The sequence below is a fragment of the Mesorhizobium sp. LjNodule214 genome (assembly GCF_964252735.1).
Taxonomy (GTDB): domain Bacteria; phylum Pseudomonadota; class Alphaproteobacteria; order Rhizobiales; family Rhizobiaceae; genus Mesorhizobium.
Genome location: NZ_CAXUPE020000007.1, coordinates 1 through 54,688 on the forward strand (window position 1 = coordinate 1; position 54,688 = coordinate 54,688).

57 protein-coding genes and 1 pseudogene (1 of these 58 cut by a window edge) are annotated in these 54,688 nt (G+C 64.7%); 33 read left to right on the top strand and 25 right to left on the bottom strand.

The annotated features are described in order from the left end of the window. The 8 genes from ACSQ3Z_RS35885 to ACSQ3Z_RS35920 form a co-directional block, all read right to left on the bottom strand. Nucleotides 1–959, bottom strand: a 959-nt coding sequence (locus ACSQ3Z_RS35885; protein ID WP_436175794.1) for a small ribosomal subunit Rsm22 family protein, incomplete at its 3' end; no start/stop codon positions are given. Between the two features lie 3 nt (nt 960–962). Next, a complete protein-coding gene (locus ACSQ3Z_RS35890) occupies nt 963–1,286 on the bottom strand; it encodes a YnfA family protein (RefSeq protein ID WP_436175795.1) in 324 nt (107 codons plus the stop codon). Nucleotides 1,287–1,360: 74 nt separating this feature from the next. Further along, on the bottom strand, nt 1,361–2,650 hold the full coding sequence (locus ACSQ3Z_RS35895; protein ID WP_436175796.1) for a class I SAM-dependent methyltransferase: 1,290 nt from the start codon (nt 2,648–2,650) through the stop codon (nt 1,361–1,363). 274 nt (nt 2,651–2,924) lie between these two features. Further along, a complete protein-coding gene (rplI, locus tag ACSQ3Z_RS35900; RefSeq protein ID WP_404280720.1) occupies nt 2,925–3,509 on the bottom strand; it encodes a 50S ribosomal protein L9 in 585 nt (194 codons plus the stop codon). A gap of 263 nt (nt 3,510–3,772) precedes the next feature. Next, nucleotides 3,773–4,021: a 30S ribosomal protein S18 gene (rpsR, locus tag ACSQ3Z_RS35905; RefSeq protein WP_006203718.1), complete on the bottom strand. Its 249-nt coding sequence runs from the start codon at nt 4,019–4,021 to the stop codon at nt 3,773–3,775. Further along, entirely contained in the window at nt 4,021–4,521 is a 501-nt protein-coding gene (gene rpsF, locus ACSQ3Z_RS35910; RefSeq protein WP_023672722.1) for a 30S ribosomal protein S6, read from the bottom strand. Before rpsF ends, rpsR begins: the two co-directional genes overlap by 1 nt. A 312-nt stretch (nt 4,522–4,833) precedes the next feature. Next, on the bottom strand, nt 4,834–5,052 hold the full coding sequence (locus ACSQ3Z_RS35915; RefSeq protein WP_436175797.1) for a hypothetical protein: 219 nt from the start codon (nt 5,050–5,052) through the stop codon (nt 4,834–4,836). Between the two features lie 144 nt (nt 5,053–5,196). Further along, nucleotides 5,197–7,122 carry an LTA synthase family protein gene (locus ACSQ3Z_RS35920; protein WP_436175798.1) on the bottom strand — a complete coding sequence of 642 codons (1,926 nt, stop codon included), beginning with the start codon at nt 7,120–7,122 and terminating at the stop codon, nt 5,197–5,199. 277 nt (nt 7,123–7,399) lie between these two features. Between ACSQ3Z_RS35920 and fabD the strand changes: the two genes are divergently transcribed. From fabD to gmk, 7 genes are all read left to right on the top strand, one after another. Continuing rightward, the gene (fabD, locus tag ACSQ3Z_RS35925; protein WP_436175799.1) at nt 7,400–8,341 is read left to right on the top strand and encodes an ACP S-malonyltransferase; all 942 of its coding nucleotides are present in this window, start codon (nt 7,400–7,402) and stop codon (nt 8,339–8,341) included. Nucleotides 8,342–8,401: 60 nt separating this feature from the next. Further along, nucleotides 8,402–9,139: a 3-oxoacyl-[acyl-carrier-protein] reductase gene (gene fabG, locus ACSQ3Z_RS35930; RefSeq protein WP_436175800.1), complete on the top strand. Its 738-nt coding sequence runs from the start codon at nt 8,402–8,404 to the stop codon at nt 9,137–9,139. 201 nt (nt 9,140–9,340) lie between these two features. Continuing rightward, a complete protein-coding gene (locus tag ACSQ3Z_RS35935) occupies nt 9,341–9,577 on the top strand; it encodes an acyl carrier protein (RefSeq protein WP_006203723.1) in 237 nt (78 codons plus the stop codon). 34 nt (nt 9,578–9,611) lie between these two features. Beyond that, nucleotides 9,612–10,874, top strand: a complete 1,263-nt coding sequence (gene fabF / locus ACSQ3Z_RS35940; protein ID WP_436175801.1) for a beta-ketoacyl-ACP synthase II — start codon at nt 9,612–9,614, stop codon at nt 10,872–10,874. A gap of 102 nt (nt 10,875–10,976) precedes the next feature. After that, complete coding sequence (gene mltG / locus ACSQ3Z_RS35945) at nt 10,977–12,209, top strand: endolytic transglycosylase MltG (protein WP_436175802.1); 1,233 nt, start codon at nt 10,977–10,979, stop codon at nt 12,207–12,209. A gap of 174 nt (nt 12,210–12,383) precedes the next feature. Continuing rightward, nucleotides 12,384–13,274 (top strand): YicC/YloC family endoribonuclease, encoded by an 891-nt coding sequence (locus tag ACSQ3Z_RS35950; protein WP_436175803.1) that lies wholly within the window; start codon nt 12,384–12,386, stop codon nt 13,272–13,274. 5 nt (nt 13,275–13,279) lie between these two features. Further along, nucleotides 13,280–13,936 carry a guanylate kinase gene (gene gmk / locus ACSQ3Z_RS35955; protein WP_436175804.1) on the top strand — a complete coding sequence of 219 codons (657 nt, stop codon included), beginning with the start codon at nt 13,280–13,282 and terminating at the stop codon, nt 13,934–13,936. A 48-nt stretch (nt 13,937–13,984) separates the two neighbouring features. Here gmk and rsmA read toward each other — a convergent pair whose 3' ends face one another. The 7 genes from rsmA to ACSQ3Z_RS35990 all read right to left on the bottom strand — a co-directional run bounded on the left by rsmA (nt 13,985) and on the right by ACSQ3Z_RS35990 (nt 22,144). Continuing rightward, nucleotides 13,985–14,821: a 16S rRNA (adenine(1518)-N(6)/adenine(1519)-N(6))-dimethyltransferase RsmA gene (gene rsmA / locus ACSQ3Z_RS35960; RefSeq protein WP_436175805.1), complete on the bottom strand. Its 837-nt coding sequence runs from the start codon at nt 14,819–14,821 to the stop codon at nt 13,985–13,987. Nucleotides 14,822–14,831: 10 nt separating this feature from the next. Then, entirely contained in the window at nt 14,832–15,860 is a 1,029-nt protein-coding gene (gene pdxA / locus ACSQ3Z_RS35965; RefSeq protein ID WP_436175806.1) for a 4-hydroxythreonine-4-phosphate dehydrogenase PdxA, read from the bottom strand. A 74-nt stretch (nt 15,861–15,934) separates the two neighbouring features. Beyond that, nucleotides 15,935–16,867, bottom strand: coding sequence for a SurA N-terminal domain-containing protein (locus ACSQ3Z_RS35970; protein WP_436175807.1), 933 nt, complete (start codon nt 16,865–16,867; stop codon nt 15,935–15,937). 234 nt (nt 16,868–17,101) lie between these two features. Continuing rightward, complete coding sequence (locus ACSQ3Z_RS35975) at nt 17,102–19,522, bottom strand: LPS-assembly protein LptD (protein WP_436175808.1); 2,421 nt, start codon at nt 19,520–19,522, stop codon at nt 17,102–17,104. Then, entirely contained in the window at nt 19,522–20,604 is a 1,083-nt protein-coding gene (gene lptG / locus ACSQ3Z_RS35980) for an LPS export ABC transporter permease LptG (RefSeq protein WP_436175809.1), read from the bottom strand. Before lptG ends, ACSQ3Z_RS35975 begins: the two co-directional genes overlap by 1 nt. Before the next feature lie 33 nt (nt 20,605–20,637). Further along, nucleotides 20,638–21,840, bottom strand: a complete 1,203-nt coding sequence (lptF, locus tag ACSQ3Z_RS35985; protein WP_436175810.1) for an LPS export ABC transporter permease LptF — start codon at nt 21,838–21,840, stop codon at nt 20,638–20,640. After that, nucleotides 21,827–22,144, bottom strand: coding sequence for a hypothetical protein (locus ACSQ3Z_RS35990; protein ID WP_436175811.1), 318 nt, complete (start codon nt 22,142–22,144; stop codon nt 21,827–21,829). The genes lptF and ACSQ3Z_RS35990 overlap by 14 nt, the downstream gene beginning before the upstream one ends. 48 nt (nt 22,145–22,192) lie before the next feature. Between ACSQ3Z_RS35990 and ACSQ3Z_RS35995 the strand changes: the two genes are divergently transcribed. Next, nucleotides 22,193–23,698, top strand: coding sequence for a leucyl aminopeptidase (locus ACSQ3Z_RS35995; RefSeq protein WP_436175812.1), 1,506 nt, complete (start codon nt 22,193–22,195; stop codon nt 23,696–23,698). 19 nt (nt 23,699–23,717) lie between these two features. After that, complete coding sequence (locus tag ACSQ3Z_RS36000; RefSeq protein ID WP_436175813.1) at nt 23,718–24,167, top strand: DNA polymerase III subunit chi; 450 nt, start codon at nt 23,718–23,720, stop codon at nt 24,165–24,167. Nucleotides 24,168–24,315: 148 nt separating this feature from the next. On the opposite strand, the gene ACSQ3Z_RS36005 is transcribed toward ACSQ3Z_RS36000, so the two are convergent. Together ACSQ3Z_RS36005 and ACSQ3Z_RS36010 are read right to left on the bottom strand one after the other, a co-directional pair. Then, on the bottom strand, nt 24,316–25,554 hold the full coding sequence (locus ACSQ3Z_RS36005; RefSeq protein WP_436175814.1) for an MFS transporter: 1,239 nt from the start codon (nt 25,552–25,554) through the stop codon (nt 24,316–24,318). An 8-nt stretch (nt 25,555–25,562) separates the two neighbouring features. Then, entirely contained in the window at nt 25,563–26,294 is a 732-nt protein-coding gene (locus ACSQ3Z_RS36010; RefSeq protein WP_436175815.1) for an MBL fold metallo-hydrolase, read from the bottom strand. Between the two features lie 103 nt (nt 26,295–26,397). Here ACSQ3Z_RS36010 and ACSQ3Z_RS36015 point away from each other — a divergent pair, with 103 nt between their 5' ends. The 9 genes and pseudogenes from ACSQ3Z_RS36015 to ACSQ3Z_RS36055 all read left to right on the top strand — a co-directional run bounded on the left by ACSQ3Z_RS36015 (nt 26,398) and on the right by ACSQ3Z_RS36055 (nt 34,034). Continuing rightward, a complete protein-coding gene (locus tag ACSQ3Z_RS36015) occupies nt 26,398–27,063 on the top strand; it encodes an ArsR/SmtB family transcription factor (RefSeq protein ID WP_436175816.1) in 666 nt (221 codons plus the stop codon). Between the two features lie 125 nt (nt 27,064–27,188). Then, nucleotides 27,189–28,178: a 3-oxoacyl-ACP synthase III family protein gene (locus tag ACSQ3Z_RS36020; protein ID WP_436175817.1), complete on the top strand. Its 990-nt coding sequence runs from the start codon at nt 27,189–27,191 to the stop codon at nt 28,176–28,178. Beyond that, on the top strand, nt 28,175–29,167 hold the full coding sequence (locus tag ACSQ3Z_RS36025; RefSeq protein ID WP_436175818.1) for an NAD-dependent epimerase/dehydratase family protein: 993 nt from the start codon (nt 28,175–28,177) through the stop codon (nt 29,165–29,167). Before ACSQ3Z_RS36020 ends, ACSQ3Z_RS36025 begins: the two co-directional genes overlap by 4 nt. Beyond that, nucleotides 29,164–29,988: an MBL fold metallo-hydrolase gene (locus tag ACSQ3Z_RS36030; protein ID WP_436175819.1), complete on the top strand. Its 825-nt coding sequence runs from the start codon at nt 29,164–29,166 to the stop codon at nt 29,986–29,988. Before ACSQ3Z_RS36025 ends, ACSQ3Z_RS36030 begins: the two co-directional genes overlap by 4 nt. Continuing rightward, nucleotides 29,985–31,235, top strand: a complete 1,251-nt coding sequence (locus tag ACSQ3Z_RS36035; protein WP_436175820.1) for a F390 synthetase-related protein — start codon at nt 29,985–29,987, stop codon at nt 31,233–31,235. Before ACSQ3Z_RS36030 ends, ACSQ3Z_RS36035 begins: the two co-directional genes overlap by 4 nt. Continuing rightward, nucleotides 31,232–32,380 (top strand): GNAT family N-acetyltransferase, encoded by a 1,149-nt coding sequence (locus tag ACSQ3Z_RS36040; RefSeq protein ID WP_436175821.1) that lies wholly within the window; start codon nt 31,232–31,234, stop codon nt 32,378–32,380. The genes ACSQ3Z_RS36035 and ACSQ3Z_RS36040 overlap by 4 nt, the downstream gene beginning before the upstream one ends. Further along, entirely contained in the window at nt 32,377–33,381 is a 1,005-nt protein-coding gene (locus tag ACSQ3Z_RS36045) for a Rieske 2Fe-2S domain-containing protein (RefSeq protein ID WP_436175822.1), read from the top strand. Before ACSQ3Z_RS36040 ends, ACSQ3Z_RS36045 begins: the two co-directional genes overlap by 4 nt. A 58-nt stretch (nt 33,382–33,439) precedes the next feature. After that, nucleotides 33,440–33,726 (top strand): annotated as a pseudogene (locus ACSQ3Z_RS36050) (type II toxin-antitoxin system RelE/ParE family toxin). A gap of 2 nt (nt 33,727–33,728) precedes the next feature. Then, a complete protein-coding gene (locus ACSQ3Z_RS36055) occupies nt 33,729–34,034 on the top strand; it encodes an addiction module antidote protein (RefSeq protein ID WP_436175823.1) in 306 nt (101 codons plus the stop codon). Between the two features lie 23 nt (nt 34,035–34,057). On the opposite strand, the gene ACSQ3Z_RS36060 is transcribed toward ACSQ3Z_RS36055, so the two are convergent. Together ACSQ3Z_RS36060 and ACSQ3Z_RS36065 are read right to left on the bottom strand one after the other, a co-directional pair. Next, nucleotides 34,058–35,224, bottom strand: coding sequence for a hypothetical protein (locus tag ACSQ3Z_RS36060; protein WP_436175824.1), 1,167 nt, complete (start codon nt 35,222–35,224; stop codon nt 34,058–34,060). Nucleotides 35,225–35,323: 99 nt separating this feature from the next. Continuing rightward, on the bottom strand, nt 35,324–36,499 hold the full coding sequence (locus tag ACSQ3Z_RS36065; RefSeq protein WP_436175825.1) for an amidohydrolase: 1,176 nt from the start codon (nt 36,497–36,499) through the stop codon (nt 35,324–35,326). 103 nt (nt 36,500–36,602) lie between these two features. Between ACSQ3Z_RS36065 and ACSQ3Z_RS36070 the strand changes: the two genes are divergently transcribed. The 5 genes from ACSQ3Z_RS36070 (at nt 36,603) to ACSQ3Z_RS36090 (ending at nt 41,587) form a co-directional block, all read left to right on the top strand. Then, on the top strand, nt 36,603–37,433 hold the full coding sequence (locus ACSQ3Z_RS36070; protein ID WP_436175826.1) for an AraC family transcriptional regulator: 831 nt from the start codon (nt 36,603–36,605) through the stop codon (nt 37,431–37,433). Nucleotides 37,434–37,590: 157 nt separating this feature from the next. Beyond that, nucleotides 37,591–38,859, top strand: coding sequence for an ABC transporter substrate-binding protein (locus tag ACSQ3Z_RS36075; RefSeq protein WP_436175827.1), 1,269 nt, complete (start codon nt 37,591–37,593; stop codon nt 38,857–38,859). After that, nucleotides 38,859–39,794 carry a carbohydrate ABC transporter permease gene (locus ACSQ3Z_RS36080; RefSeq protein WP_436175898.1) on the top strand — a complete coding sequence of 312 codons (936 nt, stop codon included), beginning with the start codon at nt 38,859–38,861 and terminating at the stop codon, nt 39,792–39,794. Before ACSQ3Z_RS36075 ends, ACSQ3Z_RS36080 begins: the two co-directional genes overlap by 1 nt. Nucleotides 39,795–39,808: 14 nt before the next feature. Beyond that, nucleotides 39,809–40,636 (top strand): carbohydrate ABC transporter permease, encoded by an 828-nt coding sequence (locus ACSQ3Z_RS36085; protein WP_436175899.1) that lies wholly within the window; start codon nt 39,809–39,811, stop codon nt 40,634–40,636. Between the two features lie 54 nt (nt 40,637–40,690). After that, nucleotides 40,691–41,587: an aminoglycoside phosphotransferase family protein gene (locus tag ACSQ3Z_RS36090; RefSeq protein ID WP_436175828.1), complete on the top strand. Its 897-nt coding sequence runs from the start codon at nt 40,691–40,693 to the stop codon at nt 41,585–41,587. Between the two features lie 44 nt (nt 41,588–41,631). Here the strand turns inward: ACSQ3Z_RS36090 and ACSQ3Z_RS36095 are convergent, their stop codons facing one another. Next, nucleotides 41,632–42,132, bottom strand: a complete 501-nt coding sequence (locus ACSQ3Z_RS36095; protein WP_436175829.1) for a cytochrome b — start codon at nt 42,130–42,132, stop codon at nt 41,632–41,634. Between the two features lie 20 nt (nt 42,133–42,152). Then, nucleotides 42,153–42,629 (bottom strand): MarR family winged helix-turn-helix transcriptional regulator, encoded by a 477-nt coding sequence (locus ACSQ3Z_RS36100; protein ID WP_436175830.1) that lies wholly within the window; start codon nt 42,627–42,629, stop codon nt 42,153–42,155. A 97-nt stretch (nt 42,630–42,726) separates the two neighbouring features. On the opposite strand from ACSQ3Z_RS36100, the gene ACSQ3Z_RS36105 reads away from it, so the two are divergent. From ACSQ3Z_RS36105 to ACSQ3Z_RS36140, 8 genes are all read left to right on the top strand, one after another. Then, nucleotides 42,727–43,095, top strand: a complete 369-nt coding sequence (locus ACSQ3Z_RS36105) for an antibiotic biosynthesis monooxygenase family protein (protein WP_436175831.1) — start codon at nt 42,727–42,729, stop codon at nt 43,093–43,095. Nucleotides 43,096–43,201: 106 nt separating this feature from the next. Next, nucleotides 43,202–43,534, top strand: coding sequence for an ArsR/SmtB family transcription factor (locus ACSQ3Z_RS36110; RefSeq protein ID WP_436175832.1), 333 nt, complete (start codon nt 43,202–43,204; stop codon nt 43,532–43,534). Nucleotides 43,535–43,627: 93 nt separating this feature from the next. Next, the gene (locus ACSQ3Z_RS36115) at nt 43,628–44,137 is read left to right on the top strand and encodes an arsenate reductase ArsC (RefSeq protein WP_436175833.1); all 510 of its coding nucleotides are present in this window, start codon (nt 43,628–43,630) and stop codon (nt 44,135–44,137) included. 2 nt (nt 44,138–44,139) lie between these two features. Next, nucleotides 44,140–44,829, top strand: a complete 690-nt coding sequence (locus ACSQ3Z_RS36120; protein WP_436175834.1) for an aquaporin — start codon at nt 44,140–44,142, stop codon at nt 44,827–44,829. After that, nucleotides 44,826–45,248: an arsenate reductase (glutaredoxin) gene (gene arsC, locus ACSQ3Z_RS36125; RefSeq protein ID WP_436175835.1), complete on the top strand. Its 423-nt coding sequence runs from the start codon at nt 44,826–44,828 to the stop codon at nt 45,246–45,248. The genes ACSQ3Z_RS36120 and arsC overlap by 4 nt, the downstream gene beginning before the upstream one ends. Before the next feature lie 67 nt (nt 45,249–45,315). Beyond that, on the top strand, nt 45,316–45,636 hold the full coding sequence (locus tag ACSQ3Z_RS36130) for an ArsR/SmtB family transcription factor (protein ID WP_436175836.1): 321 nt from the start codon (nt 45,316–45,318) through the stop codon (nt 45,634–45,636). A 48-nt stretch (nt 45,637–45,684) separates the two neighbouring features. Further along, a complete protein-coding gene (locus ACSQ3Z_RS36135; protein ID WP_436175837.1) occupies nt 45,685–47,085 on the top strand; it encodes an NAD(P)-binding protein in 1,401 nt (466 codons plus the stop codon). Further along, on the top strand, nt 47,082–48,296 hold the full coding sequence (locus ACSQ3Z_RS36140) for an MFS transporter (protein ID WP_436175838.1): 1,215 nt from the start codon (nt 47,082–47,084) through the stop codon (nt 48,294–48,296). The genes ACSQ3Z_RS36135 and ACSQ3Z_RS36140 overlap by 4 nt, the downstream gene beginning before the upstream one ends. Before the next feature lie 26 nt (nt 48,297–48,322). Here ACSQ3Z_RS36140 and ACSQ3Z_RS36145 read toward each other — a convergent pair whose 3' ends face one another. Both ACSQ3Z_RS36145 and ACSQ3Z_RS36150 read right to left on the bottom strand, forming a co-directional pair. Then, complete coding sequence (locus ACSQ3Z_RS36145; protein ID WP_436175839.1) at nt 48,323–48,826, bottom strand: DUF995 domain-containing protein; 504 nt, start codon at nt 48,824–48,826, stop codon at nt 48,323–48,325. A gap of 131 nt (nt 48,827–48,957) precedes the next feature. Continuing rightward, on the bottom strand, nt 48,958–49,887 hold the full coding sequence (locus ACSQ3Z_RS36150) for a glycoside hydrolase family 26 protein (protein WP_436175840.1): 930 nt from the start codon (nt 49,885–49,887) through the stop codon (nt 48,958–48,960). A 617-nt stretch (nt 49,888–50,504) separates the two neighbouring features. Between ACSQ3Z_RS36150 and ACSQ3Z_RS36155 the strand changes: the two genes are divergently transcribed. After that, the gene (locus ACSQ3Z_RS36155; RefSeq protein WP_436175841.1) at nt 50,505–52,385 is read left to right on the top strand and encodes a glycosyltransferase family 2 protein; all 1,881 of its coding nucleotides are present in this window, start codon (nt 50,505–50,507) and stop codon (nt 52,383–52,385) included. A 336-nt stretch (nt 52,386–52,721) separates the two neighbouring features. After that, nucleotides 52,722–53,138, top strand: a complete 417-nt coding sequence (locus ACSQ3Z_RS36160; protein WP_436175842.1) for a hypothetical protein — start codon at nt 52,722–52,724, stop codon at nt 53,136–53,138. A 53-nt stretch (nt 53,139–53,191) separates the two neighbouring features. Here the strand turns inward: ACSQ3Z_RS36160 and ACSQ3Z_RS36165 are convergent, their stop codons facing one another. Together ACSQ3Z_RS36165 and ACSQ3Z_RS36170 are read right to left on the bottom strand one after the other, a co-directional pair. Further along, nucleotides 53,192–54,193 carry an NAD-dependent epimerase/dehydratase family protein gene (locus ACSQ3Z_RS36165; RefSeq protein ID WP_436175843.1) on the bottom strand — a complete coding sequence of 334 codons (1,002 nt, stop codon included), beginning with the start codon at nt 54,191–54,193 and terminating at the stop codon, nt 53,192–53,194. Nucleotides 54,194–54,222: 29 nt separating this feature from the next. Continuing rightward, nucleotides 54,223–54,688, bottom strand: partial view of a glycosyltransferase family 2 protein gene (locus ACSQ3Z_RS36170; protein WP_436175844.1) — the final stretch only. Its footprint extends 584 nt past the window's final position; only the last 466 of its 1,050 coding nucleotides appear in the window; its start codon lies off the right edge, out of view — the gene reads right to left on this strand; the stop codon is at nt 54,223–54,225.

A 54,688-nucleotide genomic window follows, 5' to 3' on the forward strand; every position in this document is an offset into this window, starting at 1 on the left:
ACGGCATCGCCCCAGTCCAGCCGCCGCGCCACCTTGAACGCCTCGCCGTCGCGCTTGGTGAAGAGCTTCTCGCCGGCGCTGCCGTCCGGTTCGCAAAGCTTCAGCAACACCTTGCCTGAGCCGGATTTCGGCGGCGCGATCACTCGTGCGGGGCGGGTGGGGGCTGGCTGCCGAGAAGCGGCGACATAGATGAATTTCTCGTCTTCCCACGGCACGTCGGCGTCCTTGGCCAGCCGGTGCAGGCGCGAGCGGGCGACGCGGCGCGAAAAATGACACCAGTCGGGCTGGGCAAGCGGGCAGGGCGCCTCATGCGGGCATGGTGCCAGGACATGTGCGCCCGTCTCGATCAACTGCTGGCGCACGGCAAGAATGCGCTGCCAGCCGGCCGGCGTGCCCGGCTCGACGATCAGCAGCGTGTCGGCGGTGAGCTGCCAGAGCCGGCCGATCAGTTTCGGCAGCGATGCCGGCGTGATCTCGTCCAGTACATAGGCACAGCTGACCAGATCGGCCGGTTTGAGGTCGGCAAGGTCGATGGTGACGTCGCCGGCGATCCATGCAGTCTTGGCGGTGATCGCGTCGACGGCGAGCGTCTCGCCAACCTTGCGCACCGCGGCACTGGCTTCCAGCAGTACCGCCGCTTCGAGATCGGGCCAGAGGTCGGTGGTGGCCCAAAGCACCGTGCCAGGGCCGGCACCGACATCGAGCAGGCTCTTCGGCGTGAAGTCGGGGCGGGCATCTGCCAGCGCGTCGAGGCTGGCACGCACGGCGGCGTAGGTCGCCGGCAGCCGCGTCGCCAGATAGGCCCTGACCGCCATCTCCTCGGCCATGTGCAACCGGCCGTCGCGCAGTTCGGCCCGGTAGCGGTCGGACAGCGTCCTTGCCGCTTGCTTCAAGACGGGCAGCGGCACCTTGTCGAGCAGGCGCTCGACGCCTTGCCGCAGCGGGGCGGGCAGTTCCACGGCTCAGGCTCCCCTCGGCGCCAGAAGAATGACCGAGGCGCCGATGATGCAGAGCGCGGCACCGCCAAGATCCCAGCGGTCGGGGCGCATCCCCTCCACCAGCCACAGCCAGCCGAGCGACGCCGCGATGTAGATGCCGCCATAAGCGGCATAGGCGCGGCCGGCGGCGTTGGTGTCGACCAGCGCCAACAGGAAGCCGAACAGCGCCAGCGAGACGAGGCCGGGCGCCAGCCACAGCGGTGATCTCTCCAGCCGCCACCACGCCCAGAACGAAAAGCAGCCGGCGATCTCGGCAAGCGCGGCAGCGATGTAGATGAGGTAGGTCATGAAAAAGATCTCGCGGTAACGAGACCTTTTTCATGCTTGGGAGGGCTATGGCAAGACCAAGGGTCGCCGGCGCGCTACTCGCCTTCCGCAACCTTGCGGCGGCGGGTGGGCTTGGCGACGGGCGCCTCCTGCCGGTGCCCCATGTCGCGCATTTCCAGTGCCTTCTCGCATTTGCCCATATAGTCGCGGGTCATCGGCAGCGTGTCGTTCCTCTTGGCGAGCTGGATCTGGAAGATCACCAGGTCCTGCCAGCGGAAAGCGGCTTCCGAGGCGGCCAGATAGAACTCCCACATGCGGCAGAAACGCTCGTCATAGATAGCCTTGGCCTTGTCGCGGTTGGCGGCGAAGCGCTGGCCCCAATGCTTCAGCGTGTCGGCATAGTGCAGCCTGAGCATCTCGACGTCGGTGACGACGAGGCCGGACTTCTCGATCGCCGGCATGACCTCGGAAAGTGCCGGGACGTAGCCGCCTGGGAAGATGTATTTGCGGACGAAGGCGCTGGTCGCCCACGGCACGCCGGAGCGGCCGATCGTGTGCAGCAGCATGACGCCGTCCGGCTTCAAAAGCGTCGCCGACTTTTCGAAGAAGGTGCGGTAGTGGTTGACGCCGACATGTTCGAACATGCCGACCGAGACGATGCGGTCGAAGCGCTCGTTGAGTTCGCGATAGTCTGTCAGGTCGAAATGGACGCGGTCCTGGAGCCCTTGCGCATGGGCGCGGTCGGTTGCGACCCCGTGCTGTTCGGTCGACAGGGTGACACCTTGCACATCGACGTCGAAGGATTTCGCCAGATAAAGGCCGAGCCCGCCCCAGCCGGAACCGATATCGAGCACCGTCTGGCCGGCCTTCAGCCTGAGCTTGGCGGCGATGTGGCGCTTCTTGGCGGCCTGCGCCTCGTCGAGCGTCATGTCGGGCTGCTCGAAATAGGCGCAGGAATATTGCATGTCCTCGTCGAGGAAGAGCCGGTAGAGGTCGCCCGAGAGATCATAGTGGCGCTGCACGTTGCGGCGCGCGCGCGAGGCGGTGTTGATCTGCTGCAGGCGGCGGAAGGCATGGCGCAGGCCCTCGATCGCCTTCGACCAGGTGGCGTCGATGCCGCCGCTGCCCATGTTCTGGAAGGCGATGCGCATCACGCCGAGCACGCCGCCCTCGAGAATGTCGAGCTCGCCGTCCATGTAGGCTTCCGGCACCGCCAGCATCGGATCGAAGGTGATGGCGCGTTCGGCATGCCTGGTCTTGATGTGCATGTGGACCGGCTCGCCGCTGCCGTCGCCGAAAACCACGGCTAAACCCTTGGGGCCGGTTACCTTGAGATTGCCGGTACCCACTAGACCGTCGAAAACGCGCTTCAACAGAATATTCATGACCAAATGTCCCCTCACGGTCAGACAGGCTGTTCGCGCATGACCCCGAAATCGACACCGATCTCGGAAAGGATCATGCGCCAAACAAAGTTTCTACAGCGTCCTTTCCCCGTCCAAAGGGCGCACGACGCTATAATCTGCAACAAGATATAGGGGCTCGAAAAGTTCCATTTGGCACAAAAAAGCCCGGACGCGAGGCCCGGGCATTGGTCCAGAAATCCTGGAAGCCGACAAAACGTACGGAGCGCCGCCTGGGCGCGCCCGTCGCGCGTGATCAGGCGTTCTCTTCGCCGCCTTCGAACTCGGCGTTCGGGTCGAAGAAGTTCTCCGGCCGCGCATTGTCGTTGATGTCTTCGCCATAAATGGCTTCGGCGGTGGTCAGCGTCTCGCCCTTGGCCTGGCGTTCGGCTTCGTCGGCCGTGCGGGCGATGTTGAGCGTGATCGTGACCTCGACTTCCGGATGCAGCGCGATCGCCACATTGGTCACACCGATGGTCTTGATCGGCTGGTTGAGCTGGATCTGGTTGCGGTTGACCGAGAAGCCCTCGGCCGTCAGCAGGTCGGCGATGTCGCGGGTCGACACCGAACCGTACAACTGGCCGGTCTCGCCGGCCGAACGCACGGCGATGAAGCTCTTGCCGTCGAGCTTCTCGGCAACCTGCGCGGCTTCCGACTTGCGCTCGAGGTTACGGGCTTCGAGCTGGGCGCGCTGGCCCTCGAACTTCTTCTTGTTGGCTTCGTTGGCGCGCAGCGCCTTGCCCTGCGGCAGCAGGAAATTGCGGGCAAAGCCGTCCTTGACCTTGACGGTATCGCCCATCTGGCCGAGGCGGGAAACGCGTTCGAGAAGAATGACTTCCATGGTTTTGTTCCTTTAAGGTTAGGCGTAGACGCCGAATTCTCTGGAACAGGTCAGGAAGCAAAAGGGGCGATTTACCGCCGGTGTCGCTGTCCTGCCTGTCGCGGCAGTTAGAGGCTTTTCACCTCAACTCGGGATTTTGGATCGAACCCTGCGGCGCCCGTCGCCGTAGGGAAAAAGCGGGCGGCTAGCCGCCCGCTGGCTAGACCATGATCCCGAAAAGTGGATACCGGTTTTCGGACAAGATCATGGTCAAACTAAAGGCCTTAGCGAACCACGTAGGGCAGCAGACCGAGGAAGCGGGCGCGCTTGATCGCCTTGGCGAGTTCGCGCTGCTTCTTCTGGCTGACGGCGGTGATGCGCGACGGCACGATCTTGCCGCGCTCGGAAATGTAGCGCTGCAAGAGGCGCACGTCCTTGTAATCGATCTTGGGCGCGTTGGCGCCGGAGAACGGGCAGGTCTTGCGGCGGCGGTGGAACGGGCGCCGGGTCGGGATCTGATTGATGTCGACCATTATTCTGCACCCCCTTCAACACCTTCGCGCGGACGGCGCGGACCACGATCGCCACCGGCGTCGCCGAACGAGCGCGGCGGACGGTCGCCACGGTCGCCGCGATCGCGGTCGCCGAACGAGCGCGGGCCACGATCGCCACGGTCACGGTCGCCGAAGCCGCCGCGTTCCGAGCGCTCTTCGCGCTTCTGCATCATGGCCGACGGGCCTTCCTCATGCGCCTCGACCTTGACGGTCAGGAAACGCAGCACGTCCTCGGACAGGCCCATCTGGCGCTCCATCTCGTTGAGCGCTGCCGGCGGGCAGTTGAGGTCCATAAGCGTGTAGTATGCCTTCCGGTTCTTGTTGACCCGGTAGGTGAGGGACTTCAGTCCCCAGTTCTCGACCCGGCCGACGGACCCGCCATTGGCGGAGATGACGCCCTTGTACTGTTCGACAAGCGCATCGACCTGCTGCTGCGAGAGGTCCTGCCGGGCAAGGAACACATGTTCGTAGAGAGCCATAGTGTATCAGTGCCTTTCTTCGTTTCTCTCCCGGACCCTCGCGGCAAAAGCCTCTGCAACTTCTCTGACCGCTGATCCCCGGTAAAAGGGGGGCGGGAAGAAAGGAGCATTTCGAGACGGTCGAGAGCGGAGACACGGGAGGCGGAAGCGCTTCTGGCTTCACACACCGCTTTTCGAGAAAAGCAACGGCCCTCCGTTCAGCCCCCAGCAAGGACCGGCAGATTGCGGGCGTCTATACAGCAATTCCCGGGGAAGGCAAGGCCGGGCAGTGTCTCAGTCTGAAATCCAAATCAGATAGTCGGCCAGAGAGCATTACCAGGTGCATCCCGGCCACTTGATAAGCACGCTGTGCCCGTAGGCAGCCTCCCTATCGTCATATGATTTAACGACCGACCATACTGGATTGCCGTTGTCGTCGGTCTCGCTGTTCACCATGACCGAAACGATATGGTCCGGGTACCTGGCGCCCTCGACTGCCGTCAGCCTGTCGCGAACGCGCGCCTTTTCCTCGTCGGTCAGGTGTCGTTTCATGAAAGAAGCCTCCACCTCTTTCGGCTAAGCATACAGGAGTTCGGCCCGCCATGCGACAGGTCGATGCCGATTGACGGTAGGGCAAATCTCAAAACTGAGACACTACCGCCGTCCTTGGCGTCGCAGGGTCGAAGAACACCAGGCTCAACTGGTGTGGGCGACCGCGTTGTCGACCGTCTCGGGGAAGAAGTCGGGTGCTGCCCGGCGCTTGCCGAACATCATGTCGTATTGCAGCAGGCGGAAATCGTTGATCGCCGGGTCGATCTTCTTCTGCCGCGCCCAGTCGGGCGTCGCCTCGCCGGCCGGCGTCAAGAGCAGGTTGCGGTCGACGACGCGGTAGCGTTCGCGCAGTGCGCCGAGGAAGCCGGTGTAATAGGGGTGCGTGATGCCCGCCGTGGTCAGGATGTGGTAGGGCAGGAAGGCCGGGCTGACCGCGCCCATGTCCTCGGCCGGGCCGGTGCGGTTCGACCAGATGATCAGCGGCGTCTGGTGATGCTCCAGCATCTGGTCGGCCGGTTCCTTGCGCGGTGCGACATTGTCCTTCATGAAGCCGGTCTCGACATAGACCGGTCCGAGCGGCGGCAGATGGTCGCCGAAGAAGGCGATCACCGTCGGCCGCTCGCGTTTCCTCGCCCATTCGATCAGGCGCTCGAGGCCGCGGTCCGCATCGGCGGAGCCTTCGGCGAAGCTGAGCAGCGATTCCCGCGCCCATGTGCTGATCGGCGCCTGCACCTTGTGGGTCGGATTGTAATAACGATACGGCTCGTAGGGACCGTGGTTCTGCAGGCTGACGGCGAAGAGGAAGACCGGGTCTTCGCTGGCGTCGGCTTCGCGTATGATCTCGTCGGTCATCGCCGCGTCGGAGGCCAGCGGCCCGCGCTTCTGCATCGGCGGCAGCGTCTCCTCCGAGCGGAAGTCGGTGAAGCCGAAATCGGCATAGACCGCGCCGCGGTTCCAGAACCAGTTGGTGCCGGGGTGAATGGCGCGCGCCCTGTAGCCTTCACTCTTCAGGAAGGTGGCCAGCGAGGGCGTCGGCGAGCGCACATATTGCTGGTAGGGGATGGAGCCGGCCGGCAGGAAGGCGTTGGAAAAGCCGGTCAGCGCCTCGAACTCGATGTTTGCGGTCATGCCGCCGAATTCGGGCGAGAACATGTAGCCCGAGCGCAGCGCCCGCACATTGGGGATCGGATCCGGCGTGATGGTGACACCGGGCAGCTTGGTCGAATCCCAGAAGGATTCGCTCATCACGATGATGATGTCGGGCTTGTCGGCCGGCACCGATGTCGTCACCCCGGGCCTGTCGATCGCCGCGATCGCCTTGTCGGAATAGCCCGCCGGCGCCGAGACTTGCGCCATCGGCACGTTGAGCGCGAAGGCCAGCGCGAAACCGTTGGAGGCGTAGTTTTCCTTCTGGTCCCACATGATCGGGATGATCTGCAGCCGGTCGCGGGTCCACGAGAAGGTGGCGTAGTCCATGATCGAGACGAAGAAGGCAAGCAGCGGCACGGTCAGCGTCAGCCTGGCAAGGCGCCCCTTGCGGCTGAGGACCGGCACCCGGCGCCGCCACTGCCGCCAGCCATAGACGAGCAACGACAGGCCGCCGATGATGCCGATCGCAATGGCGAGAGCAGTCATCGGCCGCTCGCGCACCAAAAGTGGCATCAGCGACATGATCTGGCGTGAATACAGAAAATCGGTCGGATAGAGCGGGTCGCCGAGATAGTGCGACTTCTGGTGGCCGACAAAGGCCAGCGCCAGCGTCAGCGGCGCCACGATCATCAGGCTCTGGTGGCTGCGGCCGAGCACGGCGTCAAGGCCGACCAGCACCAGCGCGAACACGATGATGGTGGTCCAGCCCGGTTTGAAGGGTTGCAGGAAGAAGCCGACCGTGCCGTAAAAGTCGCCGCGCACGATCCATTCGATGGCAAAAACCAGTATCGCGGAGGCGAGCAGGCTGATCAGGCCATAGCGGACGACGGGCCACTTCCGCCCCGGCAGATAGCCGGTGGACGGATCGCCTTCCAGAAACTGCGGCGCGGGTTTGATCACGCCCTTCCTGATCCTTGCCACTTCACTTCCCCCGGCCACGCAACGCGTCTTTCCCACTCGCGTCACTGATCTGTCATAGAACTGTCATGCAAAAGCTAGCGGCTGTGGCGAAAATAAGAAGAGCCAGCAAACGATTCGTGAGCGGTTTTCATCAGGTGTGATCGCCAAAAAGGCTTTCGGAACAGGGACTCGGTCGGTTTTCCCGGCCGCAACGAAGGCTGAAACGCTGCCCGCGGGCTTGACTTGGCCGTCCGCCTTGCGTCACAGGCAGGGAAAACCAGCCTCTGGAGAAGCCCAAATGGCCGTCGCATTCACCTTTCCGGGACAGGGCAGCCAGGCTGTCGGCATGGGCAAGGACCTGGCGGATGCCTTTCCCGAGGCGCGCAAGGTCTTCGAGCAGGTCGACGACGCGCTCGGCGAAAAACTGTCGAAACTGATCTGGGAGGGTCCGGAAGAGACGCTGACGCTGACCGCCAACGCCCAGCCGGCGCTGATGGCGGTGTCGCTGGCCGCGATCCGGGCGCTGGAGGCGAGGGGCTTTTCGCTGAAGGACAAGGTGTCTTACGTCGCCGGACATTCGCTGGGCGAATATTCCGCCCTTGCCGCCGCCGGCTTCGTTTCGGTCGCCGATGCGGCGCGGCTGCTTCGCGTGCGCGGCAACGCCATGCAGGCGGCGGTGCCGGCCGGCGAGGGCGCCATGGCGGCCATCATCGGGCTGGAACAGGCAGATGTCGAAGCCGCCTGCACTGAAGCCGCTCAAGGCTCGGTTTGCCAGGTCGCCAACGACAATGGCGGCGGCCAGCTGGTCATTTCAGGCGCCAGGGCCGCGGTCGAGCTGGCGGCGAAACTCTGCACCGAAAAGGGCGCCAAGCGGGCGCTGATGCTGCAGGTCTCGGCGCCCTTCCATTCCGCGCTGATGGCGCCGGCGGCCGAAATCATGCGCGAGGCGCTGGCCAGCGTGGCGAAGAACGCGCCGGTGGTACCGGTCGTTTCCAACGTCACAGTCACGCCGACCAGCGACCCCGACGAGATCGCGCGCCGCCTGGTCGAACAGGTGACCGGCCGCGTGCGCTGGCGTGAAACGGTGGAATGGTTCGGTGCCAACGGCGTTGCGACGCTCTACGAAGTCGGCGCCGGCAAGGTGCTGTCGGGACTGGCGCGACGCATCAACCGCGATGTCGCCACCGCCGCCGTCGGCACGGCGGCCGACGTCGAGGCGGCGCTAGCGACGCTTGCATAATCCACTGGCGATTTGACCCCACCCATGTGAAGGGTGTCCTCTGAGATTCAGGAGACAAAAATGTTCGAACTGACCGGCCGCAAGGCGCTCGTCACCGGCGCAACCGGAGGCATCGGCGAGGCGATCGCCCGCGTGCTGCATGCGCAGGGCGCCATCGTCGGCCTGCACGGCACGCGCGTCGAAAAGCTGGAGGCGCTGGCCGCTGAGCTCGGTGACCGGGTCAAACTGTTTCCGGCCAACCTGTCCGACCGCGACGAGGTCAAGGCGCTCGGCCAGAAGGCCGAGGCCGATCTCGAAGGTGTCGACATCCTCGTCAACAATGCCGGCATCACCAAGGACGGCCTGTTCGTGCGCATGTCGGATGCCGACTGGGATGCGGTGCTGGAGGTCAACCTCACCGCTGCCTTCCGGCTGACGCGCGAACTCACCCATCCGATGATGCGCCGCCGGCATGGCCGCATCGTCAACATCACCTCGGTGGTCGGGGTCACAGGCAATCCGGGCCAGGCCAACTACTGCGCTTCCAAGGCCGGCATGATCGGCTTTTCCAAGTCGCTGGCGCAGGAGATCGCCACCCGCAACATCACCGTCAACTGCGTCGCTCCGGGCTTCATCGAATCGGCCATGACCGACAAGCTCAACGACAAGCAGAAGGAGACGATCATGGCGGCGATCCCGACCCGGCGCATGGGCACCAGCGCCGAGGTCGCCTCTGCGGTCGCCTATCTCGCCTCCAATGAAGCGGCCTATGTGACCGGCCAAACCATTCATGTGAATGGCGGCATGGCCATGATCTGACGGACCAAGGTCCGGCGGGTTGTGAAAAGGCCCATTTCGGCTTGGACCTCGGCCATTTTTCGTGTAATGCGGCCCGCAACCCGGCGGTTCGGGCAAAAACCGGTCCTGTTTGTTGTGTTTCGGCAGGACCATCTTTCAGCTTGATTAGCGGCATTCCGCCCGCTAACGAAGACAGACAACCAAAAGACGAGGATGCCCCAAATGAGTGACACCGCAGAGCGCGTCAAGAAGATCGTCATCGAGCATCTTGGCGTCGACGCCGACAAGGTGACGGAGCAGGCCAGCTTCATCGACGATCTGGGCGCTGACAGCCTCGACACGGTCGAACTCGTCATGGCCTTCGAAGAAGAATTCGGCGTCGAGATCCCGGACGATGCGGCCGAGACCATCCTGACCGTCGGCGATGCCGTGAAGTACATCGACAAGGCCTCGGCCTGAGGCTTTTCGCAGGCATTACCGGGGAGGACCTGCGATGAGGCGTGTCGTCGTCACGGGCCTTGGCTTGGTTTCGCCGTTCGGCATGGGCTTCGAGCATAGCTGGAAGGAACTGCTGACCGGCCGCAGCGCCGCCAAGCGCGTCACCGAGTTCGAAGTGGAGGATCTTGCCTGCAAGATCGCCCACGTCATTCCGCGCGGTGACGGCTCCAACGGCACGCTCAATCCCGAAGCCGTGCTCGAGCCGAAGGAACTTCGCAAGATCGGCGACTTCATCCTGTACGGGATCGCGGCCGCCGACGAAGCGCTGAAGGATTCCGGCTGGGAGCCCCAGACCGAGCAGGCGCGCTGCGCCACGGGCGTCATGATCGGCTCCGGCATCGGCGGCCTCGAGGGCATCGCCGAGAACGCGCTGATCCTGCACGAGCGCGGGCCGCGCCGCATCAGCCCGTTCTTCATTCCGGGAAACATCATCAACCTTGTGTCAGGCCAGGTGTCGATCCGGCACGGGCTGAAAGGCCCCAACCACGCCGTCGTCACCGCTTGCTCGACCGGCGCGCATGCCATCGGCGATGCTGCCCGGCTGATCATCTTCGGCGATGCCGATGTGATGCTGGCCGGCGGCGCCGAGGCGCCGGTGACCCGGCTTTCGCTTGCCGGCTTCGCCGCCTGCCGGGCGCTGTCGACCGAGCGCAACGAGACGCCGGAAAAAGCCTCCCGTCCCTATGACCGCGACCGCGACGGCTTCGTCATGGGCGAGGGCGCCGGCGTTGTCGTTCTCGAAGAGCTCGAACACGCCAAGGCGCGCGGCGCGAAAATCTACGCCGAGGTCACCGGCTACGGCCTGACCGGCGACGCCTACCACATCACCGCGCCCGCCGAAGATGGCGACGGCGCCTTCCGCTGCATGACGGCGGCGCTGAACCGGGCCAAGCTGTCGCCCGCCGACGTCGACTACATCAACGCGCACGGCACCTCGACGATGGCCGACACGATCGAGCTCGGCGCGGTCGAGCGGCTGGTCGGCAACGCGGCGTCGAAGATCTCGATGTCGTCGACCAAGTCGTCGATCGGCCATCTGCTGGGTGCAGCGGGTGCGGCTGAGGCGATCTTTTCGATCCTCGCCATCCGCGACAACATCGCGCCGGCCACCATCAATCTCGACAACCCGGAACGCGAGACGGCGATCGACCTGGTGCCGAACACGCCGCGTTCCAGACAGATCGACGTGGCGCTGTCCAATTCCTTCGGTTTTGGCGGCACCAACGCCTCGCTCGTCTTCCAAAGCTACAATGGCTGAACGGCCGGCCGGCAGGCGTCCCCGCACCCTGTCGTCATTTTTGCCATATTCGCCCCTACTCTGCCCCAGGGGATTCGTCGAAATGACAGATGGTAGGGCGCTATGAACACAAATTCGGGCGGCGGAGAATTCGGACAGCAGCAGGCCGCATCCAGTCCGATCGTGCCGAAGACGGCCGCCGAGGCCTTGCGGCCCGAGGCCGGCACGCCGCCTCCGAAGCGCTCGCGCGCCTCGCGCAGCCAGGTCGTCGTGTTCATGAACTTCGTCATCTCGATGGTGATGCTGATGGTTCTGGCCGCTGGCGCCGCGCTCTATTTCGGCAAGCAGGCGTTCAACGAGCCCGGTCCGTCGGCCGCCGGCGACACCTTCCTGGTCAAGCCGAACACGCCCGTCCAGGACATTGCTGACCAGCTCGAGCGGCGCGAGCTGATCAGCGACGCCCGCATCTTCCGCCTCGGCGTGCGCGCCTATGGCAATGATTCGGTGCTCAAGCCCGGCGAGTACGAGATCAAGCCCCGGGCTTCGATGCGCGACATCATGGAGCTTTTGAAGAGCGGCAAGTCGGTGCTGTATTCGCTGACCATCCCGGAGGGGTTGACGGTCGAGCAGGCGCTGCAGCGCATCGCCGACCAGGATGCGCTGACCGGCGACATGCCCGCGACCGAGCCGTCCGAGGGCAGTCTTGCTACGGACACGTTGCGCTTTACGCGCGGCTACTCGCGCCAACAGATTGTCGACAAGCTGCTGGCTGACCAGAAGAAGCTGGTCGAGGAGGTCTGGCAGCGGCGCGCGCCTGATCTGCCTTTGGCCAATATCGAGGACTTCGTCACGCTGGCCTCGATCATCGAAAAGGAGACGGGCAAGGGCGACGAGCGCTCGCGCGTGGCCGCCGTCTTCCTCAACCGGCTGGCCAAGGGCATGCGTCTGCAGTCCGATCCGACGATCATCTACGGCCTGTTCGGCGGCAAGGGCAAACCCGCCGACCGCCCGATCTACCAGTCGGACATCGACAAGCAGACGCCCTACAACACCTATCTGATCAACGGCCTGCCGCCGACCCCGATCGCCAATCCGGGCCGTGCAGCCCTCGAGGCGGTTGCCAATCCGTCGAAGACCGACGACCTCTATTTCGTCGCCGACGGCACCGGCGGCCACGTCTTTGCCTCGACGCTGGAAGAGCACAACCAGAACGTCGCCCGCTACAGGGCACTGCAGAAGAAGCAGGCCGACGACGCCGCCAAGGCCGGAGCCGGCAAGGTGGAAGGCCAGACCGATGCCCCCGCCGATGCTGGCGATAGCGGCGACGCCGGTGGCGATGCGGGGGCCGCCCAGTAGCGCCGGGTGGTTTTGAAATCGTCCCTTGCGGGTTTAACGCAAGCGATGCGCTGATATTTGAAGAAAACGTGCGGCGCCGGCTTGAAGGCATTGGACGTTTCGGCATTTTGTAGCCGCGCGTGGTTTGATCGGGAAGGAGTTCCGGGATCACGCGCCAAGGGGCGTACGGGCATCATGAATTTGCAGAGCATGACCGGTTTTGCGCGCGCGGTCGCCGAACACCAGGGCACCTCGATCGCCTGGGAGGTCAAGTCGGTCAACGGCAAGAGCGTCGAGGTCAGGCTGCGGCTGCCGCAAGGCTTCGAGCGGCTGGAACCGGCCGTCAGGCAGACGATGCAGAAGCGATTTTCGCGCGGCAACTTCCAGGCGACGCTGACCGTCGGCCGGGCCGCCGGTGCGCAAACCCAGCCGGTGGTCAACGAAGACTTCCTGAAGGATCTGGCGGGACTGGCCAAGCGGCTGCAGGAGCGGTTCGGCGTGGCCCCTGCGACGGCCGATGGGCTGCTAGCGCTGCGTGGCGTGCTGGATTTCCCGGAAGCCATAGAGACCGAGGAGGCGCGGACCGCGCTCGATGCGGCGATCCTGTCGGCGCTGGACGTGGCGCTCGCCGGGCTGGAGCAGGCGCGCCAGAGCGAGGGCGATGCACTTCGTTCGCTGCTCGGCGGCCACATCGATGCCATCGAGGCGCTGACGCTGAGGGCCGAGGCAGATCCGTCGCGCGAACCGGCGGCGATCCGCGAGCGTATTGCCGAGCAGGTCCGCCTGCTGATGGATGCCTCCGCCAATCTCGACGCCAGCCGGCTGCATCAGGAAGCTGCCTTCCTCGCCACCAAGGCCGACATACGCGAGGAGATCGACCGGCTGAAGACACATGTCGCGTCGGGACGGGTGCTGCTCGCCAATGGCGGCGCCATCGGCCGCAAGCTCGATTTTCTGGCGCAGGAATTCAACCGCGAATCGAATACGCTGTGTTCCAAGTCGAATGCCGCCGCGGTGACCGCCATCGGGCTCGAACTGAAGGCGGTCGTCGATCAGTTTCGCGAACAGGTCCAGAATCTGGAGTAGCCCGAATGGTCGCCAGGGATTTGGGTTCCCGTATCCGCCGCCGCGGGCTGATGCTGGTGCTGTCGTCGCCGTCCGGCGCCGGCAAGTCGACGATCGCGCGCAATCTTCTGGAAAGCGATTCAAGCCTCGAACTTTCGGTCTCGGTCACCACCAGGCCGCGCCGTGGCAGCGAGATCGAGGGCGTCCACTATCACTTCCGCACCATGCGCGAGTTCGAACGGCTGCGCGATTCCGATGCGCTGCTCGAATGGGCGGAGGTGCACGGCAATTGCTACGCGACGCCGCGCGAGCCGGCCGAGCTGGCGCTGGCGCAAGGCCGTGACATGCTGTTCGACATCGATTGGCAGGGCGCCCAGCAGCTCAAGGAGAAGATGCGCGCCGACATCGTCTCGATCTTCATCCTGCCGCCGTCGATGAAGGAGTTGAAGGCACGGCTGAAGCGCCGCGCCGAGGACCAGGAATCGGTCATCGAGACCCGGCTGAAGAACGCCCGCAACGAGATCGAGCACTGGAAGGAATATGATTTCGTCATCGTCAACGACGATCTCGACCGCGCCTTCGCCGAAGTGCGCGGCATCGTCATCGCCGAACGGCTGAGGCGCGACCGCCGGCCAGGCCTGTTCGACTTCGTCTCGGGGTTGCTGGACGAGAAGACGGAGTGAGGCGGTGGAGCGTCAATCTCCCCCACGAGGGGGGAGATCGGCAGCTTCTCAAACCGCGTTCGTCAGCCGCACGAATTCCTCGACGCTGAGCGTCTCGGCGCGCCGCGTCGGGTCGATGCCCGCGCGCATCAGCAGCGCTTCGCCGCCGAGGCTTTTCACGCTCTGCCTCAGCATCTTGCGCCGCTGGCCGAAGGCGGCCTCGGTGAAGCGGCCGAGCTTCTTCACGTCAGTGGGCAAGGGGCTGGTGCGCGGCACCAGATGCACCACCGAGGACGTGACCTTGGGTGGCGGCGTGAACGCCTGTGGCGGCACGTCGAAGGCGATCCTTGCTTCGGTGCGCCAGCCGGCCAGCACGCCGAGCCGGCCATAGGCGTCGCTGCCGGGGCTGGCGACAATGCGCTCCGCCACCTCGCGCTGGAACATCAGCGTCATCGAAGCATAGAAGGGCGGCCATGCGGTCACCGTCAGCCAGCGGATCAACAGTTCGGTGCCGATATTGTAGGGCAGGTTGGCGACGATCTTCACCGGACCGCCTTCCGAGGCACCCTCGGCAAGAGCGGAAAAATCCGTCTTCAGCGCATCGCCGGCGATGATCTCGAGCCGTCCGGGATAGTGGTTCGAGACCTCCGCCAGCGCCTCGAGGCAGCGCTCGTCGCGCTCGATGGCGACGACCCGCCTGGCGCCGCTGAAAAGCAGCGCCCGCGTCAGCCCGCCTGGGCCGGGGCCGACCTCGATCACCGTGGTCTCGGTAAGGTCGCCGGCGGCGCGCGCGATCTTGCCTGTCAGGTTGAGGTCGAGCAGGAAATTCTGGCCGAGCGCCTTCTTCGCCTGCAACCCATGGCGCTCGATCACCTCGCGCAGCGGCGGCAGCCCGTCGATGCTCATGCAGACATGCTCATGCGGCCGCTGCTTCCGCCCCGCTGTCGGCAAGCCGGCGGGCAAGCCGCAGCGCCGCGATCAGGCTGTCGGCGCGCGCAATGCCCTGGCCGGCGATGTCGAAGGCCGTGCCGTGGTCGGGCGAGGTGCGGATGAAGGGCAGGCCGAGCGTGACGTTGACCGCCTCGTCGAAGGCCAGCGCCTTGGCCGGGATCAGCGCCTGGTCGTGATACATGCACAGCGCCACGTCATAGCCGGCGCGGGCATGGGCATGGAACAGCGTATCGGCCGGCAGCGGCCCGAAGGCGTCGATGCCTTCCGCCCTCAACTGGTCGACCGCCGGACGGATGATGCGCAGGTCCTCCAGTCCCATCGAGCCGCCTTCGCCGGCATGCGGGTTGAGGCCGGCTATCGCCAGCCTCGGCCTGGCGATGCCGAAGCGGCTTTCGAGGTCGGCGGCGGTGATGCGGGCCGTGGCGACGATCAGCTCCGTCGTCAGCGCCTTCGGCACTTCCGAGAGCGGGATATGGATGGTGACCGGAACGGTGCGCAGTTCGGGACCGGCAATCAGCATCACCGGCGTCACCTCGGCGCCGGTGTGGAGCGTGGCCAGATGCGCCAGATATTCGGTGTGGCCGGGAAAGCGGAAGCCGGCATCGTAGAGCGGCTTCTTGGCGATCGGACAGGTGACGACCGCCGCGGCGTGGCCGCCGAGGCAGTCGGCCACGGCGCGGTCGATGGCCTCGATGGTGCCGGCGGCGTTGGCCTTGTCGGGCCTGCCGGGCCTGTCGATCTGCGCGGCGTCGAGCGGCACAACCGGCAGGACGCGGTGAAAGATCCGCGCTGCTTGTTCCGGTATGGTTTCCGCGATCGCCACGCTGGCGCCGATCTGGCGCGCCCGCGCAGCAATCAGCGCCGGATCGGCAAGGAGATAAAAGGGCGGCACGCCGGCGCTGTCGCCAGCCTGCCATGCGGCGATGGCGATTTCCGGGCCGACACCGGACGGATCGCCGACGCTCAAGGCCAGCGGGGCATCTGTCCGGCGCATGTCTATGCTGCTTCGCCGGCCGACCCGTCCAGACCGAGAGAGGGCAGGGCCCTGTCTTTTTGTCCGACCACGGCCTAGCGCTCGACGATGCGGGCTTTCTTCCGCAGCTCCTCGACGTATTTGTTGCTGAGATCGTCGGCGTTCTTGTCGTTGTTGCCTTCGCTCTGGAACACCATCTGCGCGGCCTTGTCGTCTGACACCTCGCGCGACGAGCAGATGCCGATGAACTCGACGCCACGCTCCGTCTCGCGCGTGGCGGTGGCGCCGCCGACCTTGGTGGCCTTGATCTGGTCGGCCCATTCCGCCGGCAATTGCGGCGCCAGCACCCGGCCGAGGTCGCGAACGGTGACGTCGATCAGGCCCTTGGCGAATTCGCGCGTGGTGTTGCAGCCGTTGAAGCGGGCGCGCATGGCATCGGCCTCGCGCTTGCGCTTGCCAAGCGTTGCGCCGCGTTCCGACGCCGGCACCACGAAGATGACCTGCTGCAGCATGTATTCCATGGCGGTCGGCTTGGAGCCGCCCTTGTCGAGCATGCGCCTGACCGCGTCCTGTTCGGTCACGGAGCCGCCGTCACCCGAGCGGTAACGGGCGCTGAGTGCCTGGTTCCAGGCCATCTGGGCGCGGATGAACTCCTTGAAATGCTCCTTGCTGACACCCGACTGCGCCATGACGCCGTCGAGCTGCTTGAGCTGCATCTTGTTGTTCGTGGCGAAGCGCTGGTAGGCGGCGTCGACCTGCTCGTCGGTGACCTTGATGCCGAGGCGCTTGACTTCGGCCATGCGCAGCGTCTGGTCGATCATTTCCTGGGCGGCATCGCCCTTCTTGCGCTGCAGGCGCAGGAACGCGGCCCGGTGCGCGATGTCGCCGGAGGTGATCGGCACGTTGTTGACGACGTACTTGATCTCGCTGGCGAAAGCCGGCGGCGTCATGACCGTGATCGAGATCGAGGTTGCCGCGATCAGCAGCGCGAATCCTGCCGAAAACAGATATTTCCTCATCGAAAGCATCCCAAATATTCCATCCCGCTCCCTACAGCGCCGCGCGTTCCTCGGACGCGCAAAGGACGCTGTAGCATCTTAATTCTGCGCATGATCCTTTCCGAAAATCGATCTCGATTTTCGGGGTCATGCACTGTGATCGAAACCCGTGCCCGCTCTATACGGCGAAACGATGTCGCAACCCAAAACCCGTCTGCTACCGGCCCGTCTGCTACTGGCCCGTCTGCTTACTGGCCCGTCTGCTTACTGGATTGAGTCGATCGAGGTCTGTGTCGAGCCAAAATCGCCGAGCGTGCGGAACGACAGGTTGAAGCCGACATTCTGCGACACTTCCCTGGTGACAGTGTCGCGCGATTCGGAGAACGTCATCAAATAGGTGAAACAGGAATCGTTATAGGCAAAACCGACGCCGTCATTGACCAGAACGCTTTGCTCCAAGTCGTAGGTGCCAGTGCCGAAGACGCGCCAGTTCTCGGCAAGATGCGTCGAGGCGCCGAGCGTGACCTCGTGGCGATCGGTGGTGAAGCCGTATAGGGGCTGCGCCTGGATGAAGGCATATTTGGCGCTGAGCGAAACCGGCAGGCCGGAATAGGCGGCCTTCACCTCGGCGCGCCGGACGTCGAAGCTCTGTTCGTCGAAGCGGCCGCTGAGCGAGCCGGAGAAGCCGCTCGGGCTGTTGAAGCCGATCAGGCCGACATAGTCGGAGGTCGGCTTGTCCAGTCCGGAATAGGCACCGACATTGACCAGGTCGGGAGCTGTGAAGGAGTTCTCGCCCGCCATTTGATAGGACTGGCCGAAGATCGCGTTGGTGCTCCAGCCATTCTCGTAGGCACCGGAATAGCGGAAACCGACATTGGCGCGCGTGCCGCCTTCCACGCGGTCATAGCCGGAGAACTTGTCGCGCTCGAACAGCGTCGAGGCGTCGAAGACGAAGCTCTGGGCGTCCTCGTTGGGCACCGCGAGACCGCCGACATATTGCTCGTTCGGGCGCACGAACACCTGCGCCATCGGCTCGACGACATGGCTGGAACTCGGCATCGAGAATAGCACCGGCCAGCGCATTTCGAGCCCGGCGGTCGCCATGTAGCGCGACAGCGAGGTGCGCATGTTGTCGTCGACGCCGAGATTCGTCGCCATCTCGTTGATGGCGGCGAGCGAGTTCGAGGTCGCGTTGACATAGCCGGCGTCACCGCGCAGCGCCAGCAGCGGCGTCAGCTGCAGGCCGCCATCGGTGGTGAAGGTGCGCTTCCATTCGGCTTCGGCGGTGAGGCGGCTCGACTGGCCTTCGATGCCGGGCACCCGCTCGACGGGCGTGCTGTCGTCATAGGCAGTTTCGAAGGCTTCATCCAGCCGGTCGCGGCTGATGACCCGGGCATTGACGTTGAGCGACAATTGCCCGCCGGCGACAGACATGTCGGGGATATAGGCATAGTCGAGCGACGGCAGCACCCATGGCTGCTGGGCGGCGCGCGCGGACGGATCGCTGGACAGCGTGTTCTCCTGGACCTCGATGCGCATGGCGCGCACATCGAAGTAATTGCGGCCGTCGAGGCCGGTCAGGTAGATCATCGACTGGTGCGTGACGTCGCTATAACCGTCGATGGCATAGGTGCGCGAAAAATTCTTGTCGCTCTGCAGCAGCACATCCCAGCCGAAATTCCAGCGTGGATTGATGGCGAACTGGCCCTTGGTGCCCATCATGCCGCGGAACTTGTTCGGATCGCCGGCAGCACCTGAATCGACATTGTAGCCGCTGCTGTTGATGAACTCTTCCGGGTTCTCCTGCCGGATGCCGGCCATCTTCAGCGTGTACTGGCCATTGTTGAAGCGCTGGCGCCACTCGGCCTCGCCGAGGAAGCCTTGCTTGGTGTAGCCGGTCCCGGCGACGGTGAGGTCGTAAGTCGGCGACAGTGCGAAATAATAGGGGACTTTGACGCCGAAGCCGAGGTCGGTGTTGTAGTTGATGCCGGGGATCAGGAAGCCGCTCTTGCGCTTGACCGTCGGGTCGGCGATCTCGAACGCCGGCAGATAGGCAAGCGGAAAGCCGAAGAACTCGAAATTCGCGTTCTCGAAGCGAACCGTCTTCTTCTCGCCGTTCCAGATGATCTTGCGCGCCTTGACGCGCCAGGTCGGCGCCTTGTCCGGCTTGTCCTCGCAGGGTTCGCAGGCCGTGTAGACGCCATTGTGGAAGGTCGTCAGCACGCCGCCCATGCGTTCCGCGCTTTCGGCGGCGAAATAGGCCTTTTCCGGGGTTTCGACACGCAACGCGTTGACGAAGCCGTCGGCGAAATCGTCGGTGATGTCGATATGCTCGGAATTGATCTTGGTGCCGTCGCTGTTGATGATCTCGACGGCGCCGCTGGCGACCATGCGCTTGGTGTTGCGGTTGTACACGACGCGCTGGGCGACGAGCTTGTTGCCGCCATAGTCGATCTGCACGGCGCCGACGGCGGTCACAGTCTGATCGTCGTTGTTGTAGACAAGCGTATCGGCGGCAAGCAGCATCTGCGAGCCGGAAGGAACGTTCGTCGCCACGTCCGTGACGTCCTGCGCCAGCGCAGGGGCCAGCGGGAACGCACAGGCGAACAGGCATGCCAAGGCGCTCGCCCCATAAAGGCGTGCCAAACCGGCCTGCCTATGGCTGCGCAAAACCGCCTCCCTCACTAGCCGTCTTCCTTGTACAGCAGGAACGTCACCCCGAAGAACATAGCCACGACAACCGGAACCCATGCAGCCACGGCTGTGGGCACGAATCCCGCTACGCCGAATGCCTTGACCAATACCGAAACGACATAAAGCAGAAAGCCCGCGAGGACGCCACCCAGAATCATCGTCGCCGACTGCCCCATCCTTGCAAATCGCATTGATACTGTTGCCGCAATCAGCGTCATGGCGACGAGAAGGAACGGCAACGCCACCAGCGAATCAAACTGCATGGCGAAGGCATTTGCCTTGAGGCCGAAGGAACGGGCAACCTCGATCTTGCCCGGCAGGTCGTAGAAGGGGATCGTTTCCGGGCGGGCCAGCCGTTCCTGCACGAATTCCGGCTTAAGGTTGGTGTCCACCCGGTCGGTTGCTTCCGAGCGGATGGTGCCGTTCTTGAACACCTTGACGTCCTGCAGTTCCCAATAGCCGTCGCGCAGGAAGGCACGCGCCGCGTCCTTGCGCTCGACGATGTTGCCTTGCGGATCGAGCACGAAGAAGACGGTATCCGCCATCTCCAGGCCCTGGTTGAGGATGGCGCGGGCGCCGATGATGGTGTCGCCGGAACCGGTCTTCTGCCGGATCCACGGCGCCGAGTCGGCCGAAACGGTGTTGGATTTGCCGGCGCGCAGCTGGCTTTCCATCTGCTCGGACCAGGAGAAGGCATGTGCCGCCACCGGGTTGAGCACGCCGACCGACAGCATGCCGACCATCAGTGCCCCGATGCAGCACGGCAACAGGAACTGCCAGGCCGAGACGCCGGCCGAGCGGGCAATGACCAGCTCGTATTTGCGGTTGAGCGACACCAGTGTCGCCATCGCCGAGAACAGGCCGACGAACGGCACCGTCTGCAGCATGATCATCGGCATCCTGAGCGCCGAAATGGCGAATGCCGCGCCATAGGTGAAGCCCGGCAGGCCGGTGGTGCGGCCGGACAGCTCAGTGAAGTCGATCAGGAACACCAGCGCCAAAAGGCCGAGGAAGAACCACACCGTGATCGACACGTAGCGGAAGAAGAAATAGCGGCCCAGAGTCCAGCCCATTAGCGTGTCCAGCCCATCAGCGTGTCCGGCCCATTAGCCGGCTCCCTGGCCGGAGGCGCCGCGCTTGGCGAAGCGCAGCTTGAGGGCCGTCCAGTTTTCGCTGGCGCGGCTGGCGACGTTGGTCATCCAGTCCGCCCAGGCGACCGGCAGTTCCATGGTCCTGGAGGAGAGGATGAACCAGCCGGCGATCGCCGAGGCCACGATCGGCACGCCGAAGACCATATAGGCGTATTGCGGAACCTTGTCGGCCTTGCCGGCGGCGAAGAAACCAAGCCAGCGCACGAACAGCGCAATGACGATTGCGGTGATCAGCGGGTGGATGCGCGCCTCGCGATGCGAACGCGCGTCGCCCGCCACCGCCAGCGCGATCAGCGCGAACACCAGCGAGTAGGACCATTCGGAAAAGCGCTGCTCGAGTTCGGCCGAGTAGCCGCCCGGATTGCGCTGGAACATCTTGTCGTTCGGGCTCGGGTTGAGCAGGTACTGGGTCGTTCGGTCCTTCGGCAGAAGCGTGATTTCGTTGGCGGCCGACATGAAGGCCGAGAGGTCGAACGCGTAGGAGGTGAAGCGGATGACCGAGAGGTCGCCGGTCAGCGTCTTGCGATGGATGACGCCGTCATTCATCATCAGCACCTTCTCGTCGCCCTTTTCGACAATGCTGCCGCTCTTGGCGTAATAGATCAGGTTGGCGCCTTCCTCGCGCGAATCGGCGACGAAGATGCCGCCCAGCCTGTTGTCGGGCAGCCGTTCGCCGACCTGCAGGAACAGGCCGTCGTCGATCTTGCGGAACGTGCCTTCCTGGATGATCAGCGACACCAGGTCGGCGCGCGAAGCCGCCACCAGCTGCCGGTTCTTCTGCCTGGCATAGGGGTCGACGCCGTTGTCGACGACGAAGGAAAAGACGCTTGCCGCCAGCGCCAGCAGCAGGATCGGCCGCGCGATGGTCCAGCGCGAGGCACCGGCGGCATTGATCACCGCCAGTTCCGAATCGGTGTTCATGACGCTGAGCGTCTGGGCGACCGCCACCACCAGCGCGAACGGCACGACGATCGGGATGATCGACGGGATGATCAGCGCGGCGACCTCGAAGAAGGTCAGCGCCGACTGGCCGCTGTCGGTGACGAGGTCGATCTTGGCCAGCACCTGCGTCGTCCACACGATCGCCAGCGTCCAGGTCAGCGCAGCCAGGAAGACCGCCGATGTCCGACGCATGATGTAGCGTTCAACGACCTTCATGAAGGCTTTTCTCGATTTTGCCGAACGGCATCATGCCCGCGGACAAGGTAGTCATCCGGCGACGCCTGCACAACTGGCTCCATTGGCGGCTCGATCCGGTTTTTCGTCCCACATCACTCGCCCCGGCGGGCGGAGTGTCGGCGCCAATGGATAAAAAATGCAAAACATTGATGGTTAACAATAGGTTGCGACAAGGGAGCGGGGTCATGCCGCGACGAATCCGATAATGGTCGAGGCGCGCATATAGGCTGCGATTTCGGCCAAAGTCTTGCCAAATGCCGTAAAACGACCAAATGTCGCGCACTCTTGAAAGCCGGTGTCCGGCCCCCAGCATCCCTGAAAGCAGCACCTGATGAATTCGACACCTACGATCGCCTTCGCCAAATTCGCCGCGCCCCAGACCGCAACGTCGAGGAAGGGCAGCGTCTTCGTGCTGGCGGCGGACGATGGCAGCGTCAGCGATGCCGCCAAGGCCTGCGACCCGGCCGGCACGCTTGCGCGGGCGTTGCCGGCGGCGGACTTCTCCGGCAAGTTCGGCAGCGTCGTCGAGGTGTTCGCACCGGAAGGAACAGCACTCGACCGTCTGGTGGCGGTCGGCGCCGGCAAGGCCTCCAGCCTCGATGATCATGCATGGCTGAGACTCGGCGGCACGATCGCCGCGTCGCTGCGCAAGGCAGCCGAGGTCGCCGTCGTGCTCGACGTTCCGGGCGCCCAGGCCGGCGGCAGGCAAGCGGCGAGCGTGGCGGCCGGCATCCTTTTGCGCAGCTATGCCTTCGACAAGTACAAGACGAAGAAGGACAAGGACAACGGCCGGCCCAAGAAGCCGGCCAAGGTGACCATCCACTGCGCCGATCCTTCCGCGGCGAAAAAGGCCTTCGCCGACGAGGTGGCGGTGATCGACGGCGTGCTTCTGGCGCGTGACCTGGTCAACGAGCCGGCCAATGCTTTGGGCCCGGTGGAATTCGCCGCCCGCGCCAAGGAACTCGAGGCGCTCGGCGTCACCGTGGAGATCCTGACCGAGAAGGAAATGAAGAAGCTCGGCATGGGCTCGCTGCTCGGCGTCGCTCAAGGCTCGCCGCGCGGCGCCCGCATGGCCGTCTTGCAGTGGAACGGCGGCAAGGCCAAGGCCACCCCCGTCGCCTTTGTCGGCAAGGGCGTCACCTTCGACACCGGCGGCAATTCGATGAAGCCGGCTTCCGGCATGGAGGACATGAAGGGCGACATGGGCGGTGCTGCCGCCGTCACCGGACTGATGCATGCGCTGGCCGCGCGCAAGGCCAAGGCCAATGTCGTCGGCGTTATCGGCCTGGTCGAGAACGCGGTCGACGGCCACGCCCAGCGCCCAGGCGACATCGTCACCTCGATGTCGGGCCAGACCATCGAGGTGCTGAACACCGACGCCGAAGGCCGCCTCGTGCTGGCGGATGCGCTCTGGTACTGCAACGACCGCTTCAAGCCGGCCTTCATGGTCAATCTGGCGACGCTGACCGGCGCCATCATGGTGGCGCTCGGCCAGCACTATGCCGGCCTGTTCTCCAACAATGACGAACTGGCCGAGAGGCTGGCCAATGCCGGGCAGGCGACGCAGGAGCGGCTGTGGCGCATGCCGCTGGGGTCCGAATACGACAAGCTGATCGATTCCAAGAACGCCGACATGAAGAACATCGGCGGCCGCTACGGCGGCGCCATCATCGCCGCGCAGTTCCTGCAGCGCTTCGTCAAGGAAACGCCTTGGGCGCATCTCGATATCGCCGGCACCGCGATGGGCTCGCCGCCGAGCGAGATCAACCAGTCCTGGGGCTCCGGCTTCGGCGTCCGGCTGCTCGACCGGCTGGTGCGCGACCACTACGAGGGATGAAGCCTTTCGAGGCAAAGCCATGGCCGAAGTCCTGTTCTACCACCTGACCGAATCGACGCTGGAGGAGGCGCTGCCGGGGCTGCTCGAGCGCAGCGTCGACCGCGGCTGGCGCGCCGTGGTGCAGACCGGCACCGAGGAGCGGCGCGATGCGCTCGACCAGCATCTGTGGATCTTTCGCGACGATTCCTTCCTGGCGCATGCGACCGACCGCGAGGCCTATCCGGCCGAGCAGCCGATCCTGCTCACCACCGGGCAGGAGAATCGGAACCAGGCGCAGATACGCTTCCTGGTCGATGGCGCCGCACCTGCGGATCTCGGCGGCTACGAGCGCGCCGTCTTCCTGTTCGACGGCCATGACACGGCCCAACTCGAGGCTGCGCGTAGCCACTGGAAGACGATGAAGGATGCCGGCCACACGGTGACCTACTGGCAGCAGACATCGGACCGGCGCTGGGAGCGCAAGGCTTAGAGCAATTCCAGGAAAAGTGTGAAACGGTTTTCCGTCCGGAATTGCGTCAAAACAAACAGATAGAGCGGTTCTGCGTTTCCGTGAAACGATGAACCGCTCTAGCGGCGGACGCGAAGGCAGGCAGCGAACCGGCCTGTCGGACCACGCTCTACCGGTTTGGCGCTTTGTCCGGCGCTTGCATCATCAGGGCAACGACGACGCCTGAGACAAATGTCAGCGCCGCGACCGATCCGATCGCCCAGGCGAAGCCGAAGAAGTCGGCGACAAGGCCTGCCGAAAGCGCGCCGATCGCGTAGCCGAGGTCGCGCCAGAAGCGATAGACGCTGAGCGAGCGCGCCCGCCACGAGGGGTGGGATGCGTCGGACACGGCCGCGATCAGGCTCGGATAGACCATCGCGGTGCCGAGCCCAAGCAGCAGGCTTGCCGTCAGCCACCAGCGGAAGTCGCGGGTGAGAGCGGTCAGCAGCAAGGCTGCCGCCTGAACCCACATGCCCGCCACGATCAGGCCCTTGCGGCCCCATTTGTCGCTGAGCGGTCCGGTGGCGACCTGAAGCACTCCCCAGGCGCCCGGATAGACGGCTTTCAGAATTCCGATCCGCTCCACGCCGAGGCCGTTCGCGGCGAAAAACAGCGGGAAGATGCCCCAGCTCATGCCGTCGTTGAGATTGTTGACCAGCCCCGCCTGCGAGGCCGCGAACAGGTTCGGATCGCGGAACGAGGTCAAGGCGAAGATCTCGCGAAAGGTGAGGGGAGAGGCCGCCTTCGCGGCGTTTGCCGCCTCCAGCTGGACATGTCCGCGCGTGTCCCGCACCAGGAGGATCGACAGCGCGGTTCCGACGATCGCGTAGCCGATCCCGAGATAGATAGGGACCGGGCGAAGGCCATATTGCCCGGCCAGATAGCCGGTCAGGAAAGCGGTGATGCCGACGGCGAAATAGCCGGCGAACTCATTCAGGCCGACGGCCAGTCCGCGCCCCTTCGGCCCGACGAGGTCGACCTTCATCAACACCGTCATCGACCAGGCCAGCCCCTGGCTGACGCCGAGCAGGGCGTTGGCGGCAATGATCCAGCTCCAGCTCGGAGCCCACAGGATCATGAACGGCACGGGAAGGCCGAACATCCAGCCGAGCACAAGCACGCGCTTGCGGCCCCAGCTGTCGGCAAGCTGGCCGGAGACCAGGTTGGCGAAGGCCTTCACCACGCCGAAGCTGACGATGAAGGAAACCACCAGCGTCGTCGAGGTGATGCCGAACTCCTTGGAGCCGATCAGCGGCACCACGGTTCGTTCGATGCCGACCATGCCGCCAACGAAGGCGTTGATCAGCACCAGCAGGGCGAATTGCCGCCAGTTTGCCTTGAGACCCAGTGCGATGGAGGATGCGGCCACGACCGCCGTCACCGCGCAGCGCCAGCGTTCGAGGCGCGGTTGCTGGCAGCGTCGGGCGGCGGCGGTGGAATGTCGGCGGTCATGGCCTGGACGAACGCGGCCTCGTCGTCGATGCGGAATGCCTTGTTGAAGCGCTTTTCGAAGCCGATCGTCGACGTCGGCTTGCCGCTCAGCGACCGTCCGCAGACCGAGCCCGAAAAGGCCCCGGGCAGCACCTCGATATGATCGGGCAGTTGTTTCAGCCGCCCGACGCTGGCAAACAGGGCCCTGGCGCCATCCTCGGCGCTGGAGGCGAGTTCGGTGCGGCCGACGTCGCCCACCATCAGCGTGTGGCCGGTCAGCGCGAACCACGGTTCCGGCGCCCGGGTGCGGTCGGTCACCAGCAGCGTTATGTGCTCCGGCGTATGGCCGGGCGTGTGCATGACCGTTGCGGTCACGTTGCCGAGTTCGAGGACATCGCCATCCTTGACCGCCCGGAACGGAAAGGCGGCTTGCGCGCCCTCGAACAGCACGTAGTCAGCGCCGGAGGCCGCGGCGAGTGCGCGGCCCGCCGAAATATGGTCGGCGTGGATGTGGGTGTCGATGACGTAGAGGATGCGCATTCCGGTCGCCTGCGCCGCCTCGAGATAGGGGGCGATGTCGCCGATCGGATCGACGACCGCCGCGGCCGCCTTGCCGCCGCAGCCAAACAGGTAGGACGCGCCGACCGGCTGCGAATGAAGGAATTGTCTCAGGATCATCGCCACGCTCCGCCGCGCCCGTGAAGGGGCGAAAGCTTGACAGCTCGACGGGAGACTGTCATTCAATAATTCCATTGAATGATTTATCGTGACCTGGAAGTCGATGTCAATCCGCAATCCGAAACAGAAGCTCTATGAGCAGTTCGCGATCGTCGCCAAGGCGCTCGGCCATCCGCAGCGGCTCGAGCTGATCGAGCACCTGGCGCAGGGCCCGCGCAGCGTCGAAGCGCTGGCAATGAAGCTCGGCCTGCCGATCGCCAATGTTTCCCAGCATCTCCAGACCCTGCGCCGCGCCGGGCTGTTGTCGGCCGAGCGCGACGGCAAGTTCGTCAACTACCGTCTCGTGGACGACAGCGGGCTGGCGGCATTCGCCTCGGTGCGCACGGTCGCCGAGCGCCATCTGGCGGAAGTCGACCGCATCGTGCGCGGCTATTTCGAAGCCCGCGACGACATGGAGCCGGTCACGCGCCAGGAACTGGCCATGCGCATGCGCGACGGGCTGGTGACCGTGATCGATGTCCGCCCGCCGGACGAGTTTGCGCTCGGCCATGTGCCAGGCGCGATCAACGTTCCGCTTGGCGATCTTCCGGCCCGGCTTGCCGAACTCGGCAAGGACAGGGAAATCGTCGCCTACTGCCGCGGTCCATGGTGTGTGATGTCCTTCGAGGCGGTGGCGGCACTTCGCAGTCACGGCTATGCCGCGCGCCGGCTCGCGGATGGCATGCCCGAGTGGAGGGCCGCCGGAATGCCGGTTGAGGTGGCGGCCTGATCCGGCACCTCGGTCGACGGAGCGTTATGCGCCGGAGCCAAGCGGCATTTCGAAACGCATCATTACCATCACATGCAATCCGGATTATGGGTTAGATAGACGCGAACTCATTCGGCGGGTTGAGAATGCGGGTCAGGATCATCGGGACCGGCGGGGCGGTGCCGGCTAACTGCGTGACGTCACGTACGCTCGAGGAAAAGCTTGGCCTCGGCCCCGGCACGCTCGAAGCCGCCACGGGCGTCATCGAGCGCTATGTCTGCGAGGCTGAATCGCAGGTCGATCTCGCTTGCGCGGCATCTCGTCTGGCGCTCGCTGATGCCGAGATCGAAGCCAGCACCGTCGATCTCATCATCGGCGGCTGCGGCGTGCCTTACCAGCCGCTGCCGTCGACGGCGCCTTTGGTCATGCAGCGCCTCGGCCTGGCGGATGGCTCTGCCGCCGCCTTCGACGTCAACAGCACCTGCCTCGGTTTTCTCACCGCTTTCGAGACCGCTGCCCGCCTGATCGAGGCCGGGCAATGTAGGACGGCGCTGGTGTTTTCTTCCGAGGTCGCCTCACGAGCCTTACCCTGGCAAGAGCAGCCGGAGGTCGCCGCGCTCTTCGGCGATGGCGCCGCGGCCGCGGTACTGAGGCGGGCGGAGCCCGGCGAGGGCAGGGTGGCGGCAAACCTGATGCGCACCTACCCCTCGGCCTGGGAGGCCTGCGGCATCGGCTCCGGTGGCACCCGTTTCGATTTTCGCCGCCAGCCGGAAGAGTTTGCCCGCCACAGCCTGTTCCACATGGACGGCAAGGAATTGTTCCGCGTCACTTCACGCCATTTCAACGGCTTCGTCACCGAATTGCTTGAGCGCGCCGGCTGGCGGCATGAGGATGTCGACCTCGTCGTGCCGCATCAGGCAAGCCCGTTCGCGCTCGCCCACATGGCGCGCCAGACCGGCTTTGCACCGGAAAAGCTCGTCGACATCTCGGCGCACTACGGCAACCAGATCGCCGCCTCCATTCCCTTCGCGCTCGATGTCGCGCGACGGCAAGGCCGGGTCGAAGCAGGCGCGAAGCTGCTGTTCCTGGGCACGTCGGCAGGCGTGTCCTTCGGCGGCATGGCGCTGGAAGCATGAGCATGGGACATGTGCTCGTCAGCGGCGCCAGCGGCTTCCTCGGTGCTCATGTCATGGCGCGGCTGGCGGCATCCGGCATCCCGGCGCTTGGCCTCGGCCGCGACGCGGCGCGTTGTGCCATGCTGGAGGCAGAGGGTCATCAAATCAGCCGCCATGATCTGTCGGCGCCGTTCGACACGAAACTCGATCCAAGGCTCGGCAAGGTCGACCGGATCGTTCATTGCGCGGCACTCTCGGCGCCGTTCGGCCGGCTCGCGGATTTCGAGGCGGCCAATGTGACGGCGACCCGCAACCTCCTCGATTTCGCGGCGCGGCAAGGCATCGGCCGCTTCGTCCACATCTCGAGCCCTTCGGTGTGCTTCGCCTTTCGCGACCAGCTTGATCTCGCCGAAGATGCGGCCTTGCCCGACCCGGTCAACCACTATGCCCGCACCAAGCGCGAGGCAGAGAGGTTGGTGCTGGCAGCGCCCGCGATCCACCCGGTGGTGCTGAGACCGCGCGGCATCTACGGCGCCGGCGACCGCGCTTTGCTGCCGCGCCTGCTCAAGGCCGCAAAACGCCGCCCGCTGCCGCTGTTCCGCGACGGCCGGGCGCGCATCGATCTCACCCATGTCGACGATGTCGTCGACGCGGTGCTCGCGGCCTTGTCGGCGCCGGGCGAGGCCGAAGGCCAAATCTTCAACGTCTCCGGCGGCGAGGTGCTGCCGGTGCGCCGCATCGCCGACGCGGCCTGCGCGCGGGCCGGTTTTGCGGCGCGCTGGCGCAAGATGCCGCTGTGGCCGGCGATGCTGGCGGCGGGTGCGATGGAGGCGGTCGCGTTGAGGCTTCCCGGCCGTCCCGAACCGGCGGTGACGCGCTATGGCCTCGGCCTGTTCGCCTATGCCCAGAGCCTGGACCTCTCGAAGGCGAAACGCGTGCTCGGCTGGGCGCCAAAAACGTCCTTCGAGGCAGGGCTCGACCGCACATTCATTGGCGGAGGCCTGGCGTGAGGATCGTCTTTGCCAACAGCGCCTGGGTGAGTGCGGCCGAACGGCTGATCCTGCGCGGCGGCAGCTGGAAGAGCGTGCGGCTGCGCGTGCGCTACGGGCTGATCCTGCATCCTGTCGCCGGGCCGATGCTGGTCGACACCGGCTACACGCCCGCGGCGGTCACCGGGCCGGGACGCGGCACGATGCTGCGCCTTTACGGCGCGCTGTTGAAGCCCGAGCTCAATGCGGCCGAACAGGTGCAGCCGGTGCTGGCGCGCTTCGGCCTTGCGCCCGGCGACATCAGCGCCGTCATCGTCACCCATTTTCATGCCGATCACATTTCCGGCCTGTCGCTGTTCCCCAACGCTCGCTTCATCGCCAGCGACGCCGCCTGGGCGCGGCTGAAGGCACGGACAGCTGGTCAGAATTTGCGCCATGGCGTATTCCCCGAACTGTTTCCGGCGGATTTCGAAAGCCGGCTCGACGGACTGTCGTCAAAGCAGCAGGTAGCACCCCATGACGGCGTGCCCGGCGGTGTCGATCTGTTCGGCGACGGCAGCGTTGTGGCGGTCGACCTTCCCGGCCATGCCGACGGCCAGTTCGGCCTGCTTTTCCCCAATATGGAGCGTCCGCTGCTCTACGCCGTCGATGTGCAGTGGTTGCTCAGCGCATTGAAGGAGGAACGCACGCCGGGTTTTCCGGCAAGCCTGCTGGCCGAGGATTTTGCCGCCATCGAGCCGACCAGCGCCATGCTGCGCCGCTTTGCGGCGGCCGGTGGCGAGGTCATGTTCTGCCATGATCCGGCGCCGACGCAATATGACCTGGGCGGCGAGGGCGGATGAACGGACTCGCCGAAGCGCTCTGGTCGTTTGCCGTCACCCAATGGGTGTCGCGCAAGAGCCGCCCGGCCTTCGAGCGCTGGCAGGCGCGCACCTTGCGCCGCTGGCTCGACCGCGACCTGCCGCTGGCGCCCTTCTATGGCAAGGCACCGCATCACCTCGGCGATCTTGCGGTGACCGACAAGGCGCTGCTTATGGCGAATTTCGAGCGCTTCAACATCGGCGGCGTGTCGACCCGTGATGCCTGGGCCGCCGCTTCCGCCGATGGCCGCCTTGGCGACCTGACGGTCGGTGCCAGCACTGGAACATCAGGCAATCGCGGCCTGTTCGTCATTTCGGAGGCGGAGAAATACCGCTGGCTGGGCACGATCCTCGCCAAGGCAGCGCCCGACCTGCTCTGGCGCGGCATGCGCGTCGCCGTCATCCTGCCGCAGAACACCGGCCTCTATGACAGCGCGCGCAGATCCCGGCGTATCGAGTTGCGCTTCTTCGACCTGACGCTCGGGCCCGAACATTGGCGCGCAGCACTCGAGGATTTCGCGCCGACGGTGATCATCGCGCCGCCCAAGATGCTCCGGTATTTTGCGGCCACCGGATTCCGGCCCTCGCCACAACGCATCTTCTCCGCTGCCGAGACGCTGGATCCGGTCGACCGTCCTGTTATCGAAGCCTTCTTCCGGTTGCCGATCGACCAGATCTACATGGCAACGGAAGGGCTGTTCGCGGTGACCTGCCGGCAAGGCGGGCTGCATCTTGCGGAAGACTCGGTCTTCTTCGAGTTCGAGCCGGCCGGCGACGGTCTGGTCACGCCTCTGGTCACCACCTTCCGCCGCCAGACCCAGATCATGGCGCGATACAGGATGAACGACCTGTTGCGGCTCTCCGAGGCGCCATGCCGCTGCGGCTCGCCGCTGCGCACCGTGGACGAGATCGTCGGCCGCATGGACGACGTCTTCCGGCTCGCTTCGGTGGATGGGCCGATCCTGCTGACGCCCGACATCCTGCGCAACGCCGTGCTGAAGGCCGACCGCCGCATCGATGATTTCCGCCTGATCCAGACCGCGCCCGATGCGATCGAACTCAGGCTCGCGCCTGATCTCGATGACGAAGCCGCCGCTGCCGCGCATCACGCGGTGCGCGCGCTGCTTACGGCGCGAAAGTCTGCCGCGGCGGTCGCTCTCCTCCGCGTGCCGCTGCCGCTGGAGACCGCCCGCAAGCTGCGGCGCGTCGAATGCCGGGTGGCGCCGTGAGTAAGCCGTCCACCCTTTTGGAAAGACCGCTGCAGCAGGCGGACCGGGTCGAGAACAGCCCTGCCAAGGTCCGGGCATTCGTCGATCTTTTCAACGACATTCCGGTGCATGATCTCGTTGCCAATCTGACGGTGTCGGTCGAGACGCTGGAGGTCGCCGGCCGCACCTTCCCGCTGACGCTGAACGACGCGAGCGAGGCGCCGACCTGCTACATCTGTTGCCCGTCCAGCGCCTATATCGACTACGCCGTCGACGAGACGCGAAACTTCGTCGCGCATCCTTTGCTACGGCGGGCGCTTCGGGCGCTGATCGGCGCCTGCGCGCCGCTGGTCAGGATGAGCGGCCTCGACCATCAGGCGCAGGTCAACAACTGGCTCTATTCGACCAATCCGGTGCCCATGCTCGACCGCGCCGCGGTCGTAGCACTACGCGCCAACCTTGCTGCGCGGTTTCCCGACCGCGCCATCGTCATCCGCTCGCTGAACGAGATCGCCGACCCCGCGACCATCGCGGCGCTGAAGGCCGAAGGTTTTCGCATGCTGGCGGCGCGCCAGATCTACATCTTCGCCGATCGCAGTGCGGCACCGGCCATGACCAACGACATGAAGCGCGACCGCAAAAGGCTGCGCACGACATCCTTCGAGATCGTCGGCGACGCCGAGTTCGGCGAGGCCGACTATGCGCGCAGCGAAGAGCTCTACCGCATGCTCTATCTCGACAAATACACGCCGCTCAATCCGCATTACACCGCCCGCTATATCGCGCAGATGCATCGCCGCCGCATCCTCAGCCTGGCAGGCCTGCGCCGGCCTGGCGGCGAGCTCGTCGCCGTCACCGGCCTGTTCGAGAACGGCCGCACGCTGACCCAGCCGATCGTCGGCTACGACACCGGCCTGCCGATCGAGGAAGGCCTCTACCGCATGGTGATGGCGATGGCGCAGGACCATGCTACGGCGCGCGGCCTGTTCTTCAACATGAGCGCCGGTGCCGCCGACTTCAAACGCCGTCGCGGCGCCGTACCGGCGATCGAATACAACGCCGTCTATGCCGGCCATCTGCCGCGCCGCCGTCGCGTGGCGATCCGCATCATGGAAACCGTGCTGGGGCGTGTCGGCATTCCGCTGCTCAGGAGGTTCGAACTGTGAGCGAGCGCCCGAACCAGAAGCGCAAGGACCATTGGCAGGCGGTGGCGCTGTCGGCCGACATCAGGAGCAAGCCGAGGCGCATCCTGTTCGACGGCGCGCCGCTGGTGCTGTTCCGCTCGGCGCAGGGCATTGCAGCGCTTTTCGACCGCTGCCCGCACCGGCTGGTCGAACTGTCGACTGGCAAGGTGGTCGGCGGCGAGATCGAATGCCCCTATCACGGCTGGCGCTACAATGGTGAGGGACGCTGCACCGCCATTCCCGGCCATATCGGCGAGATGCCGCACTACCGGGTGCGCAGCTTTAGCGCCATCGAACGCGACGGCGTCGTCTTCGTGTCGTCGGGCACGCCGGAAAGCGAACCCTATCTCCACTGCATGCAGGGCAGGGACATCGTCGTGCGGCGGGTGCGCTCCTCGACGCAATCGACCGTCATCGACGCGGCCGAGAACATCCTCGACGCCACCCACACCCACTTCACCCACAAGGGCCTGCTGCGCGGCCTGAGTTCGAAGCGTCATCTGGTCCGGGTCGAGATCACTGGCGGCGAGGGCTGGGTCGAGGCCTGCTACACCGGCGAGGAGCGTCAGCAGGGGCTGATCAGCCGGCTGCTGGAGGGCGAGCGGACGAAAACAATCGGCCGCTTCCGCCACCCCGGCATCGCCGAACTGGAATATTGGGGCAAGGGCGGGCTGGCGCTGGCGACGACCTTCCATTTGCGCCAGGCCGACGAGCGCACCGTCGAGGGTGTCGGCTGGCTGATCGGCCCGCGCCAAGGATGGCTGGGCGAGGTCAAGGCGCTGGCCTTCAAGCCGCTGTTCAACATCGCCCTCGAGCAGGATCGCCGCGTGCTGAAATCGGCGAGCGACAATGCCCGCTTCGAGCCGCCGGCGCGCCCGGTTATCGGCCCGCTGGATTTCCTGCGCCGCGACATCGCCGCCATCATGGACGGCGAGATACCGGCATCCGCGGCCAAGCCGCGCGTCCATCAGATCGAGCTTTAGCTGTAATCTGAAGTTCACAACTCTTGATTTGATCGCGACTGTGAATTATAGTTCACAGGTGATCGAAGTCCGGCAGGCCGACGAGTTCAGGAAATGGCTCGACAGCCTTCGTGACACGGCGGCACGCATGCGCATTGTTGCGCGCATCCGTCGGGTCGAGATCGGCAACGCAGGGACGCCAAGTATTTCGACGGCATCGGCGAACTTCGCATCGATCACGGCCCCGGCTACCGGCTCTACTTCGTAAAGATCGGAAGCGCCGTGATTATCCTTCTCTGCGGCGGCGACAAGTCCACCCAGAAGCGCGACATCACCAAAGCGAAACAGATGGCAAAGGAGATATGACGATGCCACTCGAAACCACCCGCTTCGATATTCTCGATCATCTGAAGACGCCCGAAGATCGTGTGGCCTATATCGAGGCCGCTTTTGAGGATGGTGACCCTGCGCTCATCACTCACGCCCTCGGCGATGTAGCCCGCTCTATCGGCATGACGGCCGTAGCCAAGGAAGCAGGCGTTACCCGGGAGGCGCTTTACAAGGCGCTGAGCGAAAAGGGTGATCCGCGTCTCAGCACGCTGCTAGGCGTCACCAAGGCGCTGGGGCTGCAACTATCTGCGAAGCCCGCCAATCCCGATTCAATCAAGGCATGAAGGACTTCATGGCAGCCCTTTGATCAGCTTGGTTGATCCGGCCCGTTCCATTCCATATCGCGGGTCGAGGCGGCCTGCAGGCTGATGCGCTCGCGCCATGCCGTGCCTGCGATCTCGGCCAGCGCCCGCCACTGCGCCTTCTTCGGCGCGGGATCGTCAGGCCAGTCGAGCAGGTCGTCGGCCTCGCGCATCGCCTGGCGGAAGCCAAGAAGCCCACCGGACCGCAGCGCCGCCGGCAGGCCGTAGATCCACATGGCAAGCCGCACTGTCTGCGGCGCGGCGACATCGGGCTTCACTTCCGCGCCGTCGCCGAGCACGGCGTCGGCGAAGCGCGTCGGATCGCAGAAGAAATGCAGGCCGCTGACGGCGCGCGGATTGCACTCCAGCGGCAGCACGCGGCCATCCGCCTCGCGCATCAGGTCGAAGGAGATCTGCCCGCTCCAGCCGGTAGCCGAGACGATGCGCTCGACCAGATGCCGCGCGGCTTGGTCCTCGACCGGCTCGAAATAGATGCCGGCGCCTTTGCCGGCGCGATAGAGCGAGCGGTAGAGCGAGAACGCCTTGAGGGCGCCGTCACGGGCCACCGCATAGGTGCTGATCTCGTCGCCGGGCACGAAACGCTGCGCCACCCAGGGCGCCGAGGGCGACGGGCCGACGGCCGCGAGCGCGCCGGGCGAGGGGCAAAGCAGCACCTGGCTGGCGAAGCGCGACCAGACCGGCTTGAACACCAGTTCGCGCGAGCGGCCGCGCACCGCCTCCAGATCGGCGGTCGATTGCAGCAGCGTCGTTTCCGGCACGGCCAGGCCGAGGCTCTCGGCCAGGCGGATGAAGGCGTGCTTGTCATGCACCTGGGCAAGCCGGTCGATACCTGGCGCGAACAGGCGGGCAGGGATGGCACGCTCGCGCCAGGTTAGGGCGAGGTAAAACACCTCCTCGCAGGTCGGGATGACCAGCTCGACGCCTTCGGCCCGCACCAGCGCCTCGACCGCCTCGGCATAGGCCGCTGGCTCGAAGCGCGGCGGCGGCAGGCAGCGGTAGCGCGCGCAGGCGGTGCTGGCAGCGGCGATCGGGTGGGCCGGTGTGTCGGCGAGGATCACGCGGCGTCCGGCGCCGTGCAGCAGCCGCGCCAGATGCAGCGCCACCGGCGCGCGAGCCCCGGTGACGAGTATGGTGTTATCGGGCACCGGCATCGGCAGGCTGTTCGCAATCGTTACGGTGGCCGCGAGGCTTGCTCGAAATCCGGGCGCTTGGCAACGGGGCTTGCCGGTTCAAGCCACCCTGCGAAATTGTCATCCGCCAGGGGGCAGGGCGCGCTCGACGACGTTGAGGAAGAAGCGGATGCCGATCGGGATGATGGCGTCGTTGAAGACGAAGCGGTCGCCATGCAATCCTTCGGCCGGGCCGACATCGCCGGCGCCGATCCAGGCATAGGCGCCGTCGCCAACGCCTTGCAGCAAGTAGGCAAAATCCTCACAGCCCATGCTCGGCTGGAACTCGGTAACGACACGATCCGCGCCGACTGTGTCGGCGCCGGCTTGCGCCGCAAGCGCCGCGCCACCAGGGGAATTCACCACCGGCGGATAGCCGCGCTTGTAGGTGAGCGCGGCGCTCGCCCGGTGCATTGCCGCGCAGGCCTCGGCCACGCGCTCGATCTCGGCGGCGCAATGATCGGAGAGAGCCTGGTCGTAGAAGCGGCAGGTACCCTCGACCTTCACCTCGCCTGGCACGAAATTGTTGAAGCGGCCGCCATGGATTTGCGTCACCGACAGCACGGCCGGCGACAGCGGATCGACACTGCGGCTGACCAGGCGCTGAATGGCCGTGACGAAGCTCGCCGCGGCCAGCACCGGGTCGTCGCCCAGATGCGGCATCGCCGCGTGGCAGCCGCTGCCGCGAAAGGCGATCTCGAAATTGTCGACCGCCGCCATCTGCGGTCCGGCCCGCACGCCGACATGGCCTTCCGGAAAGCCCGGCCAGTTGTGGACCGCAAACACCTGTTCGACCGGAAAGCGGCGGAGCAGCCCGTCCTCGATCATCTTCTTGCCGCCGCCCAGCACCTCCTCGGCCGGCTGGAACACGAACACCACCGTGCCGTCGAAACTGCCGCTCTCGGCAAGCAGCTTTGCGGCGCCGAGCAGCATCGCCATATGGCCGTCATGGCCGCAGGCATGCATGACGCCTTCCTTGCGCGAGGCATAATCGACACCGGCGGCTTCCTTGATCGGCAAGGCGTCGAGCTCGGCGCGCAGCGCGATCGACCGGCGGCTTGTGCCTCTGGTCAGTGTGGCGACGACAGCGGTGGCGCTGACATCGGTATAAACGGCAAGGCCGAATTCTCTGAGCTTTCCCACGACGAAGGCCACCGTCTCGTGCTCGGCGAAGCCCAGTTCCGGATTGGCATGGATGTGCCGCCGCCAGCCGATCGCCTCCGGCACGATCGCCGCTACCCTGTCGTTCTCCTGCATTGTCGCTCTCCGCGTCGTCCGGTGTCGCCTGGATACCCGGCTCTCTGGCTTCCGGTCTTGAACGGGATTGACGGGTCGCGTGCTTTCGAGAAGGCTGGGCACCATGAGCGATGCCAGCGAACAGAAAGAACGCGAAGCCGCGCGGCTGACGCGGCATGCCGGCCTCGGCGATCTCGAAATGCTCGCAGCCCGCTACCGCGACCACGCCTATGCGCTGCACACCCACCCGACCTATGTCTTCGGTGTCGTCGTCGCCGGCGTCGAGAAGCTGAGGATTGGCCGCCGCAACCATCTGGCGCCGGCGGGCTCGTTCATCGCCGTCAATCCGGAAGAGCCGCATGACGGCGAAAAGGGCTGCGCCTCCGGCTGGGCCTACCGCACCTGCTATCCCGATGCCGCCCTGGTCGGCGAGATTGCCGACGACCTTGGACTGCGGGGATCGCCGATGTTCGCCGAGGGGATTTTGCAGGCGCCCGACCTGGCGCGGGCCTTCGTGCGCGCGCACTGTCTGGCTGGGCAGGCGCTTGAGCAGGAAGCAGCGATGCTGGTGGTGCTGCGCGAGCTCGTCAGCCGCTTCGGCGACGGCAAGGGCAGCGTTCATGCATCCGATGGCGGCGAGGCGGTCAGGCGCTTCCGGCTCTATGGCCAGCTGATCGAGTCCGATCTCGCCGCCGGCTTCGACCTTGCGCGCCTGGCCAGCGCCGCCGGCGTCAGCCGCTTCCAGGTCATCCGGGATTTTCACCGCACTGCTGCCATGACGCCGGGACAATATCTGCGCGACCGCCGCATCCGCGCCGCGTCAGCACTGATGCGGACCGACATGCCGCTTGCCGAAATCGCCGTCGCGACCGGCTTTGCCGACCAGAGCCATCTCACAAGAGTGTTCAAGACCATCAAGGGCCTGTCGCCGGGCGCCTGGCGCGCCGCCGCGTAAGGCAACCACAAGTCGAAAATGAACCAGCCAATGTAGGGAACCCAACACGCATCTGGGCAGTTCAATGCGGGGAGGGCGGGGCGCGTGGTGAGCAGCCGGCACGGTAAGGCATGGCCTGCCCGTTTCCGCCGGCCGCCAGAGGAGGAGACCCGCCGCCATGAAGTTCTTTCACGCACTGCTTGCGTTTGCCGTTGCTGCTGTGCTCGCTGCCAGCCCGGCTCGGGCCGTCGACCTCTCCATCGTCTCGGGCGACACCGGCAACGGCCTGAAAGTGCTTCGCGGGATCCTCGACCAGTACGAGAAGAAAAGCGGCAACAAGGTCACCATCATTCCGATGCCGACCTCGACCACGGACCAGTTCGGCCAATACAGGCTCTGGCTCGCCGCCCACAACAGCGACATCGACGTCTATCAGACCGACGTCATCTGGGCGCCGCAACTGGCCAGCCAGCTCGTCGACCTGACCGCTGCGACCAAGGATGTCGTTGCGGCCCATTTCCCGTCGATAATCCAGTCGCAGACCGTCAACGGCAAGCTGGTGGCGCTGCCGATATTCACCGACGCGCCGGCGCTCTACTACCGCAAGGACCTGCTCGATAAGTATGGCGCCAAGCTGCCGGGAAGCTGGAGCGAGCTTGCCGCCACCGCCAAGCTGGTCATGGACAAGGAACGGGAGGCCGGCCACAAGGACATTTGGGGTTTCGTCTTCCAGGGCAACGCGTATGAGGGGCTGACCTGCGACGCGCTCGAATGGGTGATGTCGAACGGCGGCGGGCAGATCATCGAGCCGGACGGCACGGTCTCGATCAACAATCCGAAGGCGGCCGCCGCCCTCGACATGGCCAAGGGCTGGGTGGGCACCATCGCGCCTCCGGGCGTTCTCGCCTACCAGGAGGAAGAGTCGCGCGGCGTCTGGCAGACCGGCAACGCGGTCTTCATGCGCAACTGGCCCTACGCCTATTCGCTGGGCGAGAGCGAAGGCTCGCCCATCAAGGGCAAGTTCGACGTGACCACGCTGCCGCCCGGGTCGGGCGAGGGCGCCCGCTCTGCGGCGACGCTCGGCGGCTGGAACCTCGCCGTCTCCAAATATTCGAAGAACCCTGATGCAGCGATCGAGCTGGTCAAATGGGTCGCCTCACCTGAAATGCAGAAGTACCGCGCGCTGAAGGCGTCCTATCTGCCGACCATCCAGGCGCTCTACGACGATGCCGACATCGCCAGGGAGCAGCCGGTCATCCCGCGCTGGAAGGACGTCTTCCTCAACGCCGTGCCGCGTCCCTCGAATGAGGCCAAGGTCAGGTACAACGAAGTGTCCAACGCGTTCTGGACCGCCGTGCACAAGACGCTCTCCGGCGAAGGCACGGCCGCCGACAACCTCGCCGATCTCGAAGTAACGCTGACGAAGCTCAAGGGCGCCGCCTGGTGATGCAGGCACGCTCGCGGCTGATGCGCCAGCGCGTGCGCTCGGCGTGGCTGTTCCTTGCGCCGATGCTCGTCGTGCTCGCCGCTGTCGCCGGCTGGCCGCTTCTGCGCACCATCTATTTCAGCTTCACCGACACCTCGCTGACCGACCTCGAGGCCGGCCGTTGGATTGGCTTTGCCAATTATTTCTCGGTGCTCAGCATGCCGAGCGGCCGGGTGCTTTACGACGGCCTGCTCGTCGATCCTGCCTGGTGGCGCGCCGTCTGGAACACGGTGCGCTTCGCCCTGATCTCGGTGACCTGCGAGACCGTCTTCGGCATGATCGTCGCACTGGTGCTCAATGCCGAATTCCCGGGCCGCGGCTTCGTGCGCGCGGCGGTCCTCATCCCCTGGGCGATCCCGACGATCGTCTCGGCGAAGATGTGGCAGTGGATGCTCAACGACCAGTTCGGCATCATCAACGACGTGCTGCTCAACCTCAGCCTGATCAGCACCAAGATCGCCTGGACCGCCAGCGCCGATACGGCGATGGTCGCCGTCCTCATCGTCGATATCTGGAAGACGACGCCGTTCATGGCGCTTCTCATCCTCGCCGCGCTGCAGATGCTGCCGCGCGAGATCTACGAGGTCGCCCGGATCGATGGCGTGAGCCCCTGGCGGGTGTTCTGGAAGGTGACCTTGCCGCTCATCCGGCCGGCGCTGATGGTGGCGGTGATCTTCCGCGGCCTCGACGCGCTGCGCATCTTCGACCTGATCTATGTGCTGACGCCGAACAATGCGCACACCAAATCGATGTCGGTGTTTGCCCGCGAGAACCTGTTCGAGTTCGACAAATTCGCCTACGGCTCCGCCGCCTCGTCGCTGCTCTTCCTCATCCTCGCCTTGCTGACCATGCTCGTGCTGTGGCTCGGCCGGGTCAGGCTCGACAGGGACTATTGATGATGTGGCCATTGATCATGCGGATCGTCAGCCGCGCCGCCTTCTACCTGCTCGTCGCGGTCATCGTCATTGTCGCGGTGTTCCCGTTCTACTACGCCGTCGTCACCAGCCTGAAATCGGGGACGGCGCTGTTCGAGGTCGACTATTGGCCGAAGATGATCAGCGCCGCCAATTACCGGACCGTCCTCACCGACGGGACCTTCCCGCGCAATCTCCTGAATTCGCTGGTCGTCTCCGGCGCTGTCGTCGTCATCTCGCTGTTCCTCGGTGTCACCGCCGCCTACGCGCTGGCGCGCATCCGCTTCCGCGGCCGTTCGCTTCTCCTGTTCGCCATCCTCTCCGTCTCCATGTTCCCGCCAGTGGCGCTGCTTGCCGGCCTGTTCGAACTGATCCGCACGCTTGGCCTCTACAACTCGCCCTTGGCGCTGGTCTTTTCCTACATGATCTTCACTTTGCCGTTCACCGTCTGGGTGCTCACCGCCTTCGTTCGCGACCTGCCGCTCGAGATCGAGGAGGCGGCGATCCTCGACGGTGCGACGCCCTGGATCATCATCACCCGCGTTTTCCTGCCGCTGATGTGGCCGGCGCTGGTCACCACCGGGCTGCTCGCTTTCATCGGCGCCTGGAACGAATTCCTCTTCGCCCTCACCTTCACCTCCAGCAACGAACAGCGGACCGTGCCGGTGGCGATTGCATTGCTGTCCGGGAGTTCGCAGTTCGAGATCCCCTGGGGCAACATCATGGCCGCTTCGGTGATCGTCACCGTGCCGCTTGTCGTCCTCGTGCTGATCTTCCAGCGCAAGATCATCTCCGGCCTCACCGCGGGTGGGGTGAAGGGGTGAGGTGGACGAGCCATCGCGCCACCTTCCAGGATTGAAGAACAGGAAGAAAGGTGAATGGATCTCACCGCACCAATAGACGTCACCCTCGTTCGCCGCCTTATTGCGGCGCAGTTCCCGAACTGGGCGGACCTGCCGGTGGAACCGGTCGAGCCGGGCGGCTGGGACAACCGCACCTTCCGTCTCGGCGACGACAAATCGGTGCGCCTGCCGAGCGCCGCGTCCTATGTCGCGCAGGTCGAGAAGGAGCAGCGCTGGCTGCCCCGGCTCGCGCCGCATTTACCACTGCCGATCCCTGTGCCGCTGGCCAAGGGTGCGCCGGGGCAGGGCTATCCCTGGCCCTGGTCGGTCTATGGCTGGCTGCGCGGCAGGCCGGCCGCGAATGGCGGGATTGCCGATCCCACCCAGTTCGCCCGCTCGCTGGCCGATTTGCTCCTCGCCCTCTACCGCATCGATGCCACTGGCGGCCCGCCGGCGGGACAACACAATTTCCATCGCGGCGGCCGGCTTGCGGTCTACGATGCCGAGACCCGTACAGCACTGTCGGCGCTGACTGGGCGCATCGACACGGATACCGCGCAAGAGGTTTGGGCAAGCGCGCTTGGCTCCGGGTGGCAGCGCCCGCCGGTCTGGGTCCACGGCGACGTCGCTTCAGGCAATCTGCTCGTCGAGGACGGAAAACTCTGCGGCGTCATTGATTTCGGCAGCTCGGCCGTCGGCGATCCTGCTTGCGACCTGGCGATCGCCTGGATCGAGTTTTCCGGGGAGAGCCGGCAGGCCTTCCGCGATGCGCTTGCCCTCGACGCGGAAACCTGGGCGCGCGGCCGCGGCTGGGCCCTGTGGAAGGCCCTGATCACAGCTTCCGGCCATGACGGCAACCAGCGCGAGGCGGCGAAATCCTGGGCCGTCATCGACGAAGTGCTGGCCGACCATCGGCGGGTTGATCGTCGATAGGCCGGTACGGTGTCGTCACCTCAGGATGAGAACTTTCGCGGCGATCAGGCTTGCGCGCCATACCACATGCGCCGGAGCAGGCGATCGCGGCGAATGAGCTGGTGGTAGAGGGCCGCGCCGGCATGGAACACCAGCAGCGCCACAAGCACAAAGGCGCCTAAGCCATGCGGCGCGCGCGGCGGATAGTCGGTGAAGTTCGGCAACGTCGCGCTGCTCTGGCCGAAGATCACCGGGGCAGCACCACTCAGGACCATCATGCCGATGCCGCTGGCGGCCATGCCGAGAATGATGATGTAGAAAGCGACATGCACAAAGCGTGCGATGCGTTCCTGCCAGGCTGGCGATCCCCCGACGGGAAGCGGTCGCAGGTCGAAGCGCCACCACCAGACAATGCGGAATGCCGTCAGCAGCAAGACCACGATCGCCACGGGAATGTGGAAACGAAGGAGGTCGGCCTTCACAGCTGCATCCATCGCATTGGCGGCCCGGAAGCCGGAGCCGAGCAGGGCCAGGATCAGGATGGCGCTCAGCCAGTGAATGGACACCGCTACCGTGCCGTATGCGGTCAGCTCTGCTCTTCCGCATCCATGTCTCCTTCGAGTTTCCGGCGCAGCGCCGTGATCACGGCGTGCATGGTGTTGAGATCCTTGACCACGAGCCCGTCGGCGAGCCTGTTCACCCAGGGAGCCTGCAAGCGCATGGCGGCGTCGAAGGCCTGTCTTCCCTCGTCGGTCAGAACGACGAGTTGCGCCCGCTGGTGATGCGGGTTGGCCGCGAATGCGACGAGCCCTTCCTTGTGCAGGTCGTTGACGATCCGCTGCACGTTCTGGCGGTTGGCGCCGAGGTCGCGCGCCAGCCAGGCGACCGGCTGCGGCCGCTCGGCGATGACGATGGCGCCGAGGACCTGCCAGCGGGCGCTGGTCAGGCCAAGGCCGGCGACCAGCCTGTCTCCGGCGGCGAGCATTCGGCTGTTGAGCCTGAACAGGTCGAGAACGAGATCGTTCAAGGCGTCACCGGCCGGGGTTCGAAGGGGTTCGCTCATTTGTCATCCTATATCGTGTTTGACATCATAGTGTCAAGTTGGTATGTATGCATCATAACAGAGTGACACCATAACACCAATTAGATGGAGCCTTATCATGACTAACATGCGTCCAATGGATCCTGCCTTCCCCATCGACCGTCAGGTCGCGATCGACGCCAGCGCCGTCGTGCTGGTCAACCTTTTCACGCTCGACAAGGCCGACGAGCAGACCTTCCTCCAGGTCTGGCAGGATGATGCTGCCTTCATGAAGCAGCAGCCGGGCTTCATCTCGACCCAGCTTCACCGTGCGATCGGCGAGAGCCCCACCTATCTGAACTGTGCCGTGTGGGAATCGACCGCCGCCTTCCGCGCCGCCTTCACGCATCCGCAGTTCAGAGCCAAGATCTCCGCCTATCCGTCCTCGGCGGTCGCGTCCCCGCATCTGTTCCAGAAGGTCGCGGTGCCGGGCATCTGCGTGGCCTAGCAAGAACGGACGAGTTGCTGCGGTACCGGTTTCCCCGCCCGTCTGTCATCCAGTTGTCATATGGTCGCGCTAGGCATCCGTAAATCCGGATTTATGGATGCAATGGATGGACAAGGAAGCAGCTCTTCGCGCATTGGCAGCGCTTGGCCAGGACACGCGCCTCGAAGTCTTCCGGCTGCTGGTGCGCGCCGGGGCAGGCGGCTTGCCGGCCGGCGACATCGCTTCGCGGCTCGACATCGTCCAGAACACCATGTCGGCGCATCTGAAGGTGCTCGACCATGCCGGGCTGGTCAGTGCCGAGCGTGAGGGCCGCACCATCCGCTATATCGCCGACATGACCGGCTTTCGCGACCTGCTCGCCTACCTGATGGAGGATTGCTGCAACGGCGCGCCGGAGCTCTGCCGGCCCATCATCCAGGCTGTGACCTGCAAATGCTAGACCATGATCCCGAACCGAAGGACCGCGTAAGCGAAAAGTGGGAACCGGTTTTCGGAAAGGCTCGTGGTCGGACAAGAAGATAGGGAGGAATTGATGAGCGATCAGATCTACAACGTCTTGTTTCTCTGCACCGGCAATTCGGCGCGCTCGATCCTCGCCGAAGCGATCCTCAACCGGGTCGGCGCCGGCAGGTTCAAGGCCTATTCCGCCGGGTCGCATCCCAAGGGCGAGGTCCATCCGTTCACGCTGCAGCTCTTGAAGACGCTCAACCACGACACCTCCTTTGCCCGTTCGAAGGACTGGCAAGAATTTGCGGTACCCGGTGCGCCAGAGATGAATTTCGTCTTCACCGTCTGCGATAACGCCGCCAATGAATCCTGTCCGGTCTGGCCGGGCCAGCCGATGACCGCGCATTGGGGCGTGCCCGACCCGGCCGAAGTCGAGGGCACCGATGCGGAAAGGCATCTGGCCTTCGCCGAAGCCTACCGCATGCTCAACAACCGTATCTCGATCTTCGTCAGCCTGCCGATGAGCACCGTCGACAAATTGGCCTTGCAGAAGCGGCTGGATGAGATCGGCCGTGATCTCCCAAGGGCCGGCTGAGCATGATCTTTGATCTTCCGCGCCGTCTCGTCGCCGAAGCCCTCGGCACCGCGATGCTGGTCGCCGCCGTCATCGGTTCGGGCATCATGGCTGACCGGCTCACCGACGATGTGGCGCTGGCCCTGCTTGGCAACACCATCCCGACCGGCGCCATTCTGGTGGTGCTGATCACCATTCTCGGGCCGGTCTCCGGCGCCCATTTCAACCCGGCGGTGACGCTGGTGTTTGGGTTGAGGCGGGAAATCGAGACCAGGGCGGCGTTGGCCTATGTCCTGGCCCAGATCGCGGGCGGCATTGCAGGCACGCTGATCGCGCACGCCATGTTCGGCCTGCCTCTGGTCGAACTGTCCGCCACGGTGCGAAGCGGCGCGGGGCAGTGGATCGCCGAACTGGTCGCAAGTTTCGGCCTGGTCTTCACCATCCTCGCCGGCCTGCGCGCCCGTCCGGAGTCGATCCCGTGGCTGGTCGGTCTCTACATCACCGCAGCCTACTGGTTCACCGCTTCGACCTCCTTCGCCAATCCGGCGGTCGCCATCGCGCGCGCCTTCTCCAACACTTTTGCCGGCATCAGGCCGCTCGATGTCCCGGCCTTCATCGTCGCCGAGCTTGTCGGCGCGCTGCTGGCAATGGCGCTCGCCGGCTGGCTGCTTGCCAAACCAAAACCCTTGCCAGAGATGAGACCCGCAGAATGACCATTACCATCTACCACAACCCCGATTGCGGCACCTCGCGAAATACCTTGGCGATCATCAGGCAGTCCGGCGAGGAGCCGGAAGTGATCGAATATCTGAAGAACCCGCCGTCGCGTGAAAAGCTCATCGAACTGATCGCCGCCATGGGAATGACACCGCGCCAGCTGCTGCGCGAGAAGGGCACGCCCTATGCCGAACTCGATCTCGGCAATCCCAAATGGAGCGACGACGAGATCCTCGATTTCATGCTGGCGCATCCGATCCTGATCAACCGGCCGATCGTCGTCACACCGCTCGGCACCCTGCTTGGGCGGCCGTCGGAAGCCGTTCTCGACATTCTGCCAAACCCAGATATCGGCCCCTTCACCAAGGAAGACGGCGAAGTGGTGATCGGCGCCGACGGCAAGCGGGTTGTCTGAGAGCTTATTTCGAGTTTTTTCGAAATTAAGTTGACGACTGGCTGAGTCTGGGCGTACGGATATTTCCATGAAACTCGAACAAGCAGCAAAACAGCTGGAAGCGCTGGGCAACCCGACGCGGTTGAAACTCTACCGCATCCTGGTGCGGGCCGGCGAGGCGGGCAGGCCGGTCGGCACTCTGCAGGAAAGTCTGGGCATCGCCGCCTCGACGCTGTCACATCATTTGCACCGGCTCATCCTGACCGGTCTGGTTACGCAGGAGCGGCAGGCGACGACGCTGATCTGCCGCGCCAACTATCCAATCATGCGGGATCTGATCGGCTTCCTCGCCGACGAATGTTGCGCCGATGCCGCCAGAAATCCCGCCGCGGGAGAAGCCGCGGCATAATTTTTTGCCTTATATTTCGATAATCCCGGAATTATAGAAGGTGGCGAAATGAACAAGCATAGCGATCTCCCGGTAGCAGTCATCGGTGCCGGTCCTGTCGGCCTGGCGGCAGCCGTCCATCTGCTTCGCCAGGGCCTGCCAGTGAAGCTGTACGAGGCCGGCGGCGACGTTGCCACCAACCTTCGCGATTGGGGCCATGTCAGGATTTTTACGCCCTGGCGCTTTTGTGTCGATCGGGCGGCGAGGGAACTGCTGGAAGAGCATGGCTGGAACATGCCCGATCCCGAGGCGTTTCCCACCGCCAACGAGCTTGTCGATCTCTATCTCGATCCGCTCGCCAAACTCCCGCAGATGGCGCCGGTGATCGAAACCGGCGCACGAATTGTCGGCATCTCGCGCTGGGGCGCCGACAAAGTGCGGAGCAGGGGGCGCGAGACGCGGCCCTTCATGCTGGTGGTCGAAACCGCCAAGGGCACCAGGCGTGACGGTGCCCGCGCCGTCATCGATGCTTCGGGCACATGGCAGTCACCGAACCCGCTCGGTGCCGGCGGCCTCGCGGCCGAGGGCGAGATGGAATTCGCCGATCGCATCGCTTACGGCATTCCCGATATTCTCGGTCGCGACCGCAGCGTTTACGCCGGCCGCACCACGCTGGTCGCTGGTTCCGGCCATTCGGCGGCCAATGCCCTGCTCGATCTTGCCAGGCTGGCGGATGCCGAACCTGGGACGGCGTCCATCTGGACGGCTCGCGGCACCGACCTGGTGCGCATCTATGGCGGCGGCGATGCCGACCAGTTGCCGGCGCGTGGCGAGCTTGGCGCTGATGCGCGCGAACTTGCCGAAAGCGGCCGCGTCACGCTGGTCACTGGTTTTGCCACGGTGGCCATTCGCGACGAGAACGGTCGCCTGATCGTCGAGGGCGAGACAGAAGACGGCTTGCAGCGGATCGGCCCGGTCGATCGCATCATCGCCGCCACCGGGCAACGGCCCGACCTCACGCTGACAAGGGAGCTTCGGCTCGATCTCGATCCGTGGCTGGAAAGCGTCAAGGCCTTGGGGCCGCTCATCGATCCCAACGAGCATTCCTGCGGCGACGTGCCTCCGCACGGACACCGCGAACTCAGCCATCCCGAGGCAGGTTTCTACACGGTCGGCATCAAGAGCTATGGCCGGGCGCCGACTTTCCTGCTGCTGACCGGCTACGAACAGGTCCGCTCGGTCGCGGCCGCATTGGCGGGCGACATCGCGTCCGCCGATACGGTGCGACTGGTCCTGCCCGAGACCGGCGTCTGCGTGGTGCCGGGTTCTCTGCAGGTGTCGAAAATCGATGCGGCGTCAACGGGCTGCTGCGGTGGCCCGGCGCCACAAGAGGCGGATGCGTGCTGCGTCGCCGATGTCGAGGCGAAGGCCGCCGGCAAGAGTGGCTGCGGCTGCGGCGTCGCCGCATGAGCATTCCGTCGGGCATGCGCAGCCGCGGCACGATCATCACCGCGCTCGGGCTGACGCAGATCATGGCGTGGGGCTCTTCCTACTACCTGCCGGCGGTCATTGCGCCGAAGGTGGCCGCAGAGACCGGTTGGTCGCTGGCCTGGGTGGTTGGCGGCCTGTCACTCGGGCTTCTGGTCGCCGGCTTGATCTCGCCGCGTGTCGGCTCCTCGATCGAGCGTCATGGCGGCCGCAATGTGCTCGCTTTCAGCGCCGTCTGCATCGGCGCCGGCCAGATCGGCCTGGCGGCGGCACCTTCGCTTGCCGCCTTTATCGCCGCCTGGCTGGTGATCGGGCTCGGCATGGGGGCAGGGCTCTACGACGCGGCCTTCGCGACGCTTGGTCGCTTGTATGGCCACAGCGCGCGTTCCGCCATCACGACGCTGACCCTGTTCGGCGGCTTCGCCAGCACCGTCTGCTGGCCGATTTCCGCCTTCCTGATGGCAGAGATCGGCTGGCGCGGCGCCTGCCTTGCCTATGCCGCGGTACAGCTCCTCATCGCTCTGCCGCTTTATCTCACGCTGCTTCCACGTCGGGCGCCGCAACGCAGCGCCGTATCCGATATGGATCGAAACGCCTCAGCCGCTCCGGCAGGCAATCCATCCTTCCCGGTCGTGGCTTTGCTCGCCACCACCATCACGCTTGCAGCGGTGATTTCCTCGACGCTCTCGGTTCACCTGTTGTCGATTTTGCAAGCCGGCGGCCTGGCGCTTGCCGTCGCCGTCGGGCTCGGAGCCTTGGTCGGCCCGTTCCAAGTGACGGCGCGCGCCATCGAGATGATGATCGCGCGCTACCATCATCCGATCTGGACCAAGCTTGCCTCGGCGAGTTTTGTCGCCATCGGCGTCTTGGCGCTGTGGACCGGCATGCCGGCCGTGCCAGTGGCGCTCGGCTTCTACGGCGCCGGCATTGGCCTTGAATCGATCGCGCGCGGCACCTTGCCGCTCGCTTTGTTCGGTCCGTCGGGCTACGCGAAATTGATGGGCCGCCTCGCCATGCCGAGTCTGATCGCCCAGGCGGCCGCGCCGTCGATGGGCGCGGTGCTGATGCAATGGACGGGCGCGCAAGGTACGCTTGCCGTACTTGGCGCCTTTGCCCTGTTCAATGTCGTGCTGGCATGCGGCCTGCGCTGGTTATTGGGCCGCAACAGGGGCATTCTGCTGCAACTGGGGTAGCCAACACTGCCGGCAGTCCCGCGCCGCTACAGCCGCGCCTTGATGCGTTTTAGCTTCCGGCTGACGCGGTCGCCATATTTAACGTCCGATTTGCCGCGGGCGCTTCTGAATTCGTACCACTCGCCGTTCGGAGACCTGCGCTGGTAGATCACCTTGCCGGCCTGGCGGTGCTCGAAGCAGGTCATCGAGCCCTTCGCCCCCCAGGACCCATGCCATTTCGCCCGGAAGCAGAGCTTGCCGCTGCCGGGGAGGAACCACATGCCATCGCCAAAGCTCGGCTTGCCGCCTTCCGTCGACCAGGCGTTGAACTGCCGCTGCTTCACGGCAAAGAACGCAGCGCCGTGATTGCCCCACAGCCACGAATGGTTCTGATAGATCTGGTAGACGCCCGCGTCGGGAACGACGGCGGCCTTTTGCGCCTTTTCGGCGATTTTCGTCGCCGGTTTGGCTACCGCCGGGACCTGGAAGGCAAGAACAGGAACGGAGCAGGCCAGCGCCGCTCCGAGGCAATTTACCAGTATTCGTTTCACGGAACTACTCCACACGCTGATTTACGACACGCCTCGACCGTCATCCCGAACCGTAGTGCGGGATCGATCACGTTTAAACAAAAAGATGGAGATCCATCCCGATCGCATCGGGATGGATCAGCATGATAGGTCTAGGGCAGGACGTGCTGGGTCACCCTCCAGTCGGGCAGACCATAGCCACCCAGCCACGGCCACACTTCCTTCTGGTTGAAGTAGACGACCGAAGTCAGCGCCGGGAACTCCGCATAGGACTTGCGGGAGTCTTCCTGCCACTTCGTGACGTAGTCCTGCTTGCCGACATAGCCGAGTTCCGCCACCACGATCGGCTTGTTGAAACCCGCGACGCGGTCGTAGCCGGGCTTCAGTGATTCGGCGAAGGTGCGGTCGCGACCGGCCTCGTCATTGTCCTTCTTCTGCAGGCCGAACACCGACAGGCCGACCACGTCGACATAGTTGTCGCCCGGATAGTATTTCTCCAGGCCTTCCACGCCCTTGGGCGACCACATGTATTTTGCCGCGGGCGCGACCTTGCGGCAGACATCGACTTCGCGCTGGTAAGCGGCGATCCAGTCCTTCGGCGTCCAATTGGCCCAGGTGAAGCGGCCGTTCGTGTCTTCCATTTCCTGCGCCCAGCGAATGGTCACCGGACTCTTCATCTGTCCCACCAGGCTGCAGATCGCATGCATGTTGGCGTCATACTTGCCGCTCAATATGCCGTCGCGCAGTTGCGGCGGGGTGATGCGCCAGTCCTTCGACCAGGTCCACGGCTCGATGGTGATCAGGAGCGAACGGCCGCGCTGCAGCGCATAGGCGTCGGCCAGCGGAAGGGTTGCCAGATCGACGTCCTCCCAAGGCAGGAACAACTCCTCGATGCTGGCGCTCTTGTCGGCGCTGAAGTCGCCATAGGGGTCATAGGAGCCGAAAGACGACGCAGCACTACTCGTCTTCATCGGGTCCGTCCCGGCGCCCGCGGCCTCCGGTGAGCCCGCGGCCACCGGGAAGGCAAGGCTTCCCCCAAGGATGAGTGCTGACACAAATGCAGTTGCTGTGGAGTATTTCATACCCAACCTCCTAGCTTCAACGTCCAGCGGACCTTGAAGCTTCGCCACATCGTATCGACAGCATCGATACGACAAACCCAATCCATCGGGCCTATCGGCGTGATCTGTGGGATTTCAGAGCGACTGTGGACCGGTGTGCCATGCGCAAGCGCCGTCCATCAAAATGAACTCTCTAGGTGCCCGGTACAATGGATGCCCCCGAAGAGAAAGTTCGCCGCGATACTCACAAATTCGCGCCAACATTCCGATACATTATCCCAATTCTAATATAAGAGCCTATGCCGTCCGAGAGTCAAGCGCCATTAACGTTTACTTAACCTTGTTGCCTGCGGGATGGTTAACGCCACCGCTCCCAGGCCTTGCTTTGTGAACGAGAAAATTGCCGTGCCGGAATTCCGGCCAGGTGATTTCCGCAGCTCGGGAATCCAGGCCGGCGGTCGGTGACGGCGTCCCAAAACCTCTCCAATTCAAGGCGTTAGGTTAACCAGTTCTCAAGAAGCATGGTTAACGGACACTTAATTTTGTTGACTCTCCATTAGGGCAAGCTGATTCTGTCGACGGGGATTGATTGGTCGGGCGCTGCTTAGCGGCTGTCCAAACTGGCGGCGGGTAGTTGTATGAGTGTTTCTGCGCGCGCCGGCGTTGTCGGCGGCAAAACGAGGTCGGCTGGCCGGCCGGCGACCGAGCGTGCCGTCGCGGCGCAGAAGGGTCCTTTCCTGGTCCCTGTCCTGTCTCGCGTCCAGCAACGGATCCTGCGGCTCGGCCTGGCTTTCTGGTTTCTCAGCCTCGGCTTTTTCTGGATCTGGTGGCTGCAGCCGGACCATATCGAACACATCGGGCCATTTACCTTTGCGACGCTCGTGCTGGGCTGGCTGACCTTGATGCCGATGTACTTCCTCCTCAACGTGTACGCATCGAGAAAACCATCCAAGCTCTACAGCATCCCGAAGCGTTCGCGGGTCGCCATGGTGGTGACCAAGGCCCCGTCCGAGCCCTTCGCCGTGGTCGCGCGCACGCTGGAAGCGATGCTTGCGCAGGACTATCCGCATGACACCTGGCTGGCCGACGAGGACCCCTCCGAGGAGACGGTCGCCTGGTGCGACGCCCGCGGCGTGATGATTTCGACGCGACGCGGCAGGCAAGACTACCACCGCAAGACATGGCCGCGCCGGACTCGCTGCAAGGAAGGCAATCTGGCGTTCTTCTACGACCACTATGGCTATGAGCGTTACGACTTCGTCGCCCAGATGGACGCCGACCATGTGCCGACGCCGACCTATCTCAGGGAGATCCTCTATCCCTTCGCCGATCCGGCGGTCGGCTACGTCTCGGCGCCCAGCATCTGCGACAACAATGCCGACAAAAGCTGGGCGGCGCGCGGCCGGCTGTTTCCGGAAGGGATGTTCCACGGCCCCTTGCAGTCCGGCCATACCGGCGGCGGGGCGCCGCTCTGCATCGGCTCGCACTATGCGGTGCGGACCAAGGCGCTGAAGCAGGCGGGCGGTCTCGGTCCGGAACTGGCCGAGGATCACTCCACCTCGATGCTGATCAACGCGGCCGGATGGCGCGGCGTGCACGCGCTCGACGCCATCGCGCATGGCGACGGGCCGCAGACCTTCGCCGACCTCGTCACCCAGGAATTCCAGTGGTCGCGCAGCCTGATGACGATCCTGCTCGAATACTCGCCGAGCTACCTGCACAAGCTGTCGCCGCGGCTGAGGTTCCAGTTCCTGTTTTGCCAGCTCTGGTATCCGCTGTTCGCCGTCTTTGCGTTGCTGATGTACGTCATGCCGATGTACGCGCTGTCCACCGGGCGCAACTTCGCCAACGTCATGTATCTCGACTTCCTGTTCTACTATGTGCCGAATGCGGTCGCCCTGGTCGGCCTGGTGATGATGCTGAAGGCGTTCGGCGTGTCGCGTCCGATCACGGCCAAGACGATCAGTTGGGAAGGCACGCTGTTCCTGTTCTTCGCGCGCTGGCCGTGGGTGCTGGCCGGCACGCTGTCGTCGCTGCGCGACTATCTGACCAAGTCGTTCGTGGATTTCCGCGTCACGCCCAAGGGCAACGGTCCCAAGCATCTTCTGCCGGTCCGTGTCTTTGTTCCCTACGTGGCGCTGGCGATCGGCGCGGCGCTGCCCGTCCTGCTCGTCGACCACCCCTTCGATGCCACCGGCTTCTATTGGTTCGCCGCCTTCAACGCCTTCCTCTACGGGCTTCTGGTGGTGGTCATCGTCGTCAGGCACGTCATCGAGAACAAGATCCCGTTGCGCGCCAATGCCGCCAAATTTGCCTTGCAGGCGTCGCTCGCCGTGCTGGCCCTGACCGTGCCGGCCGTGGGCTTTTACGATCGTGGCCTGGAAGGTGTCTACGGGCTGCAGCAGGGCGCCGGCAGCCTGCGCATCGTCAGGGTGGCCTATCCGGTTTCCGGCGCCGGCCAGGGCAACATCGGAACCCGCAATTTCTACCTCGATCCGGGCTGGGAAACGCTGCGCTGAGCGTGGCCTAGATCCGGCAACAGCAGCTTCGATCCTGCCAGCCTGAGCACCGGCCGCCGTTCGCGGCCGGCACGATGCGTCGTCTGTCGACGTGTCGCATGACGAGGGGTCGCTCCGCCCGCATCTCGATCCGACCGATTGAATTTTCCATCATATCCGAACGAACGGCGAAAGACTGTGTTCATCATGCTGTTTGCACGAATTTTAACAAGTCTCCCCTAATATGCGGGCACGATGCGAGTGGCAAATGGCCATTTCGCGAGGCGCGGAAAACAACGAATACAAAGTATGTCCGCCGCGCACCACCGAGTTAACTTCCGGGGCAGGGGACAGGCGATGAACAAGTTTATGGAAAGTCTGGCCAATACGGGCAGAAAATATACCTATGCTTTTGCTGCCATCGCGTTGGTCACGATGGTGTCAGGCTGCCAGACCACGGACACGACCAAGACCGGCTCGATCAGCGGGCGGACCGTGGACCAAGGGTTCGGCAAAAAGATCGATAGCGTCAAGAAGGTCCATCCCGTCAAGAAGAAGGTCCTTTACCGCAAGCCGGTGACGCGGATGACCAGCGTGACGCGCACGAGCGAACGGGCCTATGCGGCCTTTGTCCGGCCGCAGCGCATCGGCAAGCCGAAAGCGCTGAAGGCTTCCTACAGTCTGGGCAGCAGCGGCCCGCTCCTGGGCCGCTCACCCTGGATCTGTGGCCCGAGCGGCTTCGGCCAGCGCTCGAGCTGCCGTTCACGTTACTGATCTTCAGCCGGGGGCGCGAGCCGGGGGCAAGAGGTTGGCGCAGGCTCTGCCCGCTACCTCTTGCCCTCCGGCCGCCATTCCTGGCGATACCAGTCGACGAATTTCCGCAAACCTTCCTCGACCGACACCTTCGGCTTGAAGCCGAAATCCCGCTCCAGCGCGCTGGTGTCGGCATAGGTCTTTTCAACCTCGCCGGCCTGCATGGGCTCGTTGTGGCGTATCGCCTTGACGCCGAGCAGGCTTTCCAGCGTGTCGATGAAGCGACCGAGATGGACCGGCTGGCTGTTGCCGATATTGTAGAGGGCGTGCCTGGGGCCGCCATTGGCGTGCCCAGCGCCGTCTGTCGGCGGCTTGTCGAGCACGGCGACGACGCCGTCGACGATGTCGTCGATGAAGGTGAAGTCGCGCCACATCTCGCCGTTGTTGAAGACGCGGATCGGTTTGCCCGCAAGCATCGCCTCGGTGAAGATCCAACTCGCCATGTCGGGCCGACCCCACGGGCCGTAGACGGTGAAAAAGCGCAGGCCGGTCTGCGGCAGGCCGAACAGATGCGAATAGGTCGAGCTCATCAGCTCGTCGGCCTTCTTGGTGGCGGCGTAGATCGACACCGGGTCGTCGACGCGGTCACTCTCCGAAAACGGCACCTTGGTGTTGCCGCCATAGACCGAGCTCGACGACGCATAGACGAGGTGCTCGATATCAGGTGATGCCCGGCAGAGCTCGAGAATTTCCAGATGGCCGGCGATGTTGGCGTGGATATAGGCGCGCGGATTTTCGAGCGAATAGCGCACGCCCGCTTGCGCCGCCAGATGCACGATCTTGCGGACCGGCCGCTTGCCCAGCACCGCGGCCAGGGCGCCCGGTTCGGCAATGTCCAGCTCGTGGAACGAAAATCCCGGCCTGCCGGCAAGCCGGGCGAGCCTCGCCACCTTCAGCGCCGGATCGTAATAGGCGTTCATGTTGTCGACGCCGACGACCTCGTCGCCGCGGTCCAGAAGCCGCTGGCAGACATGACTGCCGATGAAGCCCGCGGCACCGGTCACAACTATGGACATAGAACCCCCCAGAGAGCTTTGCGATCAGGTCACCGGCTGGGGCGATACCAGCCGTCGCCTTCATTTTCACCGGGCGCCGGTTGCGGACGCGCGATATAGGCCGATGACCCGTTCGCCTCGTGATAGACGCGCGCCAGCATTTCCGCCAGCACGCCCGACGTCACCATTTGCACCCCGGCGATGAGCAGGAAGAAGCCGGTGAACAGCATCGGGCGGGTTCCGATGTCCTGGCCGAAAAACAGCTTCAGACCGAACAGATAGGCAAGGATCAGCGAGCCCAGCGCGCCCAGCACGATGCCGATGCCGCCGAAGAAATGCCCGGGCCGGGTGCGATAGCGCATGAAGAAATACATGAAGACCAGATCGAGCACGACCCTGAAGGTGCGCGAAATGCCGTATTTGGACTGGCCGTGGATGCGGGCGTGGTGCGTCACCACTTCCTGCGCGATGCGCCGCGGCGTCGTCACCGTGGCGAGCCAGGCCGGGATGAAGCGG

Coding starts and splice junctions, on each gene's coding strand:
- ACSQ3Z_RS36075 (WP_436175827.1), top strand. CDS start 37,591: ATGAAGTTCTTTCACGCACTGCTTGCGTTTGCCGTTGCTGCTGTGCTC.
- ACSQ3Z_RS36090 (WP_436175828.1), top strand. CDS start 40,691: ATGGATCTCACCGCACCAATAGACGTCACCCTCGTTCGCCGCCTTATT.
- ACSQ3Z_RS35995 (WP_436175812.1), top strand. CDS start 22,193: ATGAATTCGACACCTACGATCGCCTTCGCCAAATTCGCCGCGCCCCAG.
- gmk (WP_436175804.1), top strand. CDS start 13,280: ATGGTCGCCAGGGATTTGGGTTCCCGTATCCGCCGCCGCGGGCTGATG.
- ACSQ3Z_RS36105 (WP_436175831.1), top strand. CDS start 42,727: ATGACTAACATGCGTCCAATGGATCCTGCCTTCCCCATCGACCGTCAG.
- ACSQ3Z_RS36070 (WP_436175826.1), top strand. CDS start 36,603: ATGAGCGATGCCAGCGAACAGAAAGAACGCGAAGCCGCGCGGCTGACG.
- rpsF (WP_023672722.1), bottom strand. CDS start 4,521: ATGGCTCTCTACGAACATGTGTTCCTTGCCCGGCAGGACCTCTCGCAG.
- ACSQ3Z_RS36025 (WP_436175818.1), top strand. CDS start 28,175: ATGAGCATGGGACATGTGCTCGTCAGCGGCGCCAGCGGCTTCCTCGGT.
- ACSQ3Z_RS35915 (WP_436175797.1), bottom strand. CDS start 5,052: ATGAAACGACACCTGACCGACGAGGAAAAGGCGCGCGTTCGCGACAGG.
- ACSQ3Z_RS36015 (WP_436175816.1), top strand. CDS start 26,398: ATGTCAATCCGCAATCCGAAACAGAAGCTCTATGAGCAGTTCGCGATC.
- lptF (WP_436175810.1), bottom strand. CDS start 21,840: ATGAAGGTCGTTGAACGCTACATCATGCGTCGGACATCGGCGGTCTTC.
- ACSQ3Z_RS36110 (WP_436175832.1), top strand. CDS start 43,202: ATGGACAAGGAAGCAGCTCTTCGCGCATTGGCAGCGCTTGGCCAGGAC.
- fabD (WP_436175799.1), top strand. CDS start 7,400: ATGGCCGTCGCATTCACCTTTCCGGGACAGGGCAGCCAGGCTGTCGGC.
- ACSQ3Z_RS36060 (WP_436175824.1), bottom strand. CDS start 35,224: ATGCCGGTGCCCGATAACACCATACTCGTCACCGGGGCTCGCGCGCCG.
- ACSQ3Z_RS36135 (WP_436175837.1), top strand. CDS start 45,685: ATGAACAAGCATAGCGATCTCCCGGTAGCAGTCATCGGTGCCGGTCCT.
- ACSQ3Z_RS36080 (WP_436175898.1), top strand. CDS start 38,859: ATGCAGGCACGCTCGCGGCTGATGCGCCAGCGCGTGCGCTCGGCGTGG.
- fabF (WP_436175801.1), top strand. CDS start 9,612: ATGAGGCGTGTCGTCGTCACGGGCCTTGGCTTGGTTTCGCCGTTCGGC.
- lptG (WP_436175809.1), bottom strand. CDS start 20,604: ATGGGCTGGACTCTGGGCCGCTATTTCTTCTTCCGCTACGTGTCGATC.
- ACSQ3Z_RS35950 (WP_436175803.1), top strand. CDS start 12,384: ATGAATTTGCAGAGCATGACCGGTTTTGCGCGCGCGGTCGCCGAACAC.
- ACSQ3Z_RS36155 (WP_436175841.1), top strand. CDS start 50,505: ATGAGTGTTTCTGCGCGCGCCGGCGTTGTCGGCGGCAAAACGAGGTCG.
- ACSQ3Z_RS36000 (WP_436175813.1), top strand. CDS start 23,718: ATGGCCGAAGTCCTGTTCTACCACCTGACCGAATCGACGCTGGAGGAG.
- ACSQ3Z_RS36010 (WP_436175815.1), bottom strand. CDS start 26,294: ATGATCCTGAGACAATTCCTTCATTCGCAGCCGGTCGGCGCGTCCTAC.
- fabG (WP_436175800.1), top strand. CDS start 8,402: ATGTTCGAACTGACCGGCCGCAAGGCGCTCGTCACCGGCGCAACCGGA.
- ACSQ3Z_RS36165 (WP_436175843.1), bottom strand. CDS start 54,193: ATGTCCATAGTTGTGACCGGTGCCGCGGGCTTCATCGGCAGTCATGTC.
- arsC (WP_436175835.1), top strand. CDS start 44,826: ATGACCATTACCATCTACCACAACCCCGATTGCGGCACCTCGCGAAAT.
- ACSQ3Z_RS36100 (WP_436175830.1), bottom strand. CDS start 42,629: ATGAGCGAACCCCTTCGAACCCCGGCCGGTGACGCCTTGAACGATCTC.
- ACSQ3Z_RS36065 (WP_436175825.1), bottom strand. CDS start 36,499: ATGCAGGAGAACGACAGGGTAGCGGCGATCGTGCCGGAGGCGATCGGC.
- ACSQ3Z_RS35970 (WP_436175807.1), bottom strand. CDS start 16,867: ATGCTTTCGATGAGGAAATATCTGTTTTCGGCAGGATTCGCGCTGCTG.
- ACSQ3Z_RS36115 (WP_436175833.1), top strand. CDS start 43,628: ATGAGCGATCAGATCTACAACGTCTTGTTTCTCTGCACCGGCAATTCG.
- ACSQ3Z_RS35895 (WP_436175796.1), bottom strand. CDS start 2,650: ATGAATATTCTGTTGAAGCGCGTTTTCGACGGTCTAGTGGGTACCGGC.
- mltG (WP_436175802.1), top strand. CDS start 10,977: ATGAACACAAATTCGGGCGGCGGAGAATTCGGACAGCAGCAGGCCGCA.
- ACSQ3Z_RS36035 (WP_436175820.1), top strand. CDS start 29,985: ATGAACGGACTCGCCGAAGCGCTCTGGTCGTTTGCCGTCACCCAATGG.
- ACSQ3Z_RS36020 (WP_436175817.1), top strand. CDS start 27,189: ATGCGGGTCAGGATCATCGGGACCGGCGGGGCGGTGCCGGCTAACTGC.
- ACSQ3Z_RS35935 (WP_006203723.1), top strand. CDS start 9,341: ATGAGTGACACCGCAGAGCGCGTCAAGAAGATCGTCATCGAGCATCTT.
- ACSQ3Z_RS35890 (WP_436175795.1), bottom strand. CDS start 1,286: ATGACCTACCTCATCTACATCGCTGCCGCGCTTGCCGAGATCGCCGGC.
- rplI (WP_404280720.1), bottom strand. CDS start 3,509: ATGGAAGTCATTCTTCTCGAACGCGTTTCCCGCCTCGGCCAGATGGGC.
- rpsR (WP_006203718.1), bottom strand. CDS start 4,021: ATGGTCGACATCAATCAGATCCCGACCCGGCGCCCGTTCCACCGCCGC.
- ACSQ3Z_RS36140 (WP_436175838.1), top strand. CDS start 47,082: ATGAGCATTCCGTCGGGCATGCGCAGCCGCGGCACGATCATCACCGCG.
- pdxA (WP_436175806.1), bottom strand. CDS start 15,860: ATGCGCCGGACAGATGCCCCGCTGGCCTTGAGCGTCGGCGATCCGTCC.
- rsmA (WP_436175805.1), bottom strand. CDS start 14,821: ATGAGCATCGACGGGCTGCCGCCGCTGCGCGAGGTGATCGAGCGCCAT.
- ACSQ3Z_RS36160 (WP_436175842.1), top strand. CDS start 52,722: ATGAACAAGTTTATGGAAAGTCTGGCCAATACGGGCAGAAAATATACC.
- ACSQ3Z_RS36055 (WP_436175823.1), top strand. CDS start 33,729: ATGCCACTCGAAACCACCCGCTTCGATATTCTCGATCATCTGAAGACG.
- ACSQ3Z_RS36150 (WP_436175840.1), bottom strand. CDS start 49,887: ATGAAATACTCCACAGCAACTGCATTTGTGTCAGCACTCATCCTTGGG.
- ACSQ3Z_RS36120 (WP_436175834.1), top strand. CDS start 44,140: ATGATCTTTGATCTTCCGCGCCGTCTCGTCGCCGAAGCCCTCGGCACC.
- ACSQ3Z_RS36130 (WP_436175836.1), top strand. CDS start 45,316: ATGAAACTCGAACAAGCAGCAAAACAGCTGGAAGCGCTGGGCAACCCG.